Here is a 54,580-nt window from a genome sequence, read left to right as displayed (position 1 = left end):
GGAAAATATACATTCCTTTGCCAATCCTCTATTGTTTAGTGCTTTTGACACTGTAGCTGATACTACATAAAAATAGAATATTCTGAAACTGACAAATTTCTTTTTCACCAACAAATGCTCATATTGATTCCTTTGGATGATTAGTATCATTATTACTATTTGAAAGTTCTCGTTGTTGTACGTCTTTGATTTCTTCTTTTTCACTACCTGTCTTTATCATTTTCTTCCCCTCATTCAAACCCAATAAAATCATAGTTTTTGAATGTAACATATTGTTAAACTAACCTAACCTCACCCTTCTTCAAGTGAAAATCTCAAATAGAATCAATTAAACGAATGTAACATTTTATGTATTATGTTACATTCAGAATATCTTAAGAACTAGACATAACCGTAGATGTGTTGCAGAACCTGGACATTCTCATAGTCCAGGGAATTAAAGAGTTAGACATTTAATTACCAAACATACATTTAAATCGCGCTGATGAGTTAACTAAATTTATATGACGTTAACTCATTTATGGTATAATATTACTCATAATACTAAATAAGGTCCTTTGATAAATATAAGTATTACTTAAAAAAAGAGAGGAATAAATGAAAAACAAACTTTTTTCAACCTGTTTAGCTGTAGCTGTCATCACATTAATGTCTACTAATGTGAATGCTTTGGCACTTGAATCAACGTCTAACAATTTGAATAACGACTTCAATTATATTGAAGTATCAAAGCAAGATATTGACTATGCTTCAATAGTTGAAAAGCTAGATATTGATAGTTTGGAGAGGTATTCTCGGGAAAAGCAAAATGAAAACCCTGACTTTTCAGAAGATGAATTGAATAATTTGTTAAAGGCAGAAGTAATAATACGAGGGATTGAATTATATATTATCAACGCAGATGGAGAATTAATAAATGCAAGTCCAGATATTTCACCATTCTCTTATGGTGACTTGCCAATAATAAAAGACAAATTAGGTCCTAATGAAAAGAATGTGTTTAACGAGAGTTTAGTGAAAGGTATAGCTGTTTTATCTGCAGCTAAATTCGCTATGAATCATTATCAAAAGTATTATTCAGGTGGAGAAGATGATAATGCAGATGCATTTAGACATTCTTTGTGGATGGCTGTTTCTTCAGCTGGGGTTGCAGGTTCTGATTTTTCGAGGAGATTTGGAATAGCCCATGAAAATGACTTTCCAAGTCCTAATTATACTGCATTAGCAAGAAGTATGGACTCGAATAATAACGATGTTGGAATCAGCTATGGTCCTAAACTCGCACAATTTGCAGGTAATGCTGATTTGTTCGATAGAATGGCACTTCAGATGATAAATGAAGCTGTAAAAAAAGGTGAAATGAAAAGATTCCGTGGAACTGACATTGGTGTGAAAACATCTTTAGTAAATACAAATAGTACAGGAGCTAAAAAATGAGTTTAAAATCCCAAAAACTTTTTAAGTGTTTGTTTTTTTTCTTTAACTATAACAATAGCAGTGGTAGCGTATAATATTTATAAAATAAATGAAAACGATATGATTCGCTCAAAGATTGAAAAAGAAGTTCAACAGGATGAATATGTTAATTTTAGTAAAGCAGTAAATGGTGATTGGGAAAATATAATCTTAGTCACTCCATATACGGAAAAAACGAGGATAAAGAATAATTATGGCATTTCCGTGAATCGAATTAGTGATTTTTCTATAGCATATCGAGATGATCGTGTACTTATTCTATTTTGTAAAGGAGAAAGCATTCAAAACTATGTATATTGGTTTGGTAGTGTTTCACTAAGTGAAACTGAAAAAATGTATGGTCCTTTACAGATTAAAAGAGAGGATTCCAAATTTAAAATAGACAAATCATCCAGCAATACTGGGCCTATCAATTTAATTATTGTAAAAGAATAGTGTGTGGTAAAAATCAGAAGGGCGGCATGTGCTGCTCTTTTTTACTTTCCCCAAAATAAATGAGTTTCGCTGGGAGTGGTGCGTTATATTAAACAATGTAACAACTTTGTAAGTTATAACGGGCACACATGAGATATGACGTAATTTAGTGAACAATATTATGATTTTCCAAGTAGAAATAAGAAACTCTCGATTTTTAATAAATAAATAAACTTGCAAACAACTAGAGAAACGTTGTTTGCAGGTTTATTTTAGTCAAATCAACAACTCAAACAACGTACTATCTTTGTTCACTTCCGTAAAAGGGAAGCCGTTTTGTCGCATACGTTCCAACAAGCCGTCATAATCTTCTTTGCGTTTCACTTCGATGCCAACAAGTCCTGGCCCGTTTTCCTTATTATGCTTCTTTGTATATTCAAATGTCGTAATGTCATCATCCGGACCTAAAACGGAATCCAAGAATTGCCGAAGGGCACCAGCACGTTGTGGGAAATTGATGATGAAATAATAAAGGAGCCCTTCGTGCAATAACGACTTCTCTTTAATTTCCTGCATTCTGCCGATGTCATTATTCCCGCCGCTAATGACACAAACAACGGCTTTTCCTTTAATCTGCTCTTTATAATAATCAAGTGCTGCGATAGGTAGCGCGCCTGCAGGTTCAGCAATGATTGCATGCTCATTATACAATTCCAAAATGGACGTACACACTTTTCCTTCAGGGACACTGACGATTGCATCGACATATTGTCGACAAATATCATACGTTTTTTGACCAACGCATTTCACAGCAGCTCCGTCAATGAATTTATCAATTGTTTCCAGCGAAGTGACTTCTCCATTTTTAAATGAAGCGAGCATACTTTGAGCGCCCTCGGGTTCAACACCAATCATCTTCGTTGTAGGAGACAGGTTCTTAATATACGTACTCACTCCGGACATCAATCCGCCACCACCGATACTGCCAAATACAAAGTCGATCGGCTCTTCGACATCATTCATAATTTCAACAGCGACCGTCCCTTGACCTGCAATGATGTCTACATCGTCAAAAGGATGGATGAAAATTCGATTTTCACTCGTTGCACAATCCATGGCATGCGCAAAAGAATCATCGAATGTATCGCCGACTAAGATGATTTCGACATAATTCCTACCAAACATTCGTACTTGGTTGACTTTCTGTTTCGGTGTCGTTTGGGGCATAAAGATCTTGCCGCTAATCTCTAAGTGGGCACAGGCGTATGCGACACCCTGCGCATGGTTACCTGCACTAGCACAAACTACGCCATTCTCTCTCGCTTCGTGCTCCACTCGCTTCATTTTGTAGTAAGCTCCTCGTAGTTTGAACGAGCGCACATGTTGCAGATCTTCGCGTTTAATATAGACGTGGCAATCATATTTTTCAGAGAGTCGTTCATTTTTTTGCAGCGGTGTGTGGGACACAACATCTTTTAGCAATTGATTGGCAATCAAGATATCTTCCACATGTACCGTTTTAGGTTTACTATTCGCTAATTTCGTCATACGCTCATTCCTTCCGTTACTTCATAAAGATTTAATTATAATAACATGAAAGTGGAGGAATTAACATAAGATTGTTCTAAATTGAATATGAATTTTAAGGAATTGTTCAATACTGGGAATTCAATTAATTATGTAAGCGTTTTCTTTATGAAAAGATTATCCTTCTGATTGCCAGTAAGAAGTACTTGTAATGCTCCTTGTGCAATTGAGATCGCATATCGATCGGAATAATGAACTTCACCATCAATGACAATTGGGACGATTCGATTTGCGTCAATCGAAATCTGTCTGGCAGATTGATAAGACACTTCTTCCTGCACAATTTTCTTTCCTCGTAACAGGGCAGGGAAGAGAGATGTGATGATTTTTTGTCGTGTTGCTGAATGTAACATCGTCAATTGGAGAAAACCATCTGTAGGATCGGCATCCGGGCAAATGACCATACCGCCACCATATGTGCTGCAGTTACCTACAGCAAGCAGCCATAGTTTGGAAATAGTACGTTCTACGCCGTCGATTTTCATCGTTGCTGTAAATGGTTTATACAGAAAAAATTCAATGCATGCAGCGACTGTATACGCAAAAGCACCTTTATTCATATGGTTCAGCCACTTTTTATAGGTAGATGTTTCTGCACGTGCACCAATTTTCGCGTCTAAACCAATTCCGGCGACCGTGACACCATATCGATCATTTACTCGTAGCAAATCAACCGAAACAATCGAGCGTTCGAGTAACTTTTCAACGAAAGCATTCGGCTCGTTGGATAAAGCAAAATTACGGCAAATGTCATTACCGGATCCGCTCGGAAAGACGGCAAGCGGTATATCTAAGTATGCCAATACTTGTACGACACCGTTGATGGTTCCGTCGCCTCCAATAACGACGACTGCATCGATAGGGAGCGTGTGTATGCGCTCTTCAATGGTGCGCTGTGTTGTTGCGATGTCTGTGCAAAGAACCATTTGGTAGTCAACGGTTTTCTGATCCAAAATGAGTTGGAGTTGTTTCCAGTGATTCAATGCACGACCGTTTCCAGAAGCAGGGTTCACGATAAATAATTTCATAGAATGGCCTCCGTTCTACCAATCAGTTTACCATAAGCTACCGATTGGTTAGCGGTATTGTTTAATCAAAAAGTTTGTCGGCAATAGTTTTACTAGCAGGTAATCAGAAAGGAGATGAAGCGTATGCAGAAATGGGATAGTCGGCCAGAAAATCCTGATGGTGGTCAATGGGCTGCATTAGGAGGTTCTTTCCTGCTTATTCTTATCGTCATCTTTCTGAATCTGTAAAAGGATCTCGAGGAGTGAAGTGGACTGTCGAAAGATGTGTCCATTTCATTTCCTCCAATCCTGCAATTGTCTCTTGTTCTAACTTTCATTATAATGAATAAAATGGAACAATTTAAAGAGGGGGATGAGACAAGTGGGGGATGTGTTGATAAAAGATAAAACTGTTAACGTTTTGGACGCAGATGCTGTCAGCATTAAAGAGTTAATCGAACAAAAACAGATGACAGTTACCGAGATTACAGAAACATACATACAACGGATTCAAGATACAAATCCGGCTGTTAACTTCCTGACTGAGGCTCGTTTTTCAGTAGCACTTCAAGAAGCGGAAGAGGCAGACCGTTTGCTTGCAACTGGAGAAGCGAAAGGGGCATTATTCGGCGTACCGATTAGTATGAAGGAATCTTTCGATGTAATGGGCATGCAAACAACGGGTGGATTACAACGGTTAAAAGGTTTCGTACCTGATGAAGATGCAGAAGTCGTAAATCGTTTGAAAGCGGAAGGGGCCATTATTTTAGGCAAAACGAATACACCCGAATTATGCTTTTGCCAAGAGACAGACAATAAATTATATGGTCGGACGAATAATCCTTGGAACCTCGATCGCACGGTAGGAGGTTCGAGTGGTGGTGAAGGGGCTGCAATTGCATTAGGATGTGCTGCCGTAGGACTCGGTTCGGACATCGGGGGCTCGATTCGATTTCCTAGTCATTTTAATGGCGTCATTGGCTTTAAATCTGGGAATGGAAGTGTATCACAAGACGGGAGCTTTCCTTACGTCGACAATGACTTACAACAACGCATGCTTGGAATTGGGCCAATCGCAAAGTCGGTTAGAGATGCGAAACTGCTCTATTCCATAATTAGTGATAAAAGCATCGTAGAACAATCTTTAGATTCATTCACACTTAATGTATTCCGTACAACAAATTATCCGCTTTCTGCTCGAACGAGTAAGCTGTTGAACGATGTGTATGTATTTTTAAAGGATAAATTTTCTACGGAGAGGGAAGCGGTTCCTTTACTAGATCAGTCAGCACTGCTTTGGCAGGAAATTATGTCGATTGATGGAGGAAAGGCTACGTCGAGTCATGCGTTCGGTTCTCGTTCACGCAGTCCGCATATTGCGTTTGTGAAAGAGCTGTGGAAAGGAAATGCCGACATTCACCGCTACTTATCTTGGGCACTCATTGGAGCTGCTCTATTTAAACCTTCTCATCGAAGAATCAGTGAAATGAGAAATGAGTTAGCAGAAGGAGATAAGCTGTTAGAAGCGTACTTGGAACACCGACTGCTGATCATGCCGGTTTATCATACAGCGGCGCCTCGGCATAATGTCGTATACAAAGAGATTTTTTCGATTCAAAAAACATTTTTGCAATACATGCCTTTTACAGCGTATGCCAACACATGGGGTTTGCCGGCATTGACGATACCAATTGGAATAGACGAAGACGGCATGCCAATCGGGCTACAAATCATAGGGAAGAACGGGAATGAAGACGCGATCTTTTCGTTAGGTGCGTTGCTGGAGAAACAATTCCTGGGGTATAAAAGAGCAGAATTGACATCATAAATGAACCGGCAGAAACGAGGTCTTTCCGCTCTCGATTCTGCCGGTTTTATTGTTGTAGTTTAGTTTAACGCATCATCTAGTTTTTTATATATGGTTAACATTGCAAGTCGTTCTTCTTCAGATAAATGGGAAAACAAGTCCTTCCGCACATTTTGTCCATTTTCATGTGCTTCATTTAAGATTTCTTTGCCCTTATCAGTAATCGCCCAGTAAGTCGTTCGGCGATCTGACTCATCTTGTCGTCTTGAAATCAGCTTTTGATTTGTCAGTTTTGTTGATAAATGCGTCAAGGAAGCAGGTGTGAAATTCAAATTTTTCGCTAAATCAGATGGTCTGCATTCACCGTGTGTTTTCAATTCATGAAGGACAAGGATGTGTGAAATCCCTAGGTCGATATTTGATGCTTGGCGCCAGCGTACTAGCATTTTATGTGTTACTTTTTCAATCGTATGTAATAACTCAAAAATTGTTTTCTCTGTCACAAAAAGCCCCCCTAAATTCAAACATCTGTTTTCCTCTCTCATTAATTTAACCATAAAGTTTCATGAAAAACAAAGATTTTTGAAATACTGAAAATAGAAGTTCTCTCAATTTCAACGGATACTGAGAATAATTGGTTGTTTACTATGTGGGTGGTAAATTATTCAATATTCTTTTTCTGGCTTAATACGGTGTCGATTAGCGAATGCTGTGATATAATGCAGGAGGAAAAATAATATTTATGTCGAGGAGTAATGGAAATGTTAAAAGATTTCTTTATCGGCCTATCTCAAAATCAATTTTTGAATAGCGCAGCGAAAAAATATGGTTTGAAAATGGGCGCACAACATGTTGTTGCTGGCACAAACATTGCAGAGACAATCGAGAGCATTAAAGAATTGAACAGACATGGCATTTCTTGTACTGTCGATAATTTAGGCGAGTTTGTTTTCGAAAAAGAAGAAGCGCTTGCTGCGAAAGAACAAATTCTTGCAGTAGTTGAAGCGATCCATGAAAACGAAGTAGATGCACATATTTCGTTGAAGCCTTCCCAATTAGGCTTAGATATCGATTATGATTTCTGTAAATCCAATATCCAAGAAATTGTCGCAGCTGCGCACAAGTATGGTATTTTTGTAAACTTCGATATGGAAGACTATGGACGTTTACAACCATCTTTTGATTTGTTGGATGAACTTTCGGCGGATTATGATAACATTGGTACCGTTATTCAAGCATACTTTTTCCGCGCGGAAGAAGATTTGCATAAACATAAAAATTACCGTCTTCGCATTGTTAAAGGTGCATACAAAGAGCCTGCAGAATATGCGTATCAAGATAAGGCAACAATTGATGAAAACTACATTAAGTTGATTGAATGGCATTTATTGAATGGTAAATTCACGTCCATCGCTACGCATGACCATAATGTTATTAATCATGTGAAACGTTTTGTGAAAGAGCATAACATTTCAAATGACAAGTTTGAATTCCAAATGTTATATGGCTTCAGAAAAGATATGCAACTCGAATTAGCGAAAGAAGGCTACAATTTCTGTACGTACGTTCCTTTTGGACAAGATTGGTACGGCTACTTCATGCGTAGACTTGCTGAACGTCCACAAAATATGAATTTGATTGTCAAACAAGTATTTAACAAAAAGACAAACACGATGATCGGCTTAGCGGCAGGCGCGTTTGCACTTGGACGTTTGACGAAAAAGAAATAACAGCATTTAGAAAACCTGGTCCTTATGTAAAGGGCCAGGTTTTTTTACGATAGTAGCTAGGTCAAACGAATAGAATGATACCGATAAAATACAAAATCATCGTCACAAGTCCAACTGGAATCCCAAACTTTGCCCACTCGCCACTTGTAATTTGTAGTTTATTCGCTGTAATGATGTTGGGGATATTTCCGGGGATCAACATTCCGCCGCTAATTAACAGCCCTAACAAAATGGATTGAATCGTTGCTTCTTCCATTTCAGGACTAATTTCTGCAGCGGCCAGTGTTGCATTGTCTAAAACAGCTGAAATCATATTGAGCCAGTACAGTGTTGTAGGGGGAATGTCGAGTAACAAGGTACGGATGAAAGGTTCAAATCCAGCCCCAAGAAAAGTCAACGCCATAACAAATACATATACTTTAACGCCTCGAGTGAAAATGTCCAAAGGTTTGTCGTGCTTTGGCTTCTCTTTTATGTGCATTGGACGTTCGGGAGGGCGGACGATACAAGCTGCCAATAGACCGAACGCGAGCACGCCGGGTATGACGGCAGGGCCAATCAACCGAAACAAATAAAAGAAGTCAGCGTCCAATTTACTTGTTGCAATTGTTGACAACGGTTCGCCGATTGGTGTCAACACTGCGCCTAATCCGATTGAATAGCAGGCAAGTATGACAAAACGGATGGCATCTTTGCGTGGTAATCCAAGAACGGTTACGATTGCTACTAAAACAAGCGCTGCAATAATTGCTGTGATCACGCTTGAAAGCAAACCAAGTATGATGATAATCAATGCAACGAACAAACGAAACGGAATAATCGTCCCTAACTTTCTAACAGATTTACTAAATGGACGATGAAGAAGTCTGAATAAGATGCCTGCGACAATGACTGCGAGTGAAATGTGGAGCGGTTCGGCAAGTGCTTTACGAAGCAACTCACCCGTTAGCACGTCTGCAACAATTACCGCTACGACACCCATTACTAATAGAAATAACTCCAAGTTATGTTCAATCGAACGGCTTATAAACGGCAAAAATAGCACCATCAGTAGAATAATCGTTAAGCCAATAATCAATACAGAACCTCTTTTCAGATGAAGTGAATACCGATGCTACTCTAATGTATTGACGGCCACGACGAAATAGAAGGGACGCTGTATTGTCTCTGTAGAATGGCTGTTATGTCAGATTCATTGATGTAAGGGAGGATAAACCGTGTTATTAGCTGTATGGTTTTTTAGGCTAATTTCCCGTTGGATCCGTATTCCAGTGCTCACGGTCAAATAGAGCAAGTCTAAATGCCCGTTATCTTCATTCTCTAGAGCTCGCGGGTAAATAGGATACTTCTAAGTGACCGTTACCTTCATTTTCCGGCGCTCACGGTCAAATAGAACACTTCTAAATGCCCGTTAGCTCCATATTCCAGTGCTCGCGGTCAAATAGAACACTTCTAAATGACCGTTATCTCCATATTGCAGTGCTCGCGGGTAAATAGAATACTTCTAAGTGACCGTTACCTCCATATTCCAGTGCTCGCGGGTAAATAGAATACTTCTAAGTGACCGTTATCTCCATATTCCAGTGCTCGCGGGTAAATAGAATACTTCTAAGTGACCGTTATCTCCATATTTCAGTGCTCGCGGGTAAATAGAATACTTTTAAGTGACCGTTATCTTCATTTTCCGGCGCTCACGGTCAAATAGAACACTTCTAAATGTCCGTCATCTCCATATTGCAGTGCTCGCGGGTAAATAGAATACTTCTAAGTGACCGTTATCTCCATATTCCAGCGCTCGCGGGTAAAAAGAATACTTCTAAGTGACCGTTATCTCCATATTTCAGTGCTCGCGGGTAAATAGAATACTTTTAAGTGACCGTTACCTTCATTTTCCGGTGCTCACGGTCAAATAGAACACTTCTAAATGCCCGTCATCTCCATATTCCGGTGGTCGCGGTCAAATAGAACACGTCTAAATGCCCGTTACCTCCACATTCAAGTGCTCACGGTCAAATAAAACATTCAAAATGCCGGTCAGCTCTATCATAACTCGACTCTTTTAAACCAAAAAAAATTGCATGAAGGGCAAATTGTCCTTCATGCAATCTTAATCAAAACAAGCTTATTTATTTAATACCTTTCATGTATTTAAGAATAATAGGGGAGATGGCGAATAAAAGAATACTTAAACCGATCGCAATTCCGCCGATTACACCAAAATACATCATTTCATTTTTGGGTGAGTAAAACTGTACAATTTGAGCATTCAATGCTTGAGCGGCAGCATTTGATAGGAACCATAAACTCATCGTTTGTGCAGAGAAAGCTACAGGCGCTAATTTTGTTGTAGCAGAAAGTCCTACTGGTGATAAACAGAGTTCACCTAGCACAGCGATGAAGATACTAAGTACGAGCCAAATCGGATTGACAAGTGTGTCGGATCCGCCTAAAAATGCTGGTACTAAAATGACGATGAATGAAAGACCTGCAAACAAGATTCCGAATGCAAATTTTTGTGGGATCGTCGGTTGACGTTTGCCCATTTTAATCCATAGCCATGCAAAAACAGGTGCGAGCGTGAAGATGAACAATGGATTCAATGATTGGAACCAAGCAGGTTCAATATGGAATCCTAGCGCATCCAAGTTTGTTCGCTTGTCCGCATAAAGTGCAAGAATCGTAGAACCTTGTTCAGCGATCGCCCAAAACATAACGGATGCAAGGAACAGTGGGATATAAGCAAGAATTCTGGATTTTTCATCCGCAGTCGTCTTCTTACTCCGGTACATGACAAAGAAGTACGTGAATGGAATTAAGAAACCTAATACACCTACGAGTGCAATGAATGACGTAAATGTTAGCCAACCTTGTTGTGCGGATACAAAAATGAGGATGGAGAGCACAACAATAGCACTTAGGAAAATCTTTAAATATTTACTTCGTTCTACCGGCGATAAAGGATTGGCAATTTGCGTGCCGGCTAAACCTAAATTTTTCTTCTTCGTTAAAACAAAAAGTACGAGACCTGCGAACATCCCTACTGCCGCAAGACCGAATCCGAGATGGAAGTTGTACTTTAAGCCGAGTGTACCAACTGTTAACGGTGCGATGAAGCTCCCCATGTTGATACCCATATAAAATATACTGAAACCGGAGTCAATCCGTACATCGTCTTCGCTATAAATATCTCCGACAATCGTTGACACGTTTGGTTTGAGAAGACCTGTCCCTAGAACAATTAACCCCATGGAAATAAAGAACAGCGTCAAACTACCAGGTAACGCAAGGACGATATGCCCAAGCATGATTAAAATTCCGCCATAAAAAACAGCTCTTGACGTTCCGAAAACCCGGTCAGCGAGCCAGCCACCAATAATTCCGGACATATACACTAATGAGCCGTAAATCGAAACAATCGCTAAAGCTGTCGACTCACTTAATCCTAACCCGCCTTTTGAAACTTCGTAATACATATAAAAAACGAGGATAGCTCTCATTCCATAATATGAAAAACGTTCCCAAAATTCTGTGAAAAACAACGTAAACAATCCTTTTGGTTGCCCAAAGAAACCAGATTGCGGAACGCTTTCTACGATCTCTTTTTTTGTAAATTGCGACATTGAGAATTTGCCTCCTTTTCGTATTGCATTATTATATAAATAATGATTTTGTAATGTCAAAATAAATATTTCCAAATTTAAATTTCATTTAATGCTGAAATTAATGCCTTTTTAGTCATTTGATTTATTTTAAAAATAAGATTTGTAAATATTTTCATTTCTTGTTGTATGTATGAAAAATAATCGGCTGACAGAAGTATCTTCCCCGAGAAAAACCACTTCATGCACATGAATAATGGGGAACTGATATTTCAAAGTACCAAGCGCTATACATTCAAAAAGTTGTAGAGATACGTTATGATGAAGAGAGTTGTTAGTAGAAATGGATGTGTTCAAATGAGTCAATTGATTATTGAAGGTTTAACGAAGACTGTTGGAGAAAAAACATTATTTAAAAACATCGAATTCACCATTGGTAAAGGGGAAAAAGTAGGACTAATTGGAGTGAATGGAACAGGGAAGTCAACTCTACTCTCAATCATAGCCGGTGTCGAAGAAGCTGATACGATAACGAAAGAACATCCGAATAAATATACAATCACCTATTTAGCGCAAGACCCAGAAGTCGATGCAGAGAAAACGGTGATGGAAACCGTTTTTACATCTGATGCACCGATTCTTCAACTAAATTTAGAATACGAACATGCATTAACGGAATTGACGAACAATCCTGCTTCGATCGCATACCAAGAGAATTTTTCGCGTTTGCAAAATGAAATGGATGCGAAGTCTGCTTGGGATGTCAATACAAAAGCGAGGATGATTTTGACGAAGCTTGGTATTGACACCTTTGATAAAAAGATGGGTGAGTTATCGGGTGGACAGCAAAAGCGTGTTTTATTAGCAAAAGTACTCATTGAGCCTTCTGACCTGTTGTTATTGGATGAACCGACGAACCATCTTGACGTGCAATCCATTAAATGGCTGCAGGAATACATGAAAAACGAAAAAAGTGCAGTTATTTTCATCACACATGATCGGTACTTCTTGGACGCTGTTTCGACACACATATACGAATTGGCTGATCGTACACTCTATGCCCACACTGGAAATTTCGGTGATTATTTGGAAGCAAAAGCAATACGAGAAGAGATGAAACAAGCGACGGATGCAAAATTGCGTAACCGTTACCGTTCCGAATTAAAATGGATACGAAGAGGAGCGAAAGCGAGGTCGACGAAACAGAAAGCGCGGATTGATCGATTTACGGATTTAGAAGAAGCAGTGAAAAAAGGTGACGCTTCTTTAGAAATGGATGTTTCCCTACAAACCTCTAGACTCGGTAAAAAGGTCATTGAAGGAACTGCCATTTCAAAATCCTATGACGATCGGACTGTTATCAAGTCTTTTAGCTTTTTATTGCAATCAGGAGAGCGAATTGCGGTTGTCGGTCCGAATGGAGCAGGAAAGTCCACGCTATTGAAAATGATTGCAGGTGAACTGCTGCCAGATAGTGGAACGATTGAAAAAGGTTCTACGGTTAAAATCGCCCATTTCCATCAACAAGTACCTGCAATGGAACCAGACAAAAGAATCATTGAGTATATTCGTGAAGTATCCAATGATATTGAGGACAGTAGTGGGAATCGGATTTCTGCTACGCAAATGCTTGAGAGGTTTTTATTCCCTACATCGTCACACGGCACGCCGATTGGAAAACTTTCAGGTGGCGAGCGAAAAAGATTGTATTTGCTGAAATTATTAATGGAACAACCCAATGTCCTTCTACTCGACGAGCCGACGAATGATTTAGATATTGAAACGCTATCTGTGCTTGAAGGGTTCATTGAATCGTTTCCTGGCGTTGTACTAACCATTTCTCATGATCGATTCTTTTTGGATCGCACGTCTACAAAATTGTGGGTACTAGATGGAGCAGGAGAAGTGGAAACGGTTTTTGACGTCTATTCAGATTACATCGATCGACAAAGCGACGTAAAAGTGCAACCAGCGAGTCAAGCTGCTGATCGTGTCAATCATACACCAGCACCGCAAAAACCGGTTAAAAAGCGGATGACGTACTCGGAAAAGCGTGAATGGGAAACAATCGATGCTTCCATTGCACAACTTGAAGCAACGATTGAAACAACGGAAGCTGAGATGCTTCAAGCGGGTTCAGATTATGACAAGATCAGAGAATTGAATGAAAAGTTAACAACTTTGAACGAAGAGTATGAACAGTTAATTGAACGTTGGTCTTATTTACAGGAACTAGCAGAAACAGATTAAAAGGAGTGATCTATCATGCAAATTGTCACAATCGAACCAACACCAAGTCCGAATTCGATGAAAATTGTGTTGAATGAAGAGTTGCCTACAGGGGTAGGGCATAATTACAAAAAGGAAGATGCTGAGCGAGCTCCATTCCCGGTTTCATCCTTACTGGCGATTAAAGGCGTGAAAGGAATTTACCACGTTATGAACTTCATGGCGGTGGAACGGATTGGAAATGTTGCTTGGGAAGAGATTTTGGCAGAAGTGCAAGCTGTTTTCAATGAAGAATCAAAATCCGGTGAAGTACTGGATGAAAAGGAAGATTTAGCTGATGAACACTTTGGTGAAGTGTATGTGCACGTCCAAACGTATAAAGACATACCGCTTCAAGTAAAAGTGTTTGATAGTGACTCGGAACTGCGATTCGGTTTGAGTGATCGTTTCAAGCGAGCGATGGAACAAGTGCACAGTACAGAAGTGGAGAATTATATTCTGCTTCGTAAATGGGCGGACTACGGCATCAGATATGGGGACAAACAAGAAATCGGTGAAACTGTCGTCAAGGAAGTTGAAGCGGCATATCCGCAAGAGCGTTTGGAGTTAATCGTCCGGAACGCCGAAGAAGGAATTGAGGAAACTTCGAGCAACAAACGAAAAATCACCGTAGCGGAGTTTGATGTCGCAGAGTGGGAAAAACGCTTCCAGCTCATCGAACAACTGCCTGATCCAGACCTTTCCGATTTACCTTTATTGGACAAAGCATTGGAAGATGAAAAAATGTCAATTCGTCGCCTAGCAGTCGTGTATCTAGGCATGATTGAAGATGAAAAGGTTATACCTTATATTGAAAAAGCTTTGAACGATAAAAGTTGGGCGGTCAGACGTACGGCAGGTGATTGCATGAGTGATTTAGGTTTTACTGGTTTTGAACCTGCCGCTATTAAAGCTTTACAAGATAAAAATAAACTTGTCAGGTGGCGTGCGGCTATGTTCCTCTATGAAACAGGAACAGAAACGTCTTTGCCTGCACTAAAGGCGGCAATGGATGATTCGGAGTTTGAAGTAAAACTTCAAGTGAAAATGGCGATTGCTCGGATTGAAGATGGGGAAGATGCAAAAGGATCCATTTGGAAGCAGATGACAAATGCAAGAGAATAAAGATGGTAGGCAAGTAGATAGAGGTTAATTGTATACAAAACAAACCAACCGACTAACAAGCGATAAAATTGTTAGTCGGTTTTTATTTATTTTTAAAGAAATTAAGGATCGTTTGATTGGAAAAAACCTTATCTGTTTAGCGAAAAAGATTAATAAAGATAGCGTTTTCATTCAGAATTATCATTTGGCTATAAACTATTCTAAATTTATTTAGCGATTTTAAAGCGTTGATATGACAGCTTCAATCCGTCTTAATGACTATGTTTAGACATAAAAACAACCGACAATCGTTTGATGTTTGAAATTCCCTATGGTAACCTGTTAACTATCAAACTAGCACGTTTGATAAAAAAATAAAGGGGAGAAATTTGTGAAGAAATTTAAGAGTAGTATTTTAGCCATGGTTTTAGTAGGAATTCTTGCAGCATGTGGAAATGATTCAAGTGCTGATGGGGAAGATCTTCTACAATCCTTACAAGACAAAGGTGTTGTGAAAGTAGGATTTGCAAATGAAAAGCCGTATGCATTTGAAGATGATAACGGTGAGTTACAAGGTGGGGCAGTCGCAATTGCTAAAGAGGTTTTTAAAAACCTTGGAATAGAAGAAGTTGATGGGCATTTATCTGATTTCGGTCAATTGATACCTGGTCTTGGTGCAGGAAAATTCGATGTCATTACTGCGGGAATGGCCATCACACCAGACCGATGTAAAAGTGTTGCGTTTGGAGAACCTGAAATGCAATACGGCGAAGGGTTAATCGTTGCTACAGGCAATCCTGAGAACTTGCGTAGCTACAAAGATATCGCTGCGAACCCAGACATTAAAGTCGCTGTTATGAGTGGGGCGACAGAAAAGGACTTCATGATGCGTGAAGGCGTTGATGAAAGTCAAATCATGATGGTGCCGGATATCCCTGCGTCTTTTGCAGCTGTTGAGTCAGGCCGTGCACATGCAACGACTGGTACAGAGATGACAATTAAGATGGCATTAGAATCCGCTAACAAAGACAAGTTGGAGTTCGTAACAGACTTTAAGCAACCGGACATTGAAGGTGTTCCGAGCTTTGGGGCAGCTGCTTTCCGAATTGACGATGATGAATTGCGTGAAGCGTATAACGCTGAACTGAAAAAGTTGAAGGAAAGTGGGAAAATTGCTGAGTTGATTGAACCATTTGGATTCACGGAGGAAATGAACGTTGTAGACCCTGCGATTACGACTGAAAGTGTTTGCAGCGGTGAAAATTACTAAATTGTAAACGACAGATCTTCGTTGTTCATGTGCTACTATGTAACGTTTTGAAATTGGAACAGCAATGACATTGCAAACTCTGCAGGAACTTTTGCAAAACCGTTCCTGCAGAGTAGCCATGTTCTTGAGTTTTTTGCATGAAGTAGAATTTGTTGATTCAGATTCAAAAGAAAAAATTGGAGTTGTTTGTATGAGTTCCATACCCGATATAACCCTTATGCTCATGAGGGGAATCAAAATCACCTTAATCGTGCTAGTCCTATCGATTATTTTATCATCCATCATTGCGCTCATCGCAGGCTTATCAAGAGTTTCGCAAAACAAGCTGTTGACAACGTTCACTGGATTTTACGTAGAGATCTTCAGAGGAACGTCTTTAATCGTCCAGCTTTTTTGGTTTTCATATGCGTTGCCGGGTTTGTTCAATATCCATCTCGGAAGTGATGTATGGGTAGCAGTCCTTGCGATTTCACTTAATTATGGGGCATATATGTCTGAGATTGTAAGAGGGGCTATTTTATCCGTACCCCCTGGGCAAACGGAGGCTTCGATTGCGCTAAATTTATCGAAGTTCCAAAAAATGCGGCACGTCATTATTCCACAAGCTATACGGATGATGTTACCTGAGTACGGAAATTATTTAATACAAATCTTAAAAGCGACTTCACTTGTATCGCTAATTGGTTTGACGGATTTATTGTATTACGGAAATATCTACAGAAGTACACATTTAACTGAAGCTCCGACAGTGTACATCATCATTTTACTTCTTTACTTTCTTCTTGCATTGCCACTTATTGGATTTACACGGAAGATGGAAAAGGTCGCTAAGAAAGGAGTGGTTCACGGATGACTTGGAGTTGGGAAGTGTTCTTTGAAGTGATTCCCTTAATCTTTAAAGGTTTGTGGATTACACTTGGCTTAACGATTGCCTGTTACGTATTTGCGATGATTTTCGGTTTCTTTTGGGTATTTATGAGCCGCATTCCTGTGAAATCAATCAATTGGCTCTTCAGGTGGATTGCAGAGTTTATCCGATCTACACCACCGCTTGTACAATTGTTTTTCATCTACTTTGCATGGCCGGTCATTCCTGTAATCGGCGTGACATTGCATCCTTTTATCGCTGCCATTTTAGGACTCGGTATTCACTTTAGTACGTATACATCTGAAGTGTATCGATCAGGGATTGAAAGTGTGGAAAAAGGTCAATGGGAGGCTTCGACGGCTCTTAATCTATCAACCGCACAAAAATGGCGCTATATCATTTTACCCCAAGCAATACCACCGACAATTCCTATGCTGGGGAACTATTTAATCATTATGTTTAAAGAGGTTCCACTTGCATCCACTATCGGTGTAGTTGCCATGTTGCACTTGGCGAATGATTACGGTGCCCAATATTATAAATATGTTGAACCATTGACCGTCGTTGCATTGTTTTTCCTCTTGCTAAGCTATCCTTCAGCATTGCTCATTAATAAGTTAGAGAAAAAATACAATCGACGTTTTGATAAAAAGACGGCTACGTTATAAAGTGAGGAGATTACCATGGTAGAACCAATTGTACAATATAAAGACATTCATAAAGCATTCGGTGACATTGAAGTACTAAAAGGCATCAATCTAGACATTCAGCCGGGTGAAAAAGTGGCATTGATCGGTCCGAGTGGTTCAGGCAAGACGACAATCATTCGACTGCTCATGACACTGGAACAACCGACTTCAGGCGTTATCGAAGTCAATGGCCATAACTTATGGCAAATGAAAAATACTAAAGGTGAGCTTGTGGAAGCTGATGACAAACATCTCCGTTCTATACGCGGAGACATCGGCATGGTGTTTCAACATTTTAACTTATTCCCGCACATGACCATTTTAGAAAATTGCATGTTAGCACCAACAATTGTGAAAAAGCAAGAGAAGAGCGAAGTCCGCAAAACGGCTCTGGAAATGTTAGAGAAAGTCGGGCTAGCTGACAAGGTCGATCTGTATCCAAACCAATTGTCTGGTGGGCAGAAACAACGTGTCGCCATGGCGCGAGCCCTCATGATGAAACCAAAAGTTATGCTGTTTGATGAAGTGACATCTGCACTCGATCCTGAACTGGTCGGAGAGGTGTTGGAAGTTATTCGCGACTTGGCAAAATCAGGAGATATGGCAATGATCCTTGTCACACATGAAATGGATTTCGCCTTAGATATCGCCGATCGCGTTTTGTTTCTCAACGAAGGTGTTATCGAAGAAGAAGGCAATCCAAAAGACATCCTCGTGAATCCACAAAGTGAACGTCTACAAGACTTCCTCGTTCGATTCACGTCGAGTCGATAAACTGATCGTACGGAAATGACGGGGAAGATGGCGTAATCGTCATTTCCCCTTCTTTTTTGCTAATTAATAACACATAATATTATTATGTAAACAAGTTAAATGAGTTGTACAATTATGAGATTAAACGCGAAAACTGTCTACAAGCACGAACTAAAAGTATTTTCAATCTCCAATGCATGAAATTACAACGATTCCATAGTAAAATGAAGCGAATGAACTTAAAGGGAGACTTGATAAGCATGAATGCATACGAAGAATACATGAAAGGTATCGTAAAGCCGATGCGTGAAGAACTGGTACGAGCAGGTTTTACAGAATTGACTACTGCTGAAGAAGTGAAAGAAACAATGGATGCTTTAGAAGGTACGGCGCTAATCGTCATCAATTCAGTTTGTGGTTGTGCAGCAGGATTAGCCAGACCCGCTGTGCGCGAAGCATTAAACGGAGCTAGTGAAAAACCTGATCACTTATTAACGGTGTTCGCAGGTCAAGATAAAGAAGCGACTGCTCAAATGAGAGACTACTTCCCAGAAGTACCGCCAAGTTCACCTTCAATCGCTCTTTGGAAAGACGGTCAATTGGCCTATTTCATACCTAGGGAACAAATCGAGAGTTCGGAAATGGAACAAATTCAAGTACACTTGTCAGGCGCTTTGGAGCAAGTTTGCACGAACGAATGACAATCATCACTACGGCGGGCCGACCTGATGAGTTATCGGACGAGTTGGCCCAAAAAGCGCATCGAGCACTTGGTTTCCCAATCGTCCCACGGAATAAACGGTCCGTCCAACGACTGCAAAAAGAATATGGAAAAGACGTTCTCGTTGCAGGGAAAGAACGATATGAGTTGTTTCGAATCGGAATGGAAAAACCGTTCTTCTTCCACCCGAACTCTGCAGCATTCCGATTGAAAAGAGTGCAGCAAGGAGAAACAGATCCATTAATAGAAGCGAGTGGATTGAAAATAGGGGATCATTTCTTGGATTGTACGCTTGGTCTTGCTTCTGACAGTATCATTGCGGCTAACCATATTGGGAAATCAGGGAGATGCATGGGATTAGAAGCGGACGCGACTGTTGCATTTTTGACGCAAGTCGGCTTACAAACATTTGCGACCGATTCTTCTATGCTTTCTGAAGCAATGGCAGCAATTGAAGTAATGCATATGGAGGCAGTCGAATTTTTAAAAACACAAAAAACGGCTTCGTGGGATGTTGTTTATATCGATCCAATGTTCAGTTCGCCTATCGAAGAATCTTCAAATTTCAGCGCGCTTCGCCAAGCTGGTGTTCACAAGACATTGACGGAAGAATGGGTGAGAGAAGCATTACGGGTGTGCAAGCGCAGTGTCGTTGTAAAGGAACGGTATGATTCAGTCGTTTTTGATCAGTTTGCATTCAAACGCACCATTCGACCGAGTAGTAAAATTCACTTCGGTACAATTACTAAATGAAAAACCGTCTTGTCCAATTTGGATGAGACGGTTTTTTCATTAATTCGTAAAGTTCAATGAGCTTAAATAAAGGACGAGTGCAAGCAATCCGATTCCCATAAACAATTCTACGTTCATTTATATAACCTCCTTCATAAAACCTCACAATTATCTTCCGTTTTATTGTACAATGAAAGTAAGAAATATGAAACCTTTTCAAGTTTTAAACGTAATAATTCATAGAACGTACATAAATTCACTGACTTCATAGAAATTTATGCATTTAATTACAATATGAACTTCCTACATATACAAGATAAGTCGAGGTGCTAACGATGAAACAATACATGCAAAAAATAGTCATTGCTTTAGTTGCCGTCCTAACACTTGGTGTCATTTCACCAAGTCATGAAATTTGGACGACGCTCCAACCGAAAAATGATTCCCGAGAGACAGACATACCAACTGCCTCGAATAATGAATATCATATCGGTTTGTCCGATGTTGTACCGTTAACCGAAGAACTACCTTCCATACAAGAGGCTTTGCTGAATCCTGCTCATGAATTGGCATATGTGAAGTTTGGTACGAAAATCGGTCCAGTCATTGAACGAGAATTTGACACAGTTATTTTTCCTAAAATCGAAGAAGTTATCCAACAAACAGTTATTTCGGTTGGCGGACTTGAAAATCGCAGTCTTTCTATTACACAATCACCTTCAGGACAATATGCTGAAAAAATCTTTCATGTAACCGACACATTATCCAATGAAGATTTAATCCGTTTTCACGTTCGGACAGAAAAAAGACCGCAAGACGGCTATTTTTATAATTTCCATTACCACATTGCTAACGATGGATTTACAGGCCATCACTCATTAGGTGATATCTTCTGGTCCAAAAACACACCGCCTAAATGGTTATCTTAATAACATATAGTTAGTGTCAGAGTGTAGCCAAAGTCGATTTATAACTTTGGCTACACTCTTTTTAACGAAATTAATAATGCATAGGAAATTCTTCAGCCTGATTGAAAACGCTTGTCAGCCTAGGCGCGAAGTCGAGCGAAGACGCGAATAGAACTAAAGTTCATGAGCGGACGAGCGAGACGAGCAACAACGGATGCGAGCGTTTGCCAACAGGCTGACACCGCCTAAATGGTTATCATAAAACCATATAGGCGGTGTTTTTTCGTCGTTTTTGCTATACTGACATGTAAGCAGTAAGGAGGACATAAATATGAAACAATACTTGGAATTATGTACACACATTCTTGAAAATGGAACGGTTAAGGAAGATCGTACGGGTACAGGCACGATTAGTGTGTTTGGCTATCAAATGCGATTTGACTTGCAAAAAGGATTTCCATTAATGACGACAAAGAAAACAGCATTCCGTCTCATTGCAACGGAATTGTTATGGTTTTTAAAAGGGGATACAAATTTACGCACCCTTATTCTAGAAAGGAACCCGATTTGGGATGAATGGGGTTTTGAACGGTGGGTGACGAGTGAGGAATATACAGGTCCTGACATGACGGATTTCGGTAGACGGAGTGTTAAGGACGAACAATTTGCAGAAGTTTATGCACAAGAGATGGACGCTTATAAACGTCGCGTTGTGGAAGACGATGTTTTTGCGGAGAAGTATGGAAATCTTGGACCGATATATGGGAAACAGTGGCGTTCATGGTCCACAGCTGACGGAAGTATCGATCAAATCAAACTGTTAATTGAAGGATTAAAAAATAATCCTGATTCAAGACGCCATATTGTGTCCGCGTGGAATCCGTCAGAAGTAGCTGACATGGCATTGCCGCCATGTCACACAATGTTCCAGTTTTACGTAGCGGAAGGAAAGCTTTCTTGTCAACTTTACCAACGTAGTGCTGATGTATTTCTTGGTGTGCCGTTCAATATCGCGTCGTACGCGTTACTCGTTCACTTAATCGCTGAAGAATGCGGTTTGGAAGTTGGAGAATTCGTCCATACATTAGGGGATGCTCATATTTACTTGAATCATATGGAACAAGTGAAAGAACAACTGTCCAGAGAACCTAGAGCATTGCCTACATTGAAGTTGAATAAAGAAGGAAAATCCATTTTTGACATGACATTTGAAGATATAAGCATCGAGGGCTATGATCCTCACCCGAAAATAAAAGCGCCGATCGCGGTTTGACGAGGAGGAAAAACGGATGATCTCATTACTAGTAGCGCATGACGTCAATCGTGTCATTGGTGTCAATAATGAAATGCCTTGGCATATACCAGAAGAATTGGCCTATTTTAAAAAAGTCACAATGGGAAAAGCAATTGTGATGGGGCGGAAAACGTTTGAATCGATAGGACGTCCTTTGCCAGGTCGTTTAAATATTGTTTTGACAAGAAATGATGGCTATGCAGCAGATGGTGTGGAAGTTTTTCGTGAGTTAAACGAAGCGATTGAACGAGGAAAGCAGTTTGCAGAAGAAGTTGTCATTATTGGTGGAGCGGAAATTTTCAACCTTGCGATGGACATTGCAGACCGTCTTTACATTACGGTAATCGAGCATGCGTATGAAGGGGACACGTTCTTCCCGAATTATGGGGATGAATGGAATCTTCAATCAACATCAGAGCAGCAAATGACGAAAGATGGCATCACGTACACGTATTTAGTGTATGAAAGAAGTGCATAAATCCAACTAGGCAAGTACTAGAAAAATGAACGAAATTCTTACTTGCAGCACATGAACTGTTGTACAAAAAACAGCGTCCTCATACATATAAGAGGACGCTGAAATACATGGCAGTACTGCCGGCAAGTACGAAAACATGCCAAATTGCATGGTTGTAAGGAATCTTTCTCCACGCGTAGAATACCGAGCCGAATGTGTATAGAACACCGCCTGCAACTAAGAGGATTAACCCTTCAGTTGGCAGAAGCATGTAAAGTGGTTTAATGGCAAAGATGATTAGCCAGCCCATTACAATATAAAATAGTAGGGAAACGACCTCGTACTTGTGGATGAAAAACACTTTGAACAGGATGCCGATGATTGCAAGCCCCCATATAATTCCGAACAGTGTCCATCCAAGTGCACCTTTGATTGTGACCAACAAAAACGGGGTATATGTACCTGCAATCAATAGATAAATTGCTGAGTGATCAAATATCGAAAACAATTTTTTCAGTTTGATTGGCATGCTATGTAGAAGTGTACTCATTAGAAACAGCAACAGCATGGACACACCGAATAATGTGAAACTGACGATCGCAATCGCGGTTCCATGTCGAATACCTGCTAACACTAAAAGAACGAGAGCGGGGATGCTTAATACAAAACCTATGCCATGTGTAATGGCATTCCAAAGTTCTTCATTTTTTGTCTTATAGTCAAATGCTTCGGGCATCATCCATCCTCCTTCCAACCTATTAGTCTTAATTATAATGATTGTCGCCAAAATGAAAAGGGAAGTGCTATTCATGAAAAAGATTCATATCGTCACGGATTCAACAGCAGATTTAATTGAAAATTACACAGAACAGTATGCAATCCATGTTGTTCCATTAACAATTCACATTGATGGGCAGACGTATATTGATGGAATTGATATACAACCTGAATCGTTCCTAGAAAAAATGAAGGACAGCAAAGAATTGCCTAAAAGTTCGCAACCTGCAACTGGCGTATTTAAAGAATTGTACGATAAGCTCGGTGCAGATGGAAGTGAAATCATTTCGATTCATATGACCGGTGGTATGAGCGGAACGGTCAAATCAGCAGAAGCCGCAGCGGCTATGACCGATGCAAAAGTAACGGTTATCGATTCGATGTATATTTCACATGCTTTGACTTTCCAAGTTGTAGAAGCTGCTCAAATGGCGAGTGAAGGCAAAAGTGTGCAGGAAATTGTTGAACGCTTGTCGGTTGTAAGACAAAATACGAAATTATACGTTGTCGTTGATATGCTCGATAACCTCGTAAAAGGTGGTCGCATTGGTAAAGGGAAAGCAATGATCGGGTCTTTGTTAAACATTAAGCCAATTGCCACATTACAAGACGGCGTCTATACACCCGTTGCAAAAGCACGCAGTCATAAACAAGTAGCAAGCCATTTATTTAAGGCGTTTACAGAGGAAACGAAAGGCAAAATCGTCCGTTCTATTGGCCTTTCACATGCGAATGGCCTTGCAATGGCTGAACCACTACTGAAAAAAATTGAAGAGACTGGCTGGAAAGATGTGAAATTCTCGTTCACTTCACCAATCATTAGTACACATACTGGAGAAGGTGCGATTGGGTTCATGTATTACGCTGAATGATACACCAGTAAGAGAATTCACTAAATAAAAAAGGGGAATTGTGTTCATGAGAAGAGTTTTATTCTTACTCGTCTTCTCATTCGTTGTTGCAGGTTGTCAAGCAGAGGAACGAGTTGTCCATCCGTCTTTTTCGGAGCGTAACTCTCTAGCGCTCACTGACTTTTTCGTTCATGATTACTTCGTCCCTGAGAAGATCACTGTTATTGGATTAGGAGACTCTCTTACGCAAGGTGTAGGAGATGAGTATAAAAGAGATGGCTATTTTGGCCGTGTTACCCTTGCCATGCAAAATTGGAAAGGGGTAAGTGACTTGGACGCTTCCAACTTAGCGAAGAGAGGACGACGGAGTGATCAATTGATTGAACAACTTGAAGACCCGGAAATCCAAGATTCCATTAAGGAAGCTGATGTCATTTATTTGACAATTGGTGGGAATGATATTATGAAAGTGGTAAAAAAACATCTCTTCAATTTACAAGCGGAACCCTTTTATAAGGAGCTGGGGAAATTTGAAAATCGTCTAGATGAGATTTTCAAAACGATCAGAGGGCTAAACGGTGATGTCGTAATTGTTGTTGCAGGTTTATACAATCCGTTGTCACTCGTGACAGATGAATCGAACGAATTCGATACGATTATCGAGGATTGGAATGAAGCAATTGAAATTCAGACCATCATGGACGGAAAAGCTTGTTTTGCACCTGTAAATGACCTGTTTGTTGGCAATGATAATATGGTGTACCATTCTGATTTCTTTCATCCTAATGCGAAAGGATATGAGTCAATGGCAAACCGCTTAATTGAAAAAATCGATGCATGTGGTTTGACAGAATTATCGGATGGGAAATTGGATATGTAGAGGTGACCGTTTGTGAATCGATGGAAAATTGCTTTTTTTACGTTGATCGGCCTGCTTTGTGCCGGTGTAATTGCGTTAATCTTGTTTTTAGATACGTCTGGGAAGTCAGAACCGCTTCCTACTGATGATCGTTCTGCGAGTAAAGGAAGTGTGTTACTTGTAAAAGCTTCTCGAGATGATGTGGAAGTTCTTGCGAATAACTATTTGCGAAAAGCGATGAAAGGAAAGCCGCTTCCTGTCACGATTGAAGTGAAAGACGAACTGGTTCTTTATTCGGAGTTGACGGTTTTTGGTGTAACCGCTCCTATCTATATGAATTTTGATCCGGTTGTGTTAGAAGACGGTAACTTGATACTTAAACAATCATCTATGGAAATCGCGAATTTAAATATTCCACCCGCTACTGTACTAAAAGTATTACGCGATTCAATTGATTTGCCGGAATGGATGATTGTTCGTCCTAAAGAGGAAGAGATTTTCATCGACTTATCTGAACTTCCGGTATCCGGTAATTTACAAGTGCGAGCTAAAACGTTTAACCTTGCGGAAGATGAGATCGAGTTGGAAGTAACCATTCCTAACAATTAAGGAGGAAAATGCATGGCGATTCAACGAGCGACATTCGCAGGAGGATGTTTTTGGTGTATGGTGAAGCCGTTTGACAAGTATGATGGTGTACTATCTGTTGTGTCCGGCTATACAGGTGGAGAAGTGCCAAATCCGTCCTACGAACAAGTATGTACGAATACGACAGGTCATCGTGAAGCAGTTCAAGTGACTTTCGATGACACAATCATAACTTACGAAGAGCTGCTAAACATCTTTTGGCGACAAATCGACCCAACGGATGCTGGTGGTCAGTTTTTTGACCGTGGAGAATCGTACCAAACCGCGATTTTCACGCATACCAATGAACAAGAGGTGCTTGCAAAAGCTTCAAAACAACAGTTACAAGATTCAGGAAAGTTCACGAAGTCCATTCAAACGGAGATTCTTCCTGCAAAACCGTTTTATGCAGCTGAAGAGGAGCACCAAAACTATTACATGAAAAATCCAAGTCACTATGAGCGTTATGCAATTGGTTCAGGAAGAGAGCGCTTTAAAAAAGAACATTGGGGTGATCAAGCATGAAAGATGAACTAAAAAAGACGTTAACACCCATGCAATACTATGTCACACAAGAAAATGGAACAGAGCCGCCTTACCAAAATGAATTTGACCAACATTTTGAGGAAGGGATTTATGTTGATATCGTGTCTGGAAAACCATTGTTCAGTTCAAAAGATAAATTTGACGCAGGTTGTGGATGGCCGAGTTTTTCAAAACCGATTGTTGAAACGGAAGTGACGGAACATTTTGATGCGAGCCATGGTATGCGTCGGACAGAAGTGAGAAGCAAAACAGCTGATTCTCATCTTGGACATGTTTTCCCTGATGGACCAGGGCCTGCAGGTCTTCGGTATTGCATTAATTCAGCAGCATTGCGCTTCATTCCGCTGAGCGAGCTCGACAAAGAAGGATACGAGGAATACAAAAGCTTATTTAATAAGTGAAGGGATGTGCTGTGATGGACCGATCTTTTTACCAGTTTGCTTTATCCTATCGAGGTGGAGGTAAAAACGATGTCAATGCCATTTTTGCTGAGGCAATGTTTAACGACCTAAGTTTCCCTAAAGATGAGAAGCATTTTGATAGTCTTTCTCGATATGTAGAAGACAAAGCGGATCCAAATATGCCAAGTATTGTTTTCGACGAATTGTATGCGCATTATGAAGACCAGTTTCTTTAGATGTATTTACCATCTTCATTGCATAATAAGCTGATAAACTGTATGATTAGGACAGAAATTTGAAAGGTAGGCGTGATAATTGAGCATACATATTAATGCGAAAAAAGGCGATATTGCCGACACAATTCTATTACCAGGAGATCCATTACGAGCAAAGTATATTGCAGAAACATTTTTAGAGGACGTAACGCAATATAACGAAGTGCGAAATATGTTCGGTTATACAGGGACATATAAAGGGAAACGTATTTCTGTTCAAGGGACTGGAATGGGTGTACCATCCATTTCCATCTACATTAACGAACTAATGCAAGAATTCGATGTACAAAAATTAATTCGTGTTGGTACTTGTGGCGCGATCCAAAAAGACGTTAAAGTAAGAGACGTGATTTTGGCACAAAGCGCGACAACAAACTCTCCGATTAACCGTACATTCTTTAACGGTGTCGATTATGCACCAACAGCTAACTTTGATTTGTTACTGAAAGCGTACCATGCAGGTGTTGAAAAAGGTTTACACTTACAAGTCGGAAACGTATTTACAGAAGACTTCTTCTATAACGAGCACGCTGAGCATGAAAAATTAGCTCAATACGGAGTGCTTGCTGTTGAAATGGAGACAGCTGCCTTGTATACATTAGCTGCGAAATATGGCAGACAAGCTTTGGCTGTCTTGACAGTAAGTGATCATATTCTTACAGGTGAAGTAACGACTTCTGAAGAGCGCCAAACAACTTTCAATGACATGATTGTCGTTGCATTGGACGCTGCAATTCAATAAGAGTGCACCTTAGGACCGCTCGCAACATGAAAAGCGGTCTTTTTTTGAATAAACTCACATAATGAGGAAGAAAGTTGGGAATGGGATGGACGAAAAAGAGAACAACAGGCCTCAAGAAGAACAAGCAAACTATGAACCGCCTGCTAAACGTTATATTCAGTTAAAACCGTTCTCCTTAGTAATGCTCATATTCGGACTTGTCCTTGCGACTGCAGGTGTAACGTTTTTTGCATTAACAACTGGCGACGATAAAGTAGTTGAAGTAGTCAGCCCGCAAAATCCGTCCACTGACCGCAAAGAATTTAAGAAGCTGTATGATGCGTACGATGAATTGAAATCGAATTATTACAATGACATTGATGAAACCGCCGTCATTGACGGGGCCATTAATGGAATGATCGAAGCATTAGGAGATCCGTTTTCAGACTACTTGAATGCACAAGAGTCAAAACAGTTGAATGAAAGCATTTCATCGAGTTTCGAAGGAATTGGTGCGGAAATCCGGGAATTGAACGGCTATATTAGTGTCGTTTCACCTATCAAGAACTCCCCAGCTGAACGTGCGGGACTCTTACCGAATGATTTAATCGTCGCGGTGGATGGAGAAAGCATTCAAGGGATGTCCTCTTCAGAAGCAGTGTTATTAATTCGCGGTGAAAAAGGAACAACTGTCACATTATCCGTGAGAAGAGGAGAAATGGCTGAACCTTTTGATGTGAAAATTGAAAGAGATATCATTCCGATTGAAACCGTATACGCTGAAATGTTAGCGGATAAAATCGCGCACATTCGCATTACAAGTTTTTCTGAACATACGTATGAAGAGCTAGAAGCTGCTTTGGATGAAATGGAAGCGCAAGGGATGGAAGGTCTAATTATGGACGTCAGACAAAATCCTGGCGGCAGATTGGATACGGCCATTGACATTTCAGACCTCTTTGTAGAAGAAGGAAAAAATCTCTTCCAATATGAAGGAAAAGGAAACAAACCAGAAGTTTACGTCGCCTCAGGCGGTAGAAAGGTGACCGTTCCTGTTACACTCGTCATTGACGACGGCAGTGCGTCGGCTTCAGAAATACTTGCTGGGGCGTTGAAAGAGTCTGCAAACGTTAAGCTGATCGGGATGAAGACATATGGCAAAGGGACTGTCCAAACGCCGAAAGACTTGCCAGATGGATCGAACTTGAAGCTTACAACTGCGAAATGGTTAACACCTGACGGTAACTGGATTCACGAAAAAGGAATTGCGCCGGATATCGAAGTGCAATACCCTTCCTATGCAATGTTACCTTTCCTTGATCCTACGATGGAGATGAAGGAAGGGACCGTCTCACCAGCTGTGAAAACTGCTGAGGAAATGTTGGATGCAGTTGGATATGATACAGGTGAAATCGACGGCTTGTATGACGAACAGACAACCGAAGCAGTAAAAGCACTTCAAGAAAAGCTATCAATCGAAACAAACGGTATTTTAGCTGGTGAAACAACTTACGGTCTCATGAATGCTTTAAGAGATAAAATCCGTAACGAAGATCCACAATTGCTAAAAGCGAAAGAAGTCGTAATGGAACAGCTTCAAAACTGATAAAAAGCGTCCAATCCTTTTGGTTGGGCGCTTTTCCAATAGAAATTAGGGAGGTATTCAAATGACAGATGTGTATTTGTTAAGTGGTTTTCTAGGAAGTGGTAAAACATCATTGCTCGTGAACTTGATACAGCAAATTAAAGAACAAGGGCTGAAGCCAGCCGTTCTCATGAATGAATTTGGTGCCATTTCCATTGATTCGGACACGGTAGGAGATTCAAAGGATGTGCCACTTAAAGAATTGTTGAATGGGTGCATCTGCTGTACGGGATCTGAGAAAACGGAGGCACAGTTACAAGGCCTTTTAGAAGAATATGAGGTTGACGTCATCCTTATTGAAACGACGGGTGCTGCTCATCCTGTTGAAGCGCTGGATGCCGTCTATTCCCCGCTATTTGCGGACCGCTTGGATGTGAAAGGCATTGTAACGGTTGCTGACGCCAAACGATGGATTGAGCGTCATACCATGTCTCCGCAGATCCGTGCGTTATTCATGGAACAGATTAAACATGCACATCTACTTGTCTTGAATAAAACGGATTTATTGACAGAAAGCCAATTAGCTACCGTATCGATGGAACTTGCTAATTTCAATGAAAATGCACCGATCATCCAAACAAGTAATGCACAAGTTTCGTTTGCTTATATAGAAGAAACGCTACAAAAGCTGCAACAATTACCGACAAAACCGATCATTTCAGGTAAAAATTTGCCGTTGTCATCTAAATTGATTGTTTTAGAGAAACCTGTACAAAAAGAACATTTTGAGCAATGGGTCAAAGCATTGCCGGATACTGTCTACCGTATGAAAGGATATGTCCCCGTTGAAGGCGCAAGTCATCCGTTTTTATTTCAATATGCATACGGAATGGTCAACTGGCTTCCTGAGTATGTAAAAATGGATCCTTCACTTGTTGTAATTGGTGAAGGCATCAAGGGCCTTGAATATGTATATCCTTCTAGCAAACAATCTTAATATGTCAACCCTACTTGAGATGAAATAATAAACTAGCACTCCTTAATTATCCAAAAACGCCTTTGCGAAACTACTTAAACAAAGGGAAACTTAAATTCTTTGGTTATGCTGGATAATCTTGTCGATTCTCAACTTCAACTTTGCGATATGATAGTTTGCGAAGGGAGGAGTTAAGAGATGAAAAAATCGATGGCTGTCATCTTACTCGGTTCGGCGCTCTTGCTGCCGAACAACAATAGTGTAGAAGCATCAACTCAATTAAACGATGCAAAGGTTCAAAAAACAATAGAGGACGTACAATATTATGTATATGAGGGGAAATTCAATTCTCTCAACGAAGTAAACAACTACTTTACTTCCTATCTTGATAAACTGAAAGAACAATTTGGTGAAAATATATTTGTAAACGTAGAAAAACCGGTTAAGCCTGAACAACAAAAACCAGTTACTCCAAACAAACCGGGTAACGAACAAAAACCTGAAACACCAAGCAAGCCGGTAGTGCCACAAAAACCGGTTACACCAAATAAACCGGTGGAGAAACCATCTACACCACCGACACAACAACCAAGCAAGCCAGCACCACAACAACCATCAACAAACCCAGGTCAAAACGCATCCATTTCTGCTATTGAGCAAGCTGTTTTGAACTTGACGAATGCTGAAAGACAAAAAGCGGGACTTCAACCATTGCAAATCGATGCGAAACTAATGAATTCTGCTCGTCAAAAATCAACAGATATGGCGAAAAACAATTATTTCTCTCATACAAGTCCAACTTACGGTTCTCCGTTCGATCAAATGAAAGCTAACGGTATCTCTTACCGTGCTGCAGCTGAAAACATTGCAATGGGCCAACGTAGTGCAGAAGAAGTTGTCAAAGCTTGGATGGATTCACCTGGTCACAGACAAAATATCCTAACACCAAGTTTCACACACATCGGTATCGGATATGATGCAAATGGCCACTACTGGACACAACAATTCATCCAGAAGTAAGCTTCACAGTATTAGGAAGTAGTATCTTAACAATAGAAACGCATGGAACCAGTTTACCATCTGGTTCCATGCGTTTTTTCTAAGCAAATTTTTATTGGTTGGAAATGATTTTCATGCATTCAACAATTAAGGCATATGGATAAGGGGGCTTGCAAAAACGTTTTCTAGAAAGTGAAGTGACAATACGTTTGTTTGAATAAACACTTATTAACAAGTAGACTTCTTCGAAACCGTTGACTTGCGTTTCGGCACACGCTTTCCGCGGGGCAAGGACATCCTTGCTCCCAACGCTCGTCTTTTGTACACAAAAGCCGTTCTGCGTGACGGCTTTAGCTGCAGGGTCTCACCAATCGTGTTATCCCCCGCAGGACATTGAAAAGGCTCCCCCGAATACTCACCTCACGAAGGAAATGCGTAGCATTTTCGAGGATCGGCGCATGAACTCCAGCTAACTATTTTGTGACGACAACTTTTTTGCCTCTCACTGTAGAAAACGCTCATCAGGATTGGAGCAGAAGGCGGCGACTCCAGCGGGAACAGCGCGAGCTGAAGACCCTGGACTGAGCGAAGCGAGGGAAGCGGCTGAAGCCGTGCCCGCGGAACGCGTCCGCCTGGAGCGGAAATCCGCTGTTTATCGAGAGTACAAGGGAAATTATATACTCTTATATCCCGTAAATTTGTTAATCAACATACCTGAAGTGACAATTGTTAATCGATTTTGCTAGTAAGACATCAAGCTGTTTCTTGGAGTTCATGTCTCTTTTGAATCACACGTAAACGTAAGCTTAACGTAATCGCACCAATTGTCAATCCAACGATGAGGCCAACCCAATATCCAAATGGACCAAGTTCCGTATACATAGCTGTGATATAACCGACTGGAAGCCCAATGCCCCAGAAAGAGATAATCGCCATTATGAACGTCATATTCACATCTTTATAGCCTCGAAGTGATCCTTGTATTGGTGCTTGAATCGCATCAGACAATTGGAAAAACGCAGCAAACACAAAGAAATGAACGGCTAGTTCGATGATCGTCTGATCTGTCGTATACAACGATGCAATGGGTTGTCTAAAAACTAATAAAATGACGATTGAAATGAAACTAAATAGAACTGCTAGACCGACTGCAAGAAAACTATATTGTTTAGCCGTCTTCATTTTTCGTGCACCGACTGCTTGACCAATTAAAATTGTTGCACCCATCGAGATGCTGAGCGGTATCATATAGAGGAGAGACGTAAAATTCAAAGCGATTTGGTGTGCTGAGATTGTTTCTGTCGTATAGCCGCTCATTAGCAATGTAACGACAGAGAAAATGCTGATTTCGACAAATATTGAAAGGCCGATTGGAACACCGATTTTTATAATTTCGAGGCATTTTGCAAAGGAAACACGTTGCCAACCTTTAAATAACTGATACGATTGAAAAGGTTTGCGTTTCCAAGCAATTAAGGCTGCAATACTTAACACAATCCAGTAGGTGATACCGGAAGCATATCCAGCACCTGCTCCACCCAATTCAGGGAAGCCGAAATTCCCAAAGATGAGTAAATAATTGAGCGCAATGTTGATAGGTGCAGAAAGTAAAATGATAAACATTGACACTCGTGTTGCACCAAGCGCATCAAAGAACGAACGCAACACTGTGTAGGCGAAGAGTGGAATTAATCCAATACTCATCCCTTGTAAATAATGACCCGCAACTACTTTTACCGGGGCTTCTAACGGCATGTTTTGGATTGCAGGAATAATGGCAACCAATACAAGTGTGAACACTACTATAGAGAGGACGAGGGAAACGTAAAGCCCTTGTTGGACAGATGGTCGCGTTTCGTGTTTTTTACCTGCACCAATATAGTGTGCAATCATTGGGGTTAAGCCCATGAGAATGCCGGATAAGCCAGTATATACAGGCACCCAAAAAGAGGAGCCGATCGTTACACCTGCTAAATCTTCGGTGTTGTATCTTCCAGTCATGAGAATATCAAAAAACGTCATCATGTATAAGGCTACTTGCGTAATGAGAATGGGTATGACGATTTTTGCAAATGTTGTGGACTTTGCTTTTAGTGATGTAACTTCTTCCATAGCACGAACTCCTAACTTTATTGACCGTTGACAGTAAGAAACATAAATTTTGATCGAAATAAATCAATCAACATTGTACCATGATTTCTCTGCTATAATAGCAAAGAAGCATTTTAGATATGCTTATATTCAATTGAAGAGGTGAATGGCCAGATGAAACGGCCGGTTATAGTACTAACAGGCGGCGGAACTGCAGGGCATGTTTCCGTCAATGAAGCGCTTATTCCAGAATTTTTGGAGAAGGGCTATGAAATTCATTATATTGGTTCCCATGATGGAATTGAAAAAGAGTTAATTGAAGGTAGACATAAGGAAGTTACGTATCATGCGATACAAAGTGGTAAACTTCGCCGTTATTTTTCCATGAAAAACTTTACGGATCCTGTACGTGTTGGAGCAGGCGCCCTACAAGCGTTCGCGATTCTGCGAAAATTAAAGCCTGAAATCGTCTTTTCAAAAGGTGGTTTTGTATCAGTCCCAGTCGTGCTAGCAGCTAAACTGGCGAAAGTTCCGGTAGTTGTACATGAGTCAGATGTGACACCTGGATTGGCAAACAAGCTCGCTTTGCCATTTTCAAATCATATTTTCACGGTTTTTGAACAGACGTTGGAGTATGTACCAGCCGGAAAAGCGACGTGCACAGGTGCTGTCATCCGTCCAGAAATTTTTACAGGAGATAGAAATGAAGGGCTACGCATTGCAAGATTGACTGGTACGAAACCTGTCGTTATTGTGATGGGGGGAAGTCAAGGGTCAGCAATCTTGAATGAGGCAGTCAGAAAAGATTTGGATGAACTCCTGGAGATGTTTGAAATCATCCACCTTTGCGGTAAAGGAAATATTGACGACTCATTGGAGCATTTGACAGGCTACACACAATTTGAATATGTAACAGAAGGATTGCCTCATTTGTTGGCAGCTGCTGACTTTGCCGTATCGCGAGCGGGTTCAAATGCGATCTTTGAATTGCTCTCCTTATTGAAACCAATGCTACTCATTCCATTGTCTGCCGCAAAAAGTAGGGGAGATCAACTAGTGAATGCATCACTCTTCCAATCTCTTGGTATTGCAAATGTCGTGAAGGAAGAGGAACTTGAGCGTGAACGGCTAGTAGTTTGTTTGGAGAAACTTCTACAAGATCAGCAACAATTACATACAAATATGGTCAAAGTTGCAAATACGAAATCTCCTGCGAAAATGGCTGAATTAATCCTAACGTACAAAAATTAGCTGGAAGAGACATTTTGCCGTAAAAAAATTGTCGATAAACTGTTGCATTCAAATGCAATGAGGTGTATCGTTGTTGTCGGCGCAAAAGTCAATAAAATAGTTCTAAACCCTTTTAGTTAGACTGTTTGCGTGGTACTATGGATACGGATAAAAAATATAAACACAACAGGCCAATAGGCAAATGTGGAGGTCATTTTACATGTCGAACAATGTTGGTGCCCAACGTTCCCCTTATTCGGTTTTCAAAGGTCCGAACCTCGGGTATGTAATGGAAATGTATGAACTGTTCAAAACTTCACCAGAATCAGTAGATCCAGAGCTTGCAGAAATGTTCAGAAGCTACGGAGCACCTTCTGTGGATGGTGTTGAGCAGGCAACAACAGCAGCTGCCGTCCCAACGGGCGATTTCGGAAAGATTTTAGCTGCGTATACGTTAATTGATGCGATTCGTGCATATGGTCATCTTGCAGCGGATATTTATCCCCTCAATGATCGTCCTAAAGACTCGACACGACTCGAGCTCTCTTACTACGGGTTAACAGAAAACGATTTGCAGACAATGCCGGCCTCCTTATTTATGAAAAATGCTCCATCTACTGTAGAAACCGGGTTGGATGCAGTAAATTATTTGAAATCATTGTACACTGGCAAAATCGCTTATGAATTTGCACATGTCATTGATGAAGAAGAACGCAATTGGATTCAAGGTAAAATTGAAAATGGGGAAATCTCAGTTAGTCTTTCAGCTGAAGATAAAAAAGAACTATTACACCGATTGACAAAAGTTGAAGGGTTTGAGAAATTCATACACCGCACTTTTGTCGGGGCGAAACGTTTCTCCATTGAAGGTTTGGATTCTCTAGTCGTACTTTTAGACGAACTCGTTCGTAAATCAGAAGCAGAAAAGATGAAGAAAGTGTTAATCGGCATGGCTCACCGTGGACGATTAAACGTACTGACACACATTTTAAACAAACCATATGAAATGATGTTTGCAGAGTTTGCAGGTGTTCCATCTTCGCCGTTCCTACCTGAAGACGGCTCACTTGTCACGACGCGTGGCTGGTTCGGAGACGTGAAATACCATATGGGCGGTTTGTACAAAGGACCATCGGGGATGGAACGTTTCTTAGCGTACAATCCATCTCATTTGGAAGTTGTCAATCCGGTCGTAGCAGGACAAACACGCGCTGCACAGGAAACAACTGACCATGAAGGGATTCCTGTACAAGATACAAATGCAGCATACGCAATTATGATTCATGGAGATGCCGCTTTCCCTGGACAAGGAATTGTACCGGAAACGTTTAACTATAGTCGAGTGCGTGGTTACCGTACGGGCGGATCCATCCACGTTATCGCGAACAATACAATTGGCTTTACAACCGAATATTACGATTCAAGATCAACACATTATTCATCAGATCCTGCAAAAGGTTTTGAAGTACCGATCATGCATGTGAATGCAGACAGTCCTGAATCAGTGATTGCAGCTGCGGCATTCGCTTTTGAATACCGTCAAAAATTCGGTAAGGATATTTTAATAGACTTAGTTGGATATAGAAGATACGGACATAACGAAATGGATGAACCACTCGTTACGAACCCAATGATGTATCATTTAATTCATAAACACCCTACGGCAAGACAACTGTATGGCGAGGAACTTGTGAATGCGAATATTCTCAGCAAAGAAGAAGTTGAAAAAATGGATTCAGATGTATTCGCAGTTATGCAATCCGCTTATGATCGCGTAAAAGAACATTCTTCAGATGCAAAACGTAGCTCGAATGCGACACCGGAAATCGTCTTGAACGGTTATCCAAGAGACCTTGAAACAGGCGTGTCTGAAGAGCAGTTAACGCGTATGAATGAAGAATTGCTTACTTATCCGGAAAACTTTACAGTGTTCAGCAAATTGAACCGTATTTTGAAACGCCGTGAGGAACCATTTAAAGGTAAAGGTAAAGTGGATTGGGCACATGCAGAACAGTTAGCATTCGGTTCAATTTTGCAAGATGGAAAACCTATCCGATTAACTGGGCAAGATGTCCAACGTGGTACATTTGCACATCGTCATTTGGTGTTGCATGATGAAAAGACTGGCGAAGAATACGTTCCTTTACATCATATTAGTGGATCGAATGCATCGTTCGTAGCGTACAATAGCCCATTAACAGAATTCGCTGTTGTCGGTTATGAGTTTGGGTATAACTTAGAGAAAGACCAAGCGTTGTCCATTTGGGAAGCACAATATGGAGATTTTGCGAATATGGCTCAAGCGATGTTTGACCAATTCATTTCGGCAAGTCACGCAAAATGGGGACAACAATCAGGAATGGTTATGTTGTTACCGCATGCGTACGAAGGTCAAGGCCCAGAACACTCCAGTGCACGTCTTGAAAGATATTTACAGCTTTGTGCTGAAAATAACTGGACAGTTGCCAACCTATCAAGTGCGGCAAACTATTTCCACATTTTACGTAGACAGGCGAAAATGCTTGGTACGGAAGTGGAACGTCCACTTGTTATCGTTTCACCAAAATCATTGTTGCGTCATCCTTTAGTAGGAGCAGATGTCAGTGATTTGTCAGACGGCCATTTCCAAACTGTTCTTGAACAACCTGGAACAGGTCAAAAACCTGAAAAAGTGAAAAAGATCCTCTTCGCAAGTGGTAAAATGGCAATTGACCTCGCTGAGAAGGTGAAAGATGGAGAAGGGTTCGATCACTTACACATCGTTCGTGTAGAACAACTGTATCCATTCCCTTCCGATAAGATTGCTGAAATTCTTACACGTTATCCGAAAGCGAAGGAACTTGTATGGGTACAGGAAGAACCGAAAAACATGGGTTCTTGGTCATTTGCTTATTCATATTTACGTGAACTTGCAGACGGCAAAGATATTTCTTATGTTGGCCGTATTCATCGAGCGAGTCCTTCAGAAGGAAACGGGGAAGACCATAAAGTCGAACAACAGCGCATTATTGATGAAGCTTTAAAAAAATAAGTCTATATCCTGAATCAATTTCAACACTAAAAAGTCCATTTAATAATACTAACATTTCTTAACGCTCTATATTGAGCTGTTCATATTATTGAAGTGCTACTCTCGTTGATTGAAGCGTAAGGCGGCGACTCCGGCGGGAAAAGCGCGAGCTGAAGACCCCGCAGGAACGTAGTGACGAGGAGGCTGAAGCCGTGCCCGCGGAACGCGTCCGCCTGAAGCGCAAATCAACATTGTCCGGATTTTATAGTGATACCAATTCTATTATGAAATTGACTCACCTACATGAAATTGCAATGTTAGTTACCGTTTAAACGGTTAGAACAGAGGAGGAATTTATTGTGGCAGAGATTAGAGTACCTGAACTTGCAGAATCGATTACAGAAGGAACAATTGCAAAATGGTTGAAACAACCTGGTGAAAGCGTAGAAAAAGGTGAATTCATCGTTGAATTGGAAACAGATAAAGTAAACGTTGAAGTCATTTCTGAAGAAGCTGGAGTCATCCAAGAACTACTTGCTGGTGAAGGCGATACGGTTGAAGTCGGTCAAGTAATTGCGGTTGTTGGAGAAGGTGCAGGTGCCCCTGCAGCTCAACCAACTGCGTCTGCACCAAAAACGGAAGAAGCACCTGCTTCTACACCTGAAGCAGCGACAGCGCAACCAGCAGAAGAAGCATCATCTACTGATCGTACGATTGCAAGTCCTGCAGCTCGGAAACTAGCGCGTGAAAAAGGAATCGATTTGGCTGCTGTATCTACCGTGGATCCAATGGGTCGTGTACGCGTGCAAGATGTTGAAGCACACGGAACAGCTCCTAAAGCTCCTGCTGCACAAGCAGCACCAGCTCCTAAAGCGACTGCACCAGCAGTTGAAGACGGACGCGAAACACGCGAAAAGATGACACGTCGTCGTCAAACGATTGCGAAACGTCTATTGGAAGTGAAGCAATCTACAGCAATGTTGACGACTTTCAACGAAGTAGATATGACTGCAGTCATGGAACTACGTTCTCGCAAGAAAGACGAGTTTTTCGACAAAAATGATGTGCGCCTTGGCTTCATGTCATTCTTTACGAAAGCTGTCGTTGCAGCATTGAAAAAATACCCATACGTCAACTCTGAAATCGATGGCGATGAAATCATCTTGAAACATTATTTTGACGTAGGAATTGCTGTGTCAACTGAAGGTGGTCTTGTTGTACCAATCGTTCGTGATGCGGACCGTAAAAACTTCGCAGAAATCGAGGCGAACATCGGTGAACTTGCAGCGAAAGCACGCGACAATAAATTAACGCTTGCGGACATGAGCGGCGGTTCATTCACGATTACAAATGGTGGGGTATTTGGATCACTCCTTTCTACACCAATCCTTAATGGTACGCAAGTAGGTATTCTCGGTATGCATACTATCCAAAAGCGTCCAATCGCTGTTGGCGATAAAGTTGAAATTCGTCCGATGATGTACATTGCATTATCATACGATCACCGTGTAATTGACGGAAAAGATTCTGTTGGTTTCTTGAAAATGGTGAAAGAATTAATTGAAAACCCTGAAGACCTTCTTCTCGGTTCGTAATAAAAACAGCTTAACGAGGACCCGATCTATTCGGGTCTTTTTTCAAATGAACGCAAAGGAGAGTGTATGAAATGACTTTTACAGAATGGACAACTGCTCCGACAATTCGTAGAGTAGTTTGTAAGCATGCTGATGCAGAGAAATACGTGGTGACGAATGTATTAACCCCTGGCAAAGAATACGAAGTGAAAAATGAAACGGATGAATTCGTCTTTATCGTAGACAATACAGGTAAAGTCGGCGGCTATTATAAAACCTATTTTGAATAAAATGTTACCCAATGTCGCTTCGCTCGGCATTGGGCTTTTTACGAATGAAAAGGATTGATTACGAATGAATAAACTTGTGCTTGATACCCAAAAACGTCGTGTAGATCGGCAATATACGCAAAATGATCACACATTGATCCAACAAGGTGGCTACATTTCTCCAATTCCTTCATTATGGGAAGATATTCTAATTGGAGTCGTGTTGCAAAAACCGATTCTATTAAAAGGTCCTTCCGGTTCGGGGAAAACTAAACTTGCACAAAGTATTTCAGCCTATTTTCAGCAACCGATGCAAAGCATTAATTGCTCTGTCGATTTAGATGCCGAGTCGATGTTAGGGTTTAAGACAATTATTGCGAAAGAAGGAAATACGCATATTGAATTTGTGGAAGGTCCCGTCGTCCAGGCAATGAAAAATGGTCATATTTTGTATATCGATGAAATTAATATGGCGAAGCCGGAAACACTTCCGATCCTCCATAGTGTGCTAGACCATCGTAGAATGTTGACAAATCCATTTACCGGTGAAGTAATCCATGCACATGAAGACTTTACGGTCATTGCAGCAATCAATGAAGGGTATGTCGGTACTTCACCTATGAACGAAGCTTTGAAAAACAGATTTGTCACGTTCTCCATCCCTTACTTAACGGGCGATCAACTCGAAAAGGTCATGACAGCATTGTATCCATCTGCGACTCTGCAAATGGTTGAGACATTTCTTCACATTCACGAAGACCTAAAGAAACAAGTGTTAAACGGGCTGTTGGCTGAGGAAGCTGCCTCCGTCAGAAGTTTGTTGGATGCACTTGCATTAGCGGAACATATGCCTCTTGAGCGGGCTATCACATACGCGATTGCTGAAAAATTGGAAGATAAAATAGAGCGTGATTTAGTCATGGAGCTAGTCGTTACATGGGTGAAATGAGGCGAGCCAATTGGTGAAATTGAATCGATTCATTCAATTCAATGACGAATCTGTCGACGTCAACAAACTCCTATTATACGAACGGGTAGGCATGGCGCTAGCGGACGCTCCGTATATAAAATTGACGGAGCGGAAGTTAGTGGAGTTTCAACCTAAAGAGGGGATCATTTCACTGAGCGTTTTTTGGAGACATCGAAATGAAGTCGTGACACATGCGGGTAGATTGTCTGATGTCTATTTACTAACAGCAGGTTTTTGGAAGTACTTTTCTGTGAATGATTGGTTGCAGTTTCGCCAAAACTATGAGTCGCATCCATTAAAGAAACTTGCTGAACAAATGCTCTTGTTATTTGAAGAATTTAGATTAATCGACAAGATTGAAAGGAATCGTCCCGGGACGAAGAGAGCATTTTCAATTCGACGAGACGTCATGCTGGATTATCATCACGATCAATTAACAGCAAATCGGCAGCAAGGATTTCTTGCGGATGCCTTTCTGAATTACCTCTTTCAAACAATACATGCAGGTTCACTTTCGCTCCAACCGTTAAGCTGGTCATTTCCAATGGAACAAGTTCAAATGCTCGCAATGCACGCAACGGATGCGAGAAACACTTATGATATGGTTCAACTCGTACATCGCATCATGTTCATCGTGGAAGGTCATATTGAAAAAGATCTCATTCGTCAATATTATGCGGTAGGCGAAGCAATTACGGAACAGAATGACGTTTTTCATTACCATGACGGAATGCGGGACGCACAACTAGGAGATGAGGAAACGAAAGACACCATTGAAGAGCTGTTTCGGACGTGGCACCGTGAAAGTGAACGGGAAACAGGTGTTCACTTGCAGTATGAGTTGGAGCATGGTCGAGCTGGAAAAGGGAATGGGACAGACGCAGTGGAAGGAAATGACGATGCCGAAATACATGAAATCGGCTCTGGTACATCGACAGGGAACGACAAGGAATCCCAAGCGAAACCTATGAAAGAAGAGGTTCTAAGCCAGAGACCGTCGGATTTTAAAAAGGCAGGTCACGATTTTGGTAAAGAGCATCTTCATGTCATTTATAAAGAACATGTATTGGAAGCGAAAACCGATTCAGTGACAATTGAAAAGCTGTTAAAGTGGCGAGAACAACAGAAACCTTTTGTACGCTCATTTATAGAAGAGATGAAAAAGCGGATTGAACAAAAGGAAGAGTACAAACGAACAAAATTGAGCAAGGGTAGGCTTTCAGCTGATCTACTGACAATGGTTGTAGATGAAAGACCGAAACCGTTCTATCGGAAGAATAAACCTTCTGAGCGATTGGATGCAGTTTTTGGTTTACTCGTGGACGGGTCAGCTTCGATGATGGATAAATTGGGTGAAACAAAAAAAGCCGTATTATTGTTTCATGATGTATTACGGCAACTTGCTGTACATCATGAAATATCCTCTTATTATGAAGATGCAAACCATGCATCCAAAGAAATGCAACCAAATGTATTTGACATTTTGCATTCATTTGAAAAGACGACAAGAGATGACGGTGCAACCATCCTCTCTCTAGAGGCGAACGAAGATAACCGTGATGGTTTTGCAATCAGATGGATGATGAAACGCTTGCTCAATCGAAATGAGAAACATAAATTTCTACTTGTTTTTTCAGACGGTGAACCTTCAGCATTTGGCTATGATCGGAATGGAATAATGGATACACGTGCAGCAGTAATGGAAGCAGAGAAAAATGGTGTATCGGTCATTCATTTGTTTTTAGCGACAGATGAGCCGACGGAAGAACAACGTGCTTTGTTTGCAATGATGTTTGGCAATAAGTCAGCAGCATCCACATCAGTCGAGGAGTTTTCTGATCAGACACTACGAATTTTGCGTAAATTGTTATCGATCGTTATTAGTCAATGATATACCTTCATGAAAAAAGCAACTTACCTATAGGCTAGGTGAGTTGCTTTTTGCGAATTCAGGAAGGGCGAGGGGTTTGGGTTTTCTCGTGAACCGCTAACAATCGCTGTTTTAACTCCTCTTCCATACGGGCTATTTCCACTTCAGCAGCTTTTCGTTTTGCACGCCCATCCGCTTGAATGACAAGCGTTTCTTCAATCGTTTGGATAAGATTTTCTTGTGTTTTCTTCAATGTATCAATTTCAATAATTCCACGTTCGTTTTCCTTTGCAGTCTCAATTGAATTGACCTTCAACATTTCGGAGTTTTTCAAAAGAAGGTCATTTGTCGTTTTTGTCACTAATCGCTGTGACTCAACTGCTTTCCGTTGACGATTTAACGTAAGCGCAATCGCAATCTGGTTTTTCCATAATGGAATGGAGGTCATGATGGATGATTGAATTTTCTCTGCTAACGTCTGGTTTGTCTGTTGAATCATCCGTATTTGCGGAGCACTTTGAATTGTAATCTGGCGTGATAGCTGAAGATCATACAACCTTTTTTCCAGTCGATCAAGGAATTGGCCCATATCATTCACTTCTTGAAAGGCCATTTGGTCATTTGAAAGTTCAGCTTTCCGTTGCATTTCAGGAATAATGACATTGGCAATCTCATCTCGCTTCAATTCAGCTGCTGCGATGTATACATTTAATGCTTGGAAGTACGTTTTGTTTTGCTCATACAAACTGTCTAGCATTTGAACATCTTCAAGTAACCCGCGTTTTGAATGTTCAAGTTGGACGCCGATTCGATCGATTTGTGTGCTGAGCTTTTGGTATTTCGTCATCATCTCTTGAATGGAACGAGTTGCTTTTTTAAATAAACGACTAAGACCTGATTTCTTCTTTTCGGACAAATCTTCAGGATCGATTTCAGATAATTTCCCCATTAAATCGCTTAACACGTCACCGACAGGACCGATATCTTTGCTTTGGACATGATCAAGCATTTTATGAGAGAAGCGTGATAATTCATTTTGCGCATTTGCTCCATAGGTAATAATCGCTTCATAGTTTCCAACTGGAATCTGTTCAGCTAATTGCTTCGCTTTATCCTGTTCTTCCGGCGTTAAACGATCCAGTAGTTTAACAGCGACACCGTTATTTTGTTGTTCAGTTTGCATCTCTTTTGGTAGTAAGGCGTCATCCATTGTAAAAGGATTATCTAATAGGTCATCCATTGTTTTCACATTGTTCGTCGAATTATTTTCTGTCATTGCGGAAATCCCCTTTCATATCGAGCAACGGTTTGTTGTTTTTCATCGTTACATCTACATAATCGAGCTCAAGTTGAAGCTGTTCGATGTCTGTAGCTAATGCCCCTCTTAAATCTTGTTCAAGTTGCTTGTTTACATCAGTAAGTGTTTCCCTTGTATGTTGGAGGGCAATCCTGATTTCTTGATCTTTTAATGGTTGATTGACAAGCATAGCGTATTTTGACGTCAACTCGACCGCAGAATCCAAGTGCGAATAGAAAAATTTTTCTACGTGGTAAAATTTCGCAGGATTTTTGCGTACAATGGTAAGAATCCTTCTAGCCAAGTTGTTCATTTCATACACTTGTTTAAACGCTTGTACAGATCGCACTTGGCCATATAGGCTGTTCAATTGTTTTATTTTCCCTTTTGCTTCAGTAATTTGATGTTGAATATGCTTATATTCGGATCTAGACATGCCGAGTTGTTTTACATTTGAAGAAAGTTGGACTTGTTTTATTGTGAAATTACCTCCTAGATAGATGGCAATCATTAGGCCTGTTGCAGCAAATGGGTTGATGCCTGCAGCAAAAATCATCGTGAACCAACTTGCTGCGCTGAAGGGCGCAATGATAAAGTGTCTTAGGAAAAATTGTTTAACTTCTTGCATCGAATGCAGGCCTCCTTCAAGTCTCTTTACTTTATTACGTTTTAATGGCCGAAAAGTTTCAGTCTATACGTTCAAGTATAACGTATTTGAAGGCGAAATACATTTTATTGGACACACGAAACCATTTACTTGGAACTGGAGAAAGGATTTGTTAAAATAAATCCACTCACGGTCTTTATGGATAGGAGGAGCTATCAACTATGTATGAAGTGATTTATATGAAAGCAGACTATGAACCGTGGTGGTTGTTTGAAGATTGGAAGGAAAAAATTCAAACACGAAAAGTTTTTACTTGTAAAGCGGAAGCAAAACAATATATGGATACAGTTACAATGCAATTTTCGGGACAATTCGACCATCATGAAGTGCGTAAGGAATGTTTCTTTGCATTTTGGTCTGATGAAGAAAAAGTCTATTGTGAAGGTTGTGATGATGAGTTGCAAATTTTTCACGGCATTATCTCTTTTGTCAATGGGGAGCCCGCTCCAATTATCCTGAAGAATAATTCGAATATTTGATATTGTTATATTGACAATTAAATTGGGTATGGTATAGTAACAGTAACAATATCAGTTTTACCGAAACAGACGGATTCACGTATTACAAAAGGTGATCGGCGTTGTCGGTGCCTTTTGTAATATGTGAATTTTTTTCATGTATTAGAAAGTACAATTATTTGGAGGTAGTCACACATGAAACAAGGTACTGTAAAATGGTTCAACTCTGAAAAAGGCTTCGGATTCATCGAAGTTGAAGGAGAAGACGATGTATTCGTACACTTCTCTGCTATTCAGGGAGACGGATTCAAAACTTTGGATGAAGGTCAACACGTTGAGTTCGAAGTTGTAGAAGGCAACCGTGGTCTTCAAGCTGCTAACGTAGTGAAACAATAATTCGTCAAATAAAAGAGGCACCTTTTACGAGGTAGCCTCTTTTTTACTTGTGATTTTTTTAAAAGAAGTGGGCGCGCCTTTTATGGTTTTGATACGGATGACAAGGTCGATGTCACTTTGTATTCTTCTCCGTTCGTCATGGTCATGACGGATTCCCGTTTAACTTCCCCAAAACCTTTAGCGAAATATTTACGATTCACCGCATCATCAGATGTCGATTCAATGACGAAAACGTGGTCAAATGTCTGATAAGGTGTTTCTAATGTAATGTCCGTCTCAACAATTTTCCATTCATCAAATGTCGTACCAACTTCAAATGGTTTTTCCAAATAAATTCCATTCGGTTCCATTGCTTGTAATTCATCAAGAGAAGGGAAGTCTTCTTTTAACTCAATCACTCGCTGATCCAATCTTAAAATTTGATCCGATTCGATTTTGTAAATGTATCGGATTAACGTACCACCATTATTTTCGTGCACGATGACATAGTTCTTAAACGGATGCGCATAATCAATATCCAAGTCAGCGTATTCGTTCCCTTCACCAATAAACATTGCTTTTGAAGTGTCAGGCAGAAAATAATCAACGAGCTCACTCTCTTTTGCTGCATCTGTAATTTCTTTATCCGTCTTTTCATTTGGCTGGGCACTTTCGCCGCTATTTCCGCTGTTATTAAGGTCTGTAGTGGCAGGGGAGCACCCAACTACGAAAAGACTACAGATACTCATAATAATCAATAGGTTTTGTATCGTACGCATCTATTTTCCACTCCTTTTTGATTATTATTGACGAGATACACAAAGCTATGCTTCAGAAGATCATGTGTAATGCTGACACAACGGAAAAAGCCGTTTTCTGCGAGTACAGAAAACGGCCATTTTTACGATCTATTATGAAATTGCTTGTTGCTCTTTCCACTCCAAGTACTCATCATATTGCATCATTTTATCAAATATCGTACCGTCTTCGCGGATCTCAATGATTCGATTTGCAACTGTTTGAATGAACTGTTGGTCATGCGATGTGAACAACATTGCCCCTTTAAATGCAATCAATCCGTTATTAAGTGCTTGAATCGATTCCAAGTCCAAGTGGTTCATCGGTTCATCTAACAACAAGACGTTGGCAGAAGAAAGCATCATTTTAGACAGCATACAACGCACTTTCTCGCCACCTGATAATACTGATGGCTTCTTTTTCACTTCTTCTCCGGAGAAAAGCATACGTCCTAGGAATCCACGTAAAAATGTTTCCGTTTGATCCTCAGGTGAATATTGACGTAACCACTCAACTAATGACGACTCTGAGCCTTCGAAGAATTCACTGTTATCAAGAGGGAAGTACGCACGTGAAGTTGTTACACCCCATTTAAATGTACCCTCGTCCGGTTGAGCTTCTTCAGCGAGAATTTCCAATAATGCCGTTTTGGCAAGTGGATTTCCAAGAAGAATAATTTTGTCTTCTTTATTCATAGTAAAGGTCGCATCTTTAAACATAACTTTACCGTCTTGTGTTTTGGATAGACCTTGAACACTTAACACGTCATTCCCAATTTCACGTCCAATTTGGAAGTTAACGAACGGGTAACGGCGGGATGATGGTTTAATGTCATCCAACTCGATTTTCTCGAGTGCTTTTTTACGAGACGTCGCTTGCTTGGATTTGGATGCATTCGCACTGAATCGAGCAACGAACGCTTGTAATTCTTTAATCTTCTCTTCTTTTTTCTTGTTTTGATCTTGAGCCATACGCAATGCGAGTTGGCTGGATTCATACCAGAAATCATAGTTTCCTGGATACAATTGAATTTTAGAGAAGTCCAAATCGGCAATTTGTGTACATACTTTATTTAAGAAATGACGGTCATGCGATACAACAATTACCGTATTCTCAAAGTTGATTAGAAACTCTTCAAGCCATTGGATTGCTTTTAAGTCTAAATGGTTCGTCGGCTCATCGAGTAGAAGTACATCAGGTTTACCGAATAAAGCTTGAGCAAGTAGCACTTTCACTTTTTCAGAACCGCTCAATTCAGCCATTTTAACATGGTGTAGAGATTCTGGAATACCTAAACCTTGTAAAAGAATCGCTGCTTCTGAATCAGCTTCCCAACCGTTCAGTTCACCGAATTCACCTTCAAGTTCTGCAGCACGCATCCCATCTTCGTCTGAGAAATCCTCTTTCATATAAATTGCATTTTTCTCAGTCATTATGTCATAAAGGCGTTTGTGCCCCATGATGACTGTATTTAACACTTCGTTTTCCTCATACTCAAAGTGATTTTGTTTAAGTACCGCTAAACGCTCATCTTTGTTCATGATGACATTTCCAGTTTGCGGCTCAAGTTCACCTGATAAGATTTTAAGGAAAGTCGATTTACCCGCACCGTTTGCACCGATTAAACCGTAGCAATGACCTGGATTAAACTGTATATTTACATCTTCAAACAGTTTGCGGTCACCGAATTGAAGACTTACATTACTGACTGCTATCATAGAAAAATCCTCCTAAATTCACAATGCTCCCATTATAACATGAAATCTTTTCAAAGTGGTGTGTCATCAATGTGTATTTGCGCGTTTTTCTTTTCAATATGAAAATCTGTTTGGTTTTGAAGAGAGGTCCGAAAAACTTGTCGATTTCGATACGCAGGAAGCGTTCCTAGTTCCTTATTTAGCAGATATTCCATTTGCACATATTGTTTTCTCGTTGGAAGCGATGTATCGTCAATTGCCGACATTGTATAAATAAAATAATAATCCTTGATCTGACGAAAGATGACGACGGTTGAAGGAAACTCGTTAAAGATTCCTTTCACTTGATATTTTCTACCGTATTCCCAATGAATAAGCTCCATCATTCTTCATCCTTTCTATCTTTCTATTATACTACAGCGCGATGCGAACACAAGTTCTTTAGTGTGTAAGGAGTGGCCGTTTGAATAGGGGGAAGTTGGATGAGAGGTTAGTGGATAATGTGAAAGCAATGAGAAGTTATTAAGAGAGGGCTTCTAATTGAGCGTCAGCATGAAAAATTGGCGTCCACGGTCAATGAGAGGACTTCTAAATGACCGTTAGCATGAAAATCCAGTATCCACGGTCAATAAGAGCACTTCTAAATGACCGTTAACCTCAAAAATCAGCATGCACGGTCAATGAGAACACTTCTAAATGACCGATAGCATCAAAAATTGGCGTCCACGGTCAATGAGAACACTTCTAATTGACCGTTAGCATGAAAATCCAGCGTCCACGGTCAATGAGATCATTTCTAAATGACCGATAGCATGAAAAATCAGTGTCCACGGTCAATGAGAACACTTCAAATTGACCGTCAGCATGAAAAATCAGCATCCACGGTCAATGAGAGCACTTTTAAATGACCGTCAGCATCAAAAATCAGCATCCACGATCAATGAGAGCACTAATACGCTTACAGTACGAAAGAAAAAAGTGAACCTGAGCGAACTCAGTTTCACTTTTTACGAGAAGAAACAACCCCTACAATTTCACTTCGACCAATTCTCTTGAATGAACTCGTCTCTTCCTGATTTTGCGCGGTCCTCTTTATAATGCTGTTCTTCTTTTACATAATAATCTTGATGGTAATCTTCGGCAGGATAGAACGTTTCTGCAGGTCTGATAACTGTAACGATAGGCTTATTGAATTTACCGCTTTCTTCTAATGCAGTTTTAGAAGTCTGTGCCGCATGCTGTTGTTCTTCCGTATAATAGAAAATTGCAGTACTGTACGAATGTCCTCGATCTTGGAATTGTCCACCAGCATCGGTCGGGTCGATTTGTTGCCAATAGACTTCCAACAATTGTTCGTATGTGAAAATTGAAGGGTCAAACGTAATCTCAACAACTTCCAAATGGCCAGAATCACCTTTTTTTACATCTTCATATGTAGGATTGTCGACATGTCCGCCCATATAGCCCGATACGACATCATGAATGCCGTCCCATTCTTTGAACGGTTTCACCATACACCAAAAACACCCACCTGCAAATGCCGCTTTTTCAATAGTCGTTTTGGACATTTTCAATCACTCCTTTTTTCTCTACCGATTGTACCATAAGAGTGACGAACGTTTTACAATTGATTTGTCGCTTGAATTCTGTAAAATAAATAGAAAGGTTGCCTACGTTTTGTAAACGTGCGTACAACCTTTCCGAGGTGCTAATGAGTGGGTATGTGTATTTTGACGATTAATTAATACAAGTAGCTTGCACCGATGATGATCAATAGTATGAAAAGCACTACTAACAACGCGAAAGAAAAACCGGTTTTATGACCATGTTCATTTCCCATAAAATCCACCACCTTCATTATAGACTATGCGTAGGAAGGGAACGGACATAGGTAAAGAGCCGGTTGCACATGAGAAACTTACAAGATTGAACGATGGCGATCTTGTCATGCAACCCGCATTACTACCATTCGTCCTATTGACGACATCATTTTTTGGAGGAATTTACTTTGACAGAAGACCAATACGAAGGTCCCGTTCCGAGAAGAAGACGGAGAAGAAGGAGATTAAGGGTAGGAAGGTTGTTCTTCACACTGCTTTTTCTCATGTTCATCATAGGCGGGCTCTATTCATACATTCAATATCAGAAAGGTAAATCGTTAGCAGAAGGGAATGCGATTGATCCGGGTCCTTTTAAAGGGGATGTCATTGATCCGAAAAATCCTTCTGTTGAGAATTATTTATTACTAGGTGTAGACGATGATGGAAGCGGTAAGTCTCGTACGGATACAATGATGGTGCTTTCTTGGAACAAGAAAGAAGGGTCTCTTCGACTTGTGTCATTTATGCGGGACATATACGCTGATATTCCTGGCTACCAATCCTATAAATTGAACACTGCCTATTATTTAAATGGTGTTCAAACCGCGAAAGACACCATTACTGGGATGTTCGGTATTCCGATCCATCATTATGCAATCATTGACTTTGATAATTTTGAATCGGTTGTTGATATCGCGTTTCCAAATGGTGTGGAAATGAACGTTAAAAAAGAAATGTCCGAAAAAATCGGCGTTACGTTAATGCCTGGCAAGCAGCATTTGAATGGCAAAGAACTTCTAGGCTATGCGCGTTTCCGTGCAGATGCAGAAGGGGATTTTGGGCGAGTTGGCCGGCAGCAGGAAGTTCTGGCGGCGATAAAAGAGGAAGCGTTACGTCCCGGTATGTTGTTGCATGTGCCTAAGTTGTCTGGTGCATTGACTGGGTATATTGAGACAGACTTAACAGCGAAAGAAGAGATTTCAAAAGCATTGACGCTTTTAATGAATGGAAAACCTGAACTTGAAACATTAACAATTCCTATAGAAGGAACCTATCGCTTTACAAGATATGAACATGCAGGGTCTGTGATCGAATTGGACCTCGAAAAAAATAAAGAAGCGTTAGCCGCTTTCTTAGAACCAACCAATGACTAAAGAGAGAGAAGGGGATTAGCAATGGGTACGCATCATACTTCTGAAAAAGGACAGGCGACCAATCGCATGGACAATGGCTCGTCAAGAACCATTCGTTTTCTTGGAGGCCGTACGACAATGTTCGTCCTTCTCTCAATTTTACTGATTGGCATTATTATTTTAGTCTTCAGTAAAGTGGCGTTTATCTTTTATCCGATTAAAGTGTTTTTCTCGACTGTTGTTTTACCAGTTATTTTAGCGACAATCGCGTATTATTTACTGCGACCGCTTTTACGCTTATTGGAGAAGTGGAAGATTCCTAGGATATGGGGTATTTTAATCCTCTTCATTGCATTAATAGGTTTAATCACTTTACTCGTATTTCTCGTTTTTCCTTTTTTAAAGACTCAATTTATGAATTTAATAGATGAGTTTCCTACATATTTCAATCAGATGCTCATTAATATTGACTCGTTTTTACGCACTTCGATCTTTTCATCTTATTACAAAGAATTAGATATTGACGTCAACAAGTTCTTGGATGAACGGTTAGGGTCTATTGGACAACTATTTACGGATGCAATTGGCGGACTTGCTTCTGGTGTCACATCATTCATCTCTGCCTTAACCGGATTTGTTCTGGCGATTGTGACTGTACCTTTCATCTTGTTTTATTTATTGCTAGAAGGTGAAAAATTTCCGAAAATGCTATTGAAAATGTTGCCTCCGCGTCTCCGTGACGATGCCCAAGAAATTTTCGAAGACGCTGACCATCAAATCAGCGCTTACATTCAGGGACAAATACTCGTCGCAATTTGCATTGGCATAATGGTTTCCATCGGCTTTCGAATCATCGGTATGGATTATGCTTGGCTATTAGGTGTACTCGCCATGTTTACAAGTGTCGTTCCATATTTAGGCCCAATCATCGCAATTACACCTGCAGTCATTATTGCAATTGTCACTTCACCTTTCATGCTCGTGAAGCTTGCCATTGTGTGGACGATTGTACAATTAGTCGAAGGGAAGTTCATTTCCCCGCAAATTATGGGGAAATCGCTGCATATCCATCCGATCACAATCATTTTCGTATTGTTAACAGGTGGTTCTTTGTTTGGGGTAGTAGGGGTCGTATTCGGTATCCCCGGCTATGCGTTGCTAAAAGTAGTGTTCACGCATTTGTTTAAACTGTTACGTCTTCGGTATAATAAATTCGAAACGGATGAACAGTATCATTATGAAAAACCTTCAAGGTAACAATATGCATAAAAAAAGACGATGAGGTGTAAAGCCTTCTCGTCTTTTTTCATGTGCATCGGAGGTACAATTATTAACATAATATTATTATGTAAACCTGTCGCTGTACTCCATTAGCATCCTATTATTTTATTCAGATCGAGCACGTTAAGGTGTTTCATACAGTATTGTGCCTGTCATCGAAAGGTCATACCCGCTCATTGCACGCATTTCATTTTTGAAATCTTCTCCTTGTAGGGTCCTCAAAATGCTATCGCGCAAGTGCTTGTTGTCAGGTCTTTTAAACATTACAAGGTCATATTGCTCTTGGATGAGGGGGATGAAGTCCACGTCTACTAACGCGGCGGCTTTCTCGATTCCGATTCCAACGTCAGCTAGCCCATTTGAAACCTTACTCGCAACAGCAATATGGTTCATTTCAATTTGTTCGTATCCTTCAATACGATTGCCTTTTATTCCTGCCATACGCAATTGTTCATCCAACAATACTCTAGCCCCTGAGCCGATTTCCCGATTGATCATTTTTATAGACGGTCTTTGCAAGTCACTCCAGTGTCGGATGTTTTTCGGATTGTCTTTTTGCACATACAGACCTGCCTTCCTTGCTAATAAATTCATCACAATAAAAGAATGTCCATTTAATATACGCTTAATGTAAGGAATGTTGTACTCTCCTGTATCCCCGTCAAACAGGTGAGTACTCACAATATCCGCTTTGCTATTGTACATAGCAATGAGGCTGTTTAAACTACCTTGATAAGAACGTAATGGTCGGTAGCCAATGTTCTCTTTTTCGATTGCACTCGCTAGTAAATCGAGGCTCATGTCTTGACCACTAATGATCACTTGACGGGTTGCAAAGGTAGGGAAGTGAGGTGGAGGTTCTTCAGTGAATGCTTCGTTAACCTCATTCGTACTATCCATTGGTTGCTCTTTTGTGTGCGGGATAGGAGATGCAGATACACCTCCACTTTTTGTACTTTCCTTATAGGCTTCTAAGTCAATCGCATCGACACGCATTTGACGCCCAACACGATACGCACGAAGCTCACCTTTTTTTATCAAATCATAGATCGTCAATTTTGATACTTTCAATTGCTCAGCAAGTTCTTCAGTTGTAAACGATGTCGTAGATTGGTTATTCATAGTAGCCTCCTAGTAGGATTCTTCTATTCATTGTCCCTTATTAAAAAATAATTTGCAAGATTAGAACATGTATAATAGGAATAAATAATGATTGGTATATTCGATTATGAACGAGAACTATTTAAATCTATTAAATTATAATTAGTATGCTATAGTTATTTTATGTTATGTTTAGATATATCTAAATACAGTAAAGGATAAGGGGATGGAAGTAGCGTGATTCGGTTAAAGAACATATGGATTGCTCTTTGTGTTGTCGGATTATTGGCTGGTTGTTCATCGAAAAGTGGTAGTAACGATGGCGAAGAGGAAGTAGAATTAGTAGTCGCTGCGGCTGCAAGTTTAACAGATGCATTGACAGCGTTAAAAGATTCGTTTGAAAATGAACATGAAAACGTAACGGTTACCTTCAATTTTGGCAGTTCGGGTAAATTGGCGACCCAAATTACGCAAGGTGCGCCTGTAGATGTGTTTTTATCCGCAAGTCCTAAGGATATGGATGTTCTAGAAGGTGAAGAACTCCTGATCGATTCGACGCGTAGTAATTTTACGGAAAACGCGCTCGTGTTGATTAGCCACAGCGATGCACATTTCCAAGTACCTTCATTTGAGGACATTGACAATGCAGCAATCACGAACATTGCAATTGGGGAGCCGGAAAGCGTGCCTGTCGGGCGTTATACTAAAGAGGTGTTAGAGCACCTTGACTTGTGGGATACATTGCAGAACAAACTTGTTAGGGGTTCTGATGTACGGCAAGTATTAACGCATGTAGAATTAGGGAATGCAGATCTTGGTGTGGTGTACTCGAGTGATGCATTCATTTCTGACAAGGTGAAGGTGTTAGCGGAAGCGGATCCAAATTGGCATGCGCCGATCGTTTATCCAGGTGCGGTCGTAAAAAGTACGAAGCATGAAGCGGAAGCTCATGCATTTCTTGCGTATCTAGGTAGCGAGGAAGGAAAAAAAGCATTAGAGGCATATGGTTTCAAGTAATTCGCAAAGGAGTGTGCACGGATGATGGACATGAGTTATTCACCGTTACTGTTGTCATTAAAAGTGGCGGTCATTTCCACTGCAATCGTTTTTCTACTCGGCCTCATTTTTGCACACCGATTTTCTAGGAAAGAATTTTTCGGGAAAAGTATTTTGGAAGCGTTGTTTTTACTACCACTTGTATTACCCCCAACGGTTGTCGGATTTGGACTGCTGATCCTGTTCGGTAAAAAAGGATGGATCGGTAAATGGCTGCTGGAATGGTTTGATTATCAAGTTGTGTTCACTTGGGTTGGTGCAGTCATTGCGGCTGTTGTGGTCTCTTTTCCACTCATGTATCAAAGTGCATCTGCCGCCTTTACGAGTGTAGACGTGAAATTGGAGAACGCCGCGCGGACGATGGGTGCTTCTGAGTGGCGTGTATTTTGGACAATTGCGTTTCCCATCGCTTGGCCAGGATTACTTGCAGGATTCGTGCTGTCATTTGCTAGAGGGCTCGGAGAATTTGGCGCGACCCTTATGCTGGCAGGTTACATTCCGGGGAAGACAGACACCATTCCGATGGCCATCTATTTTGCTGTAGAAGCCGGGCAAATGGAAAAGGCAACGTTTTGGGTGGTC

Annotated in this window: 52 protein-coding genes (1 of these 52 running past the window's edge); 37 read left to right on the top strand and 15 right to left on the bottom strand. The window is 40.6% G+C overall.

Going from position 1 to position 54,580, the window contains the following annotated elements; genetic code table 11:
• The first annotated feature begins 597 nt into the window (after positions 1-597).
• Positions 598-1,437 (top strand): DUF6973 domain-containing protein, encoded by an 840-nt coding sequence (locus tag NRI27_RS14995; RefSeq protein ID WP_371391450.1) that lies wholly within the window; start codon positions 598-600, stop codon positions 1,435-1,437.
• Positions 1,438-1,536: 99 nt separating this feature from the next.
• Positions 1,537-1,911 carry a hypothetical protein gene (locus tag NRI27_RS14990; RefSeq protein WP_371391449.1) on the top strand — a complete coding sequence of 125 codons (375 nt, stop codon included), beginning with the start codon at positions 1,537-1,539 and terminating at the stop codon, positions 1,909-1,911.
• A gap of 255 nt (positions 1,912-2,166) precedes the next feature.
• Here the strand turns inward: NRI27_RS14990 and ilvA are convergent, their stop codons facing one another.
• Positions 2,167-3,438, bottom strand: a complete 1,272-nt coding sequence (gene ilvA, locus NRI27_RS14985; protein ID WP_371391448.1) for a threonine ammonia-lyase IlvA — start codon at positions 3,436-3,438, stop codon at positions 2,167-2,169.
• A gap of 128 nt (positions 3,439-3,566) precedes the next feature.
• Positions 3,567-4,505, bottom strand: a complete 939-nt coding sequence (locus tag NRI27_RS14980; RefSeq protein ID WP_371391447.1) for a diacylglycerol/lipid kinase family protein — start codon at positions 4,503-4,505, stop codon at positions 3,567-3,569.
• A 352-nt stretch (positions 4,506-4,857) separates the two neighbouring features.
• Here NRI27_RS14980 and NRI27_RS14975 point away from each other — a divergent pair, with 352 nt between their 5' ends.
• Positions 4,858-6,312: an amidase gene (locus tag NRI27_RS14975; RefSeq protein ID WP_371391446.1), complete on the top strand. Its 1,455-nt coding sequence runs from the start codon at positions 4,858-4,860 to the stop codon at positions 6,310-6,312.
• A gap of 59 nt (positions 6,313-6,371) precedes the next feature.
• Here NRI27_RS14975 and NRI27_RS14970 read toward each other — a convergent pair whose 3' ends face one another.
• Positions 6,372-6,794: a MarR family winged helix-turn-helix transcriptional regulator gene (locus NRI27_RS14970; protein ID WP_371391445.1), complete on the bottom strand. Its 423-nt coding sequence runs from the start codon at positions 6,792-6,794 to the stop codon at positions 6,372-6,374.
• Between the two features lie 258 nt (positions 6,795-7,052).
• On the opposite strand from NRI27_RS14970, the gene NRI27_RS14965 reads away from it, so the two are divergent.
• Positions 7,053-8,021 (top strand): proline dehydrogenase family protein, encoded by a 969-nt coding sequence (locus tag NRI27_RS14965; RefSeq protein ID WP_371391444.1) that lies wholly within the window; start codon positions 7,053-7,055, stop codon positions 8,019-8,021.
• 61 nt (positions 8,022-8,082) lie between these two features.
• Here the strand turns inward: NRI27_RS14965 and NRI27_RS14960 are convergent, their stop codons facing one another.
• Both NRI27_RS14960 and NRI27_RS14955 read right to left on the bottom strand, forming a co-directional pair.
• Positions 8,083-9,099, bottom strand: coding sequence for a DUF1646 family protein (locus tag NRI27_RS14960; protein ID WP_371391443.1), 1,017 nt, complete (start codon positions 9,097-9,099; stop codon positions 8,083-8,085).
• A gap of 1,048 nt (positions 9,100-10,147) precedes the next feature.
• Complete coding sequence (locus tag NRI27_RS14955) at positions 10,148-11,641, bottom strand: peptide MFS transporter (RefSeq protein ID WP_371391442.1); 1,494 nt, start codon at positions 11,639-11,641, stop codon at positions 10,148-10,150.
• A gap of 336 nt (positions 11,642-11,977) precedes the next feature.
• Between NRI27_RS14955 and NRI27_RS14950 the strand changes: the two genes are divergently transcribed.
• The 11 genes from NRI27_RS14950 to NRI27_RS14900 all read left to right on the top strand — a co-directional run bounded on the left by NRI27_RS14950 (position 11,978) and on the right by NRI27_RS14900 (position 22,705).
• On the top strand, positions 11,978-13,870 hold the full coding sequence (locus NRI27_RS14950; protein ID WP_371391441.1) for an ABC-F family ATP-binding cassette domain-containing protein: 1,893 nt from the start codon (positions 11,978-11,980) through the stop codon (positions 13,868-13,870).
• 15 nt (positions 13,871-13,885) lie between these two features.
• Positions 13,886-15,013, top strand: coding sequence for a conserved virulence factor C family protein (locus NRI27_RS14945; RefSeq protein ID WP_371391440.1), 1,128 nt, complete (start codon positions 13,886-13,888; stop codon positions 15,011-15,013).
• 400 nt (positions 15,014-15,413) lie between these two features.
• Positions 15,414-16,262 carry an ectoine/hydroxyectoine ABC transporter substrate-binding protein EhuB gene (gene ehuB, locus NRI27_RS14940; protein ID WP_371391455.1) on the top strand — a complete coding sequence of 283 codons (849 nt, stop codon included), beginning with the start codon at positions 15,414-15,416 and terminating at the stop codon, positions 16,260-16,262.
• 190 nt (positions 16,263-16,452) lie between these two features.
• The gene (locus NRI27_RS14935; RefSeq protein WP_371391439.1) at positions 16,453-17,115 is read left to right on the top strand and encodes an amino acid ABC transporter permease; all 663 of its coding nucleotides are present in this window, start codon (positions 16,453-16,455) and stop codon (positions 17,113-17,115) included.
• A complete protein-coding gene (gene ehuD / locus NRI27_RS14930; RefSeq protein WP_371391438.1) occupies positions 17,112-17,798 on the top strand; it encodes an ectoine/hydroxyectoine ABC transporter permease subunit EhuD in 687 nt (228 codons plus the stop codon). Before NRI27_RS14935 ends, ehuD begins: the two co-directional genes overlap by 4 nt.
• A 15-nt stretch (positions 17,799-17,813) precedes the next feature.
• On the top strand, positions 17,814-18,593 hold the full coding sequence (gene ehuA, locus NRI27_RS14925; RefSeq protein WP_371391437.1) for an ectoine/hydroxyectoine ABC transporter ATP-binding protein EhuA: 780 nt from the start codon (positions 17,814-17,816) through the stop codon (positions 18,591-18,593).
• A 239-nt stretch (positions 18,594-18,832) separates the two neighbouring features.
• Complete coding sequence (locus NRI27_RS14920) at positions 18,833-19,273, top strand: BrxA/BrxB family bacilliredoxin (RefSeq protein WP_317944512.1); 441 nt, start codon at positions 18,833-18,835, stop codon at positions 19,271-19,273.
• Positions 19,258-20,046 carry a class I SAM-dependent methyltransferase gene (locus tag NRI27_RS14915; RefSeq protein ID WP_371391436.1) on the top strand — a complete coding sequence of 263 codons (789 nt, stop codon included), beginning with the start codon at positions 19,258-19,260 and terminating at the stop codon, positions 20,044-20,046. The genes NRI27_RS14920 and NRI27_RS14915 overlap by 16 nt, the downstream gene beginning before the upstream one ends.
• A gap of 314 nt (positions 20,047-20,360) precedes the next feature.
• Positions 20,361-20,954: a YpjP family protein gene (locus NRI27_RS14910; RefSeq protein ID WP_371391435.1), complete on the top strand. Its 594-nt coding sequence runs from the start codon at positions 20,361-20,363 to the stop codon at positions 20,952-20,954.
• Between the two features lie 310 nt (positions 20,955-21,264).
• Positions 21,265-22,206 carry a thymidylate synthase gene (locus NRI27_RS14905; RefSeq protein WP_371391434.1) on the top strand — a complete coding sequence of 314 codons (942 nt, stop codon included), beginning with the start codon at positions 21,265-21,267 and terminating at the stop codon, positions 22,204-22,206.
• Positions 22,207-22,222: 16 nt separating this feature from the next.
• Positions 22,223-22,705, top strand: coding sequence for a dihydrofolate reductase (locus NRI27_RS14900; protein ID WP_371391433.1), 483 nt, complete (start codon positions 22,223-22,225; stop codon positions 22,703-22,705).
• A gap of 79 nt (positions 22,706-22,784) precedes the next feature.
• On the opposite strand, the gene trhA is transcribed toward NRI27_RS14900, so the two are convergent.
• Positions 22,785-23,420 (bottom strand): PAQR family membrane homeostasis protein TrhA, encoded by a 636-nt coding sequence (gene trhA, locus NRI27_RS14895; RefSeq protein WP_371391432.1) that lies wholly within the window; start codon positions 23,418-23,420, stop codon positions 22,785-22,787.
• Positions 23,421-23,493: 73 nt separating this feature from the next.
• On the opposite strand from trhA, the gene NRI27_RS14890 reads away from it, so the two are divergent.
• The 10 genes from NRI27_RS14890 (at position 23,494) to NRI27_RS14845 (ending at position 31,322) form a co-directional block, all read left to right on the top strand.
• Complete coding sequence (locus tag NRI27_RS14890; protein WP_371391431.1) at positions 23,494-24,333, top strand: DegV family protein; 840 nt, start codon at positions 23,494-23,496, stop codon at positions 24,331-24,333.
• A gap of 46 nt (positions 24,334-24,379) precedes the next feature.
• Positions 24,380-25,192 carry a GDSL-type esterase/lipase family protein gene (locus NRI27_RS14885; protein ID WP_317944272.1) on the top strand — a complete coding sequence of 271 codons (813 nt, stop codon included), beginning with the start codon at positions 24,380-24,382 and terminating at the stop codon, positions 25,190-25,192.
• 12 nt (positions 25,193-25,204) lie between these two features.
• Positions 25,205-25,780: a YpmS family protein gene (locus tag NRI27_RS14880; protein ID WP_371391430.1), complete on the top strand. Its 576-nt coding sequence runs from the start codon at positions 25,205-25,207 to the stop codon at positions 25,778-25,780.
• A 12-nt stretch (positions 25,781-25,792) separates the two neighbouring features.
• Positions 25,793-26,323 carry a peptide-methionine (S)-S-oxide reductase MsrA gene (msrA, locus tag NRI27_RS14875; RefSeq protein WP_371391429.1) on the top strand — a complete coding sequence of 177 codons (531 nt, stop codon included), beginning with the start codon at positions 25,793-25,795 and terminating at the stop codon, positions 26,321-26,323.
• On the top strand, positions 26,320-26,745 hold the full coding sequence (msrB, locus tag NRI27_RS14870) for a peptide-methionine (R)-S-oxide reductase MsrB (protein WP_371391428.1): 426 nt from the start codon (positions 26,320-26,322) through the stop codon (positions 26,743-26,745). The genes msrA (NRI27_RS14875) and msrB overlap by 4 nt, the downstream gene beginning before the upstream one ends.
• A 14-nt stretch (positions 26,746-26,759) precedes the next feature.
• Positions 26,760-26,981, top strand: a complete 222-nt coding sequence (locus NRI27_RS14865) for a YozE family protein (RefSeq protein WP_371391427.1) — start codon at positions 26,760-26,762, stop codon at positions 26,979-26,981.
• Between the two features lie 79 nt (positions 26,982-27,060).
• A complete protein-coding gene (gene deoD / locus NRI27_RS14860) occupies positions 27,061-27,762 on the top strand; it encodes a purine-nucleoside phosphorylase (protein WP_371391426.1) in 702 nt (233 codons plus the stop codon).
• A gap of 85 nt (positions 27,763-27,847) precedes the next feature.
• Positions 27,848-29,347, top strand: a complete 1,500-nt coding sequence (locus NRI27_RS14855; protein ID WP_371391425.1) for a lmo1851 family serine protease — start codon at positions 27,848-27,850, stop codon at positions 29,345-29,347.
• A 61-nt stretch (positions 29,348-29,408) separates the two neighbouring features.
• Positions 29,409-30,323 (top strand): CobW family GTP-binding protein, encoded by a 915-nt coding sequence (locus NRI27_RS14850; RefSeq protein WP_371391424.1) that lies wholly within the window; start codon positions 29,409-29,411, stop codon positions 30,321-30,323.
• Positions 30,324-30,500: 177 nt separating this feature from the next.
• Positions 30,501-31,322 (top strand): CAP domain-containing protein, encoded by an 822-nt coding sequence (locus tag NRI27_RS14845; protein ID WP_371391423.1) that lies wholly within the window; start codon positions 30,501-30,503, stop codon positions 31,320-31,322.
• A 732-nt stretch (positions 31,323-32,054) separates the two neighbouring features.
• Here the strand turns inward: NRI27_RS14845 and NRI27_RS14840 are convergent.
• Positions 32,055-33,413, bottom strand: coding sequence for an MATE family efflux transporter (locus NRI27_RS14840; RefSeq protein ID WP_371391422.1), 1,359 nt, complete (start codon positions 33,411-33,413; stop codon positions 32,055-32,057).
• A gap of 153 nt (positions 33,414-33,566) precedes the next feature.
• Here NRI27_RS14840 and NRI27_RS14835 point away from each other — a divergent pair, with 153 nt between their 5' ends.
• From NRI27_RS14835 to NRI27_RS14810, 6 genes are all read left to right on the top strand, one after another.
• Positions 33,567-34,643: an undecaprenyldiphospho-muramoylpentapeptide beta-N-acetylglucosaminyltransferase gene (locus tag NRI27_RS14835; RefSeq protein WP_371391421.1), complete on the top strand. Its 1,077-nt coding sequence runs from the start codon at positions 33,567-33,569 to the stop codon at positions 34,641-34,643.
• A 199-nt stretch (positions 34,644-34,842) separates the two neighbouring features.
• Positions 34,843-37,653 (top strand): 2-oxoglutarate dehydrogenase E1 component, encoded by a 2,811-nt coding sequence (locus tag NRI27_RS14830; protein ID WP_371391420.1) that lies wholly within the window; start codon positions 34,843-34,845, stop codon positions 37,651-37,653.
• Between the two features lie 338 nt (positions 37,654-37,991).
• On the top strand, positions 37,992-39,227 hold the full coding sequence (gene odhB / locus NRI27_RS14825; protein ID WP_371391419.1) for a 2-oxoglutarate dehydrogenase complex dihydrolipoyllysine-residue succinyltransferase: 1,236 nt from the start codon (positions 37,992-37,994) through the stop codon (positions 39,225-39,227).
• A gap of 71 nt (positions 39,228-39,298) precedes the next feature.
• Positions 39,299-39,496: a DUF6501 family protein gene (locus tag NRI27_RS14820; protein ID WP_371391418.1), complete on the top strand. Its 198-nt coding sequence runs from the start codon at positions 39,299-39,301 to the stop codon at positions 39,494-39,496.
• Positions 39,497-39,560: 64 nt separating this feature from the next.
• A complete protein-coding gene (locus NRI27_RS14815) occupies positions 39,561-40,424 on the top strand; it encodes an ATP-binding protein (protein WP_371391417.1) in 864 nt (287 codons plus the stop codon).
• 13 nt (positions 40,425-40,437) lie between these two features.
• A complete protein-coding gene (locus NRI27_RS14810; RefSeq protein WP_371391454.1) occupies positions 40,438-42,336 on the top strand; it encodes a vWA domain-containing protein in 1,899 nt (632 codons plus the stop codon).
• Positions 42,337-42,394: 58 nt separating this feature from the next.
• Here NRI27_RS14810 and NRI27_RS14805 read toward each other — a convergent pair whose 3' ends face one another.
• Positions 42,395-43,591: a toxic anion resistance protein gene (locus NRI27_RS14805; protein ID WP_371391416.1), complete on the bottom strand. Its 1,197-nt coding sequence runs from the start codon at positions 43,589-43,591 to the stop codon at positions 42,395-42,397.
• Positions 43,578-44,240: a 5-bromo-4-chloroindolyl phosphate hydrolysis family protein gene (locus tag NRI27_RS14800; RefSeq protein ID WP_371391415.1), complete on the bottom strand. Its 663-nt coding sequence runs from the start codon at positions 44,238-44,240 to the stop codon at positions 43,578-43,580. The genes NRI27_RS14805 and NRI27_RS14800 overlap by 14 nt, the downstream gene beginning before the upstream one ends.
• A 200-nt stretch (positions 44,241-44,440) precedes the next feature.
• Here NRI27_RS14800 and NRI27_RS14795 point away from each other — a divergent pair, with 200 nt between their 5' ends.
• The gene (locus tag NRI27_RS14795) at positions 44,441-44,758 is read left to right on the top strand and encodes a DUF1033 family protein (RefSeq protein WP_371391414.1); all 318 of its coding nucleotides are present in this window, start codon (positions 44,441-44,443) and stop codon (positions 44,756-44,758) included.
• A 174-nt stretch (positions 44,759-44,932) separates the two neighbouring features.
• Entirely contained in the window at positions 44,933-45,133 is a 201-nt protein-coding gene (locus NRI27_RS14790) for a cold-shock protein (protein WP_184210741.1), read from the top strand.
• 80 nt (positions 45,134-45,213) lie between these two features.
• Here NRI27_RS14790 and NRI27_RS14785 read toward each other — a convergent pair whose 3' ends face one another.
• From NRI27_RS14785 to NRI27_RS14765, 5 genes are all read right to left on the bottom strand, one after another.
• Entirely contained in the window at positions 45,214-45,891 is a 678-nt protein-coding gene (locus NRI27_RS14785) for a hypothetical protein (protein WP_371391413.1), read from the bottom strand.
• Positions 45,892-46,023: 132 nt separating this feature from the next.
• Positions 46,024-47,628 (bottom strand): ABC-F family ATP-binding cassette domain-containing protein, encoded by a 1,605-nt coding sequence (locus tag NRI27_RS14780; RefSeq protein WP_371391412.1) that lies wholly within the window; start codon positions 47,626-47,628, stop codon positions 46,024-46,026.
• A 50-nt stretch (positions 47,629-47,678) separates the two neighbouring features.
• On the bottom strand, positions 47,679-47,990 hold the full coding sequence (locus tag NRI27_RS14775) for a hypothetical protein (protein ID WP_317946072.1): 312 nt from the start codon (positions 47,988-47,990) through the stop codon (positions 47,679-47,681).
• A gap of 651 nt (positions 47,991-48,641) precedes the next feature.
• Entirely contained in the window at positions 48,642-49,175 is a 534-nt protein-coding gene (gene msrA, locus NRI27_RS14770; protein ID WP_371391411.1) for a peptide-methionine (S)-S-oxide reductase MsrA, read from the bottom strand.
• A gap of 173 nt (positions 49,176-49,348) precedes the next feature.
• Positions 49,349-49,447, bottom strand: a complete 99-nt coding sequence (locus NRI27_RS14765; protein WP_317946075.1) for a YjcZ family sporulation protein — start codon at positions 49,445-49,447, stop codon at positions 49,349-49,351.
• A gap of 168 nt (positions 49,448-49,615) precedes the next feature.
• Between NRI27_RS14765 and NRI27_RS14760 the strand changes: the two genes are divergently transcribed.
• Entirely contained in the window at positions 49,616-50,581 is a 966-nt protein-coding gene (locus NRI27_RS14760) for an LCP family protein (protein WP_371391410.1), read from the top strand.
• Between the two features lie 21 nt (positions 50,582-50,602).
• Positions 50,603-51,817, top strand: coding sequence for an AI-2E family transporter (locus NRI27_RS14755; protein WP_371391409.1), 1,215 nt, complete (start codon positions 50,603-50,605; stop codon positions 51,815-51,817).
• 147 nt (positions 51,818-51,964) lie between these two features.
• Here the strand turns inward: NRI27_RS14755 and NRI27_RS14750 are convergent, their stop codons facing one another.
• On the bottom strand, positions 51,965-52,963 hold the full coding sequence (locus NRI27_RS14750; RefSeq protein WP_371391408.1) for a substrate-binding domain-containing protein: 999 nt from the start codon (positions 52,961-52,963) through the stop codon (positions 51,965-51,967).
• 216 nt (positions 52,964-53,179) lie between these two features.
• Here NRI27_RS14750 and modA point away from each other — a divergent pair, with 216 nt between their 5' ends.
• Complete coding sequence (modA, locus tag NRI27_RS14745) at positions 53,180-53,959, top strand: molybdate ABC transporter substrate-binding protein (protein ID WP_371391407.1); 780 nt, start codon at positions 53,180-53,182, stop codon at positions 53,957-53,959.
• A 21-nt stretch (positions 53,960-53,980) separates the two neighbouring features.
• Positions 53,981-54,580 carry the 5' portion of a molybdate ABC transporter permease subunit gene (gene modB / locus NRI27_RS14740; protein ID WP_371391406.1) on the top strand. 87 nt of this gene lie beyond the right edge of the window, so 600 of the gene's 687 nt are visible here — the first part of the coding sequence; it begins with the start codon at positions 53,981-53,983; the stop codon falls past the right edge of the window.

It is taken from the genome of Sporosarcina sp. OR05 (assembly GCF_041414805.1).
Taxonomy (GTDB): Bacteria; Bacillota; Bacilli; order Bacillales_A; family Planococcaceae; genus Sporosarcina; species Sporosarcina saromensis.
This window is presented reverse-complemented; position numbering and strand designations above follow the sequence as displayed.

Excerpts from the sequence above, each read along its gene's own strand:
- NRI27_RS14965 (WP_371391444.1), top strand. The coding sequence starts at position 7,053 with ATGTTAAAAGATTTCTTTATCGGCCTATCTCAAAATCAATTTTTGAAT.
- NRI27_RS14845 (WP_371391423.1), top strand. The coding sequence starts at position 30,501 with ATGAAAAAATCGATGGCTGTCATCTTACTCGGTTCGGCGCTCTTGCTG.
- NRI27_RS14995 (WP_371391450.1), top strand. The coding sequence starts at position 598 with ATGAAAAACAAACTTTTTTCAACCTGTTTAGCTGTAGCTGTCATCACA.
- NRI27_RS14765 (WP_317946075.1), bottom strand. The coding sequence starts at position 49,447 with ATGGGAAATGAACATGGTCATAAAACCGGTTTTTCTTTCGCGTTGTTA.
- NRI27_RS14910 (WP_371391435.1), top strand. The coding sequence starts at position 20,361 with ATGAAACAATACATGCAAAAAATAGTCATTGCTTTAGTTGCCGTCCTA.
- NRI27_RS14890 (WP_371391431.1), top strand. The coding sequence starts at position 23,494 with ATGAAAAAGATTCATATCGTCACGGATTCAACAGCAGATTTAATTGAA.
- NRI27_RS14950 (WP_371391441.1), top strand. The coding sequence starts at position 11,978 with ATGAGTCAATTGATTATTGAAGGTTTAACGAAGACTGTTGGAGAAAAA.
- NRI27_RS14775 (WP_317946072.1), bottom strand. The coding sequence starts at position 47,990 with ATGGAGCTTATTCATTGGGAATACGGTAGAAAATATCAAGTGAAAGGA.
- NRI27_RS14830 (WP_371391420.1), top strand. The coding sequence starts at position 34,843 with ATGTCGAACAATGTTGGTGCCCAACGTTCCCCTTATTCGGTTTTCAAA.
- ehuB (WP_371391455.1), top strand. The coding sequence starts at position 15,414 with ATGGTTTTAGTAGGAATTCTTGCAGCATGTGGAAATGATTCAAGTGCT.
- ehuD (WP_371391438.1), top strand. The coding sequence starts at position 17,112 with ATGACTTGGAGTTGGGAAGTGTTCTTTGAAGTGATTCCCTTAATCTTT.
- NRI27_RS14975 (WP_371391446.1), top strand. The coding sequence starts at position 4,858 with ATGAGACAAGTGGGGGATGTGTTGATAAAAGATAAAACTGTTAACGTT.
- NRI27_RS14795 (WP_371391414.1), top strand. The coding sequence starts at position 44,441 with ATGTATGAAGTGATTTATATGAAAGCAGACTATGAACCGTGGTGGTTG.
- NRI27_RS14805 (WP_371391416.1), bottom strand. The coding sequence starts at position 43,591 with ATGACAGAAAATAATTCGACGAACAATGTGAAAACAATGGATGACCTA.
- NRI27_RS14900 (WP_371391433.1), top strand. The coding sequence starts at position 22,223 with ATGATCTCATTACTAGTAGCGCATGACGTCAATCGTGTCATTGGTGTC.
- NRI27_RS14840 (WP_371391422.1), bottom strand. The coding sequence starts at position 33,413 with ATGGAAGAAGTTACATCACTAAAAGCAAAGTCCACAACATTTGCAAAA.
- ilvA (WP_371391448.1), bottom strand. The coding sequence starts at position 3,438 with ATGACGAAATTAGCGAATAGTAAACCTAAAACGGTACATGTGGAAGAT.
- NRI27_RS14750 (WP_371391408.1), bottom strand. The coding sequence starts at position 52,963 with ATGAATAACCAATCTACGACATCGTTTACAACTGAAGAACTTGCTGAG.
- NRI27_RS14865 (WP_371391427.1), top strand. The coding sequence starts at position 26,760 with ATGGACCGATCTTTTTACCAGTTTGCTTTATCCTATCGAGGTGGAGGT.
- NRI27_RS14990 (WP_371391449.1), top strand. The coding sequence starts at position 1,537 with ATGATTCGCTCAAAGATTGAAAAAGAAGTTCAACAGGATGAATATGTT.
- NRI27_RS14885 (WP_317944272.1), top strand. The coding sequence starts at position 24,380 with ATGAGAAGAGTTTTATTCTTACTCGTCTTCTCATTCGTTGTTGCAGGT.
- NRI27_RS14935 (WP_371391439.1), top strand. The coding sequence starts at position 16,453 with ATGAGTTCCATACCCGATATAACCCTTATGCTCATGAGGGGAATCAAA.
- NRI27_RS14820 (WP_371391418.1), top strand. The coding sequence starts at position 39,299 with ATGACTTTTACAGAATGGACAACTGCTCCGACAATTCGTAGAGTAGTT.
- NRI27_RS14785 (WP_371391413.1), bottom strand. The coding sequence starts at position 45,891 with ATGCGTACGATACAAAACCTATTGATTATTATGAGTATCTGTAGTCTT.
- NRI27_RS14980 (WP_371391447.1), bottom strand. The coding sequence starts at position 4,505 with ATGAAATTATTTATCGTGAACCCTGCTTCTGGAAACGGTCGTGCATTG.
- NRI27_RS14835 (WP_371391421.1), top strand. The coding sequence starts at position 33,567 with ATGAAACGGCCGGTTATAGTACTAACAGGCGGCGGAACTGCAGGGCAT.
- NRI27_RS14945 (WP_371391440.1), top strand. The coding sequence starts at position 13,886 with ATGCAAATTGTCACAATCGAACCAACACCAAGTCCGAATTCGATGAAA.
- msrA (WP_371391429.1), top strand. The coding sequence starts at position 25,793 with ATGGCGATTCAACGAGCGACATTCGCAGGAGGATGTTTTTGGTGTATG.
- NRI27_RS14755 (WP_371391409.1), top strand. The coding sequence starts at position 50,603 with ATGGGTACGCATCATACTTCTGAAAAAGGACAGGCGACCAATCGCATG.
- msrB (WP_371391428.1), top strand. The coding sequence starts at position 26,320 with ATGAAAGATGAACTAAAAAAGACGTTAACACCCATGCAATACTATGTC.
- ehuA (WP_371391437.1), top strand. The coding sequence starts at position 17,814 with ATGGTAGAACCAATTGTACAATATAAAGACATTCATAAAGCATTCGGT.
- NRI27_RS14850 (WP_371391424.1), top strand. The coding sequence starts at position 29,409 with ATGACAGATGTGTATTTGTTAAGTGGTTTTCTAGGAAGTGGTAAAACA.
- NRI27_RS14815 (WP_371391417.1), top strand. The coding sequence starts at position 39,561 with ATGAATAAACTTGTGCTTGATACCCAAAAACGTCGTGTAGATCGGCAA.
- NRI27_RS14780 (WP_371391412.1), bottom strand. The coding sequence starts at position 47,628 with ATGATAGCAGTCAGTAATGTAAGTCTTCAATTCGGTGACCGCAAACTG.
- NRI27_RS14955 (WP_371391442.1), bottom strand. The coding sequence starts at position 11,641 with ATGTCGCAATTTACAAAAAAAGAGATCGTAGAAAGCGTTCCGCAATCT.
- msrA (WP_371391411.1), bottom strand. The coding sequence starts at position 49,175 with ATGTCCAAAACGACTATTGAAAAAGCGGCATTTGCAGGTGGGTGTTTT.
- NRI27_RS14855 (WP_371391425.1), top strand. The coding sequence starts at position 27,848 with ATGGACGAAAAAGAGAACAACAGGCCTCAAGAAGAACAAGCAAACTAT.
- trhA (WP_371391432.1), bottom strand. The coding sequence starts at position 23,420 with ATGCCCGAAGCATTTGACTATAAGACAAAAAATGAAGAACTTTGGAAT.
- NRI27_RS14800 (WP_371391415.1), bottom strand. The coding sequence starts at position 44,240 with ATGCAAGAAGTTAAACAATTTTTCCTAAGACACTTTATCATTGCGCCC.
- NRI27_RS14905 (WP_371391434.1), top strand. The coding sequence starts at position 21,265 with ATGAAACAATACTTGGAATTATGTACACACATTCTTGAAAATGGAACG.
- NRI27_RS14790 (WP_184210741.1), top strand. The coding sequence starts at position 44,933 with ATGAAACAAGGTACTGTAAAATGGTTCAACTCTGAAAAAGGCTTCGGA.
- NRI27_RS14920 (WP_317944512.1), top strand. The coding sequence starts at position 18,833 with ATGAATGCATACGAAGAATACATGAAAGGTATCGTAAAGCCGATGCGT.